The following is a 57,671-nucleotide window of genomic DNA, read 5'->3' as shown; positions in this document are numbered from 1 at the left end:
AGCTATCAATTTCCTTGAAAAGCCTGTTGCCTTTGAAGAAATGCCAGAGATCTTTAGAAGAATAGAAAAAATTATCAATAAGGAATCTAAGAAAGTTTTAATTATCGAAGACAACACCAAGCATGCAAAGGCATTGGCTTACTTTTTGGAATCAAATAATATCAATTCTGATATTAAAAGCGATATTGGAAAAAGTATTGATGCTCTGACGACTGATAGTTTAGACTGTGTGATTCTCGATATGGGAATTCCAGATAAAAATGCTTATGATATCCTTGACACTGTAAAAAAGAATGCAGGATTAGAAAACCTACCTGTTATTGTGTTTACTGGGAAAAGCTTATCGATTAATGAAGAGCTTAAGATTAAGAAATACGCCGATTCGATCGTGGTCAAAACAGCACATTCCTTTCAAAGAATGTTAGATGAAGTATCTCTTTTTCTTCATGTTGTAGAGGAAAACAAAAAAGCAGAAGGGAAAAATGAAGGCTATAGAAAATTGAATATGTTGAACAATGTTTTGTTTGAAAAAACAGTTTTGGTAGTCGATGATGATGTTCGAAATATTTTCTCATTAACAAAAGCTTTAGAGGTTTTTAAAATTAATGTCATTACAGCGATTGATGGTAAGGAAGCTCTAAAGGTTTTGGAAGAATATCCCAATACTGACTTAGTTTTATTAGATATGATGATGCCTAATATGGATGGATACGAAACAGCACAAAGGATACGAAGCAACGGTAAATTTAATAAGTTACCTGTGATTGCTGTAACGGCCAAAGCGATGACTGGTGATAGGGAGAAGTGTATAAAAGCGGGTGCGTCAGATTATATTACAAAGCCAATTGATATTGACCAACTATTATCTCTATTGAGAGTATGGTTGTATGATAAAAATTAAAACATTTATGACATGGATAAGAAGCGCGTTCTAATTATTGATGATGACAACAGAAATATTTTTGCATTATCAGCCACATTGCGACCTAGGGCTTTTGAGTGCTCCTCATGCTTGAGTGCAGAAGAAGCATTATCATTTCTTAAAAATAATGACCCTTTTGATGCGATATTAATTGATATGATGATGCCCGATATGGATGGTTACGAGGCAATCCCGTTAATTAAAGAAATTAAAGCACACCAAGAAACTCTTATTATAGCTGTCACGGCGCAAGCTATGGTAGGAGATAAAGAAAAATGTCTACAAGCAGGTGCTGATTATTATGTGTCAAAACCTATTGATGTAGATAAATTACTGGCTATTTTAAGTACTATATAATATGATTGAGGATATAGAATTAGAAATGCTTATAAACGTAGTTTATGAATACTACGGTTTTGATTTTGGAAGTTATTCAAAGGCTTCGCTAAAAAGACGTGTAGACCGTGTTTATCATTTGGATGGTTTTCGAAATTTTCATGATTTTCTAGCGAAAGTGCGCTCTGATGCTGAATATTATAAAAGAATGGTAGAGGAAATTACCGTGAATGTTACCGAAATGTTTCGCGATCCTCTATTCTACTCAGTACTCCGCAAAGAAATTCTTCCAATATTAGGTACAAAACCATTTATAAGAATATGGCACGCTGGTTGTGCCACGGGTGAGGAAGTATATTCTATAGCAATTTTATTGAAGGAAGCCAACTTACTGCACAAATCATTAATTTATGCTACAGATATAAATGAGCTTGTTTTGAACAGCGCAAAAAAAGGAGTATTTCCGCTGCGCATGATGAAACAGTATTCAGAAAATTATTTAGTATCTGAAGGTAAAGAAGATTTTTCTACTTATTATACAGCCAATTATGGTATAGCAAAGTTTAATGAAGAGCTTTCAGAGAAAATGGTGTTTTCACAACATAATTTAGTGTCAGATAGTTCCTTTAATGAGTTTGATTTAATACTTTGTCGAAATGTATTAATTTACTTTGATAAAGATTTACAAGAAAGAGCATTACAACTCTTTGATGACAGTCTTCCAAAACTTGGATTTTTGGTTTTGGGAGCGAAAGAAACAATAAAGTATTCTGAATTAAAGTCAAAATACGTACAATTCGAGAAAGAGAAAATATGGAGAAAGATGAAGTAATATCCAATTGCAAAGTAGTCGCAATTGGAGGGTCAGCAGGAAGTTTAAAGGTATTGATGCACATTCTTCCACTTTTTCAAACCATACCGACTTATGCAATTGTAATAATTCTTCATCGCAAAAATACTGAAGACAATACTTTGGAGGAATTGATTGCTTTAAAAACAATTATTCCCTTAAAAATTGTAGAGGACAAAACGCTACTTGAAGCTGGTCATATTTATATAGCTCCCTCTGATTATCATTTATTGTTCGAAAAAAATATGCTACTTTCTCTAGACGTTTCTAAGAAAGTAAATCACAGTCGACCTAGCATAGATGTCTCTTTTGAATCGGCAGCAGAAGTATTTAAATCCTCATTAGTTGGTGTCCTTCTATCAGGAAGCAATACAGATGGTACAGTAGGTTTACAGGCCATTCAAAAATTAGGCGGTAAAGTTATTATTCAGAATCCTTCAAATGCCGAAATGTCTTTTATGCCGGAGCATGCTATCAAAAATACAAATCCCGATCTTATTTTAGATACTGACGAGATGGTAGCATTACTAACTAGCATTAATAAATAACTATCACGAACTTTTAGATAGAAAGTGTCGAAAGGTTCATTTTCGAAAAAAAATGTAATAATCGAGTTTTACTATTTTGATGATGAATAATAAGTGGTGAAGACTCATATCTCAGTCATTAGTAATAAATCATCGCAACTATTTCCAACCACCACCCAGAGCACGATACAATTCTACTACAGCCTGTAACTTTTGTAAATTATCATTCACACCACTTAATTGTGCTGTTAATAAATTTTGCTGTGAAGTCAATACATCAGTATAATTGGTCTCAGAACTATACTGAAGAAGTTGTTGGGTGTAATCAACTGCTTTTTCCAATGCTTCTATTTGCTGTTTTCTAGCATCTTGTTTCTCTACTGCCATTTGATAAGAGTACAATGAGTTTGAAACTTCTTGCCCAGCTATTAATAATGTTTGTTGAAAATTATGATAGGCTTGTACTTGTTGTGATTGCGCCGTAGTTAATCGCGCTTTATTAAGTCCTTGATTAAATAATGGTTGTGTCAATCCGCCAATTAATGAATAAAAAACAGAATTAGTAAAAAAGTCCGATAGCGTAAGATTTGAAAAACCCGTACTAGCCGTAAGCGTTAAGCTAGGATAGAAATAGGTTTTGGCTTTGTTTGACATTTCAAAAGCAGTTCTAAAATTAAATTCGGCTTCACGCACATCGGGGCGGTTCTGCAATAGCTGTGAAGGCAAACCCACTGTAAGTTTTTCGGGCAGAATTTGTGCTTCCAGAATATTTCTGTCGATAGAACTAGAAGCTTGACCTAATAATAAGTTAAGCGTGTTTTCGGTCTCTCTAATACTCCTTTTTAAATCTGGAATCAAAACTTCGACTGCATATTGATTGGCTTGACTTTGTACGACTGCAGCACCATTAACAATTGCACCTTCTTTTAAATATTTAATAGTCTCTACATTTTCCAGACGACTTGTTAAGGTTGCTTGGGTAATTTCTAGTTGTTTGTCATAAGCGATTAATAAAAAATAATTATTAGCAATGTCAGCAATTAGTTGTGTTTGTATGGCTTGCTTTGCAGCATCTGTAGCGAGGTAGGTTGATAATGCCGCTCTCTTGGTGCTACTCAATTTCCCCCAAATGTCTGCTTCCCAAGAAGAACTTAAACCTAATTTGTAGGTAGTAGTTAAGGTATTAATATCAATCCCTGCAGGAAAATTAAGGCCGGCTTTTGATTGCTTAGTACGGGTAGCATTGGCATCAATATTCAAAGTAGGGAAATAAGCTAATTTACTTTGTTTAAGTGATGCTCGCGCTTGTACAATATTTTCAATGGCGTTCTTGAGATTCAGATTATTTTCAAGTCCTTTTTGAATCAGTGCATTTAATTTTTCGTCTTTAAAAACGTTTTTCCAAGGCAAACTGGCCATCGAGAGTGAATCGGTAGTTTGCTGATCGCGGTACAGTTTATTTGTAGCAATTGTGCTCGGACGCTCGTATTTTGTGGTAATCGAGCACGCACTGAAAAGTGCGGCCGTGATAACCAATAGTATGTATTTATTTGAATTGAAATTCATTGCTTTTCTTTTTTTAATTTTTAGCTTTTATTCTTCATCGTCCTCATCATCGTAACTTTCCTTAGCAGGACCACTAATTTTTTCCTGTAAGGTTTGGAACATTAGGAATAATATTGGAATAACAAATACTCCCAAGAGCGTACCTATAAGCATTCCTCCCACAGCACCCGTTCCAATTGATTTGTTTCCGACAGCTCCAGCACCAGTAGAGAACATCAGCGGTACGAGTCCTAATGTAAAAGCAAAAGAAGTCATCAATATAGGACGTAAACGGGCCACCGCTCCATCTACTGCCGACTGTAAAATTGGCATTCCTTTTCTTCTTCGATCTAAGGCAAATTCGACAATTAGAATTCCGTTTTTGGCCAATAAACCAATCAGCATGATTAGCGAGATTTGAAGGTAGATATTGCTGTTTAATCCAAACCCGATCATGAAAATGTATGCACCTGCCAGTCCAAACGGAATAGACAATAAAACTGCAAAGGGCAAAATATAACTTTCATACTGCGCACTTAATAAGAAGTAAACAAAGACAAGACAGAGAATGAAAATAAAAGAAGTTTCGGTTCCTGATGCGAGTTCCTCACGAGTCAATCCTGAAAACTCGTATCCGTAGCCAGCTGGCAAATGTTCTGCTGCTACTTCTTGAATTGCTTTGATGGCATCTCCAGAACTGTATCCTGATTTTGGTGCTCCAGAAATTGAAATTGAAGTAAATAAATTAAATCTCGAAATGGATTCGGGTCCATACACACGGTTCATTGTGATAAATTCGGTAATGGGAGCCATTGTCCCTTCGGTATTTCGAACAAAAATTTTATTCAAACTTTCCTTATTAGCACGGTCATCTGGAGCAGCCTGAATCATAACGCGGTATTGTTTCCCGAATTTATTGAAATTCGATGCATATAATCCTCCATAGTATCCCTGCATAGTTGTAAGAATCGTATTGATAGAAACATTGGCATCTTTTGCTTTTTCCAAATTTATTTCCATCATGTATTGTGGGAAACCGGGATTAAATGGCGTTGCCGCATACTGTATTTCTGGACGTTCGGATAGTTTTGCTAAAAAGTCAGTGTTCACCTTATAAAACTCATCGGTCGTGTGACCACCTTTGTCTTGCAACTGAAATTCAAATCCGCCACTTTGACCAAATCCCTGAATGGTAGGAGGAGAGATAAAGAAAATATTGGCTTCTCGAATACCAGCTGTTTTTTTAAATAATTCACCAATAACATCATCAACGCTCAATTCTCGATCTTCCCAAGTTTTAAGTCGCACAATTACCATACTGTAGGCACTACCCGCACCAGCAGTAAAGTTTTGCCCTACGATACGCAATGTTTTTTCGACTCCAGGAATTGTGTGGGCGATACTATCTACTTGTTTAGCGATAATGGTCGAACGCTCCAATGAAGAAGATGGCGGCAAACTAATGTTGGCAAATACAACTCCTTGATCTTCTGATGGCACAAATCCTGACGGCGTAGTTTGCATCATATAATACAACCCACCTGTAGCAATCAAAATAGAACCAATTACAATCCATTTTTTAATCGAAAGAAACTCAATTGACTTTTTGTATTTTCCTGTTATATTATCAAAGGCAACATTAAAGGCAGTATAAAAACGTTTAGTAAAAGTATTGTGTTTTTTATCTTCGGTATGCGGTTTTAAAAGTAAGGCGCACAATGCGGGACTAAGTGTCAAAGCATTAATTGCCGATAATATAATGGCAACCGCTAGTGTAACACCAAATTGTTTATAAAAAACTCCAGTAGAACCACTAATAAAAGTAACAGGAATAAATACAGCAGCCATCACGAGTGTTATAGAAATAATAGCTCCCGATATTTCGTTCATTGCATGAATTGTTGCTTTTCTAGGAGACTTGTAACCATTGTCTAATTTGGCATGTACGGCTTCGACGACTACAATAGCATCATCAACTACAATACCAATGGCAAGTACCAAGGCAAATAGAGTCAATAGGTTAATAGTGTAGCCAAATAAATTAAGAAAGAAAAATGTACCTACAATGGCTACAGGTACGGCTATGGCCGGAATTAAAGTTGATCTTAAATCTTGTAGAAATACAAATACAACTATAAAAACCAAGACAAAAGCTTCGATTAAGGTATGAATCACCTTTTCTATAGAGGCATCCAAATTGTCATTGGCGTCTACCATTATAGTGTAGTTAACTCCTTTTGGAAAACTTTTTACCGCTTCTGCAATTAATGCTTTGGAGTTGTTTATGACATCTCTAGCATTCGATCCCGGACTTTGTGTGATTGCAACTCCTACTGATGGATTGCCGTTTGTGTTACTAGAAGTCGCATAACTAAGGGAGCCTAGTTCGACTGTGGCTACATCTTTTAAGCGCAATATTTTTCCGTTTCCAATAGATTTGACCACGATATTCTCAAATTCTTTTACAGAGGTCAATCGTCCTTTGTATTTGATTACGTATTGGAAAGCTTGTTTTCCGTTTTCACCAAATTTACCAGGAGCGGCTTCAATATTCTGCTCGCCCAGAACAACTGAAATATCACTAGGAATAAGTTTGTATTGTTGCATCATTTCGGGTTTCAACCAGATACGCATCGAATAGTCTTTCGAACCAATAACGGTAACATCACCTACACCTACAACTCGTTGGATTTCTGGAACGAGATTGATTTTGGCATAATTCTGAAGAAAGGTCTCGTCAAAAGCTTTGTCTTCACTGTAAAGTGTAAAAATTAAAAGATTACTACTTTGACTTTTAGTCACAGATACCCCAGATTGTGTTACTTCAGCGGGCAGTAAACTACTCGCTTTTGAAACTCTATTTTGCACGTTTACCGCTGCGATATCAGCATTTGTACCAACTTTAAAATAAACTTTTATAGATGCTGTTCCTTCATTGGTAGCAGTCGAGGTCATGTAAGTCATATTTTCGACTCCATTGATTTGCTCCTCCAGCGGTACAATTACACTTTTTAAAACCACATCAGCATTTGCACCAGTGTAGCTTGCGGTTACATTTACAGTGGGAGGTGCAATATCTGGATACTGTGAAATTGCCAGTGATCTTAATCCTAGAATTCCTAAGATGACTATGATGACCGATATAACTGTAGAAAGTACTGGTCGTTGTATGAATTTTTTAAACATTTTATTTTATTTTAAGTCGGCATAAACCGTTTTTGCACTTTGAGCTTTAGATTTTATTTCTGAGCCATCTTTTAGAGTAGCGACACCTTCTAATACAATTTGGTCACCAATTTTTAATCCTTCTGTCACCACATAGTAATTTCCGGGATTGCTGTCTAGAACAGTAATGTTGGTATTTTTTGTTTTTCCATCTTTACCGACAGTGACTGCAAAAATTTTGTTTTGCAATTCGAATGTGGCACTTTGCGGAATCAAAATTTCATCTTCCACTTTGGTAGATATACGTACTGTTGTACTGCTTCCGCTTCGCAGAATGCTGTGAGCATTAGGAAAACGGGCTCTAAATGTCACCGAACCGGTTTCGGTATCGATAAGTCCGTTTACAGTTTCAATAGTTCCTTTTTCTGCATAAGTAGTACCATCAGAAAGGAGTAAAGAAACTGGAGGCATGTTCTTTATTTTTTGTGCTAAAGTGGTTCCTTCTCGACTGTCTTTTGATAAAGCAAGTAGTTTTTTTTCGTTAAGAGCAAAATAAGCATAGACATTCCCAATAGTCGAAACCGTTGTAAGCGCATCTGCATTGGAAGAGCTAACCAAACTCCCTAAGCGAAACGGAATCGATCCGACTACTCCATCAACAGGACTAGTTACTTTTGCATAACCCAAATTGGTTTTTGCATTTGCCAAACTTGCTTTTGCTTGCGACAGGGCAGCTAGGGCAGACTCGTATTTATATTGTGCTGCTTCTAGTTCGTATTTACTTATAATTTCACGTTCTACCAGCGGCTTTACCTTTGTCACTGCCAATTTTGCTGTACTCAAATCGGCTTGGGCACTCTTAATACTTGCAGAGGCCGTGCGAACTTCTTGTTCATATTCTGGAGCACTAATTTTGAATAACAACTGTCCTGCTTTTACAACTGTACCCTCGTCAACATATATCTTGTCAATGTAGCCTTCGACTCTGGGTCTAATTTCGACATTCTGCTGTCCTTGGATACTAGCAGGATAATCACTAAAAAGAGTAGCAGATTGTGCGTTAAGAACAACAGTTTTATATTCTTTAATTTGTACTACACCGCCATCCTGAGCTGGTTTTTCCGTTTTGTTACCGCAAGAGCTGATGATTATAGTTGCAGCGATGATACTTAAAAGGGATTGCTTGTTCATTGTAAAGTAGATATGATTGTCAATTTATAAGTAGCAAAAGAAGTGAAAATGTAAAAGCATAAAAGATACAATAGATGTTCCTATACTACCACTCGATAAATAGGGCGTGCCACTCGACAAAGTTTATCTGATAATCTGTAACTACATAATATATACTTGGTCGACTGTGAGCTGGTTTTTATAGGTTGGTACTGGATTTTAAGCGATTGTGGTATTCTAACAGGTAAATATTCTGTAATATTGCTTATAAAATAATACTTTATCATGGCAATGATTCTTATAAAAAAACACTTATTCAAAGGATTGCACGTCTTGGGCTGGCTTCTTTTGGGATTTGTTTTACTCTTTTATATCCCATTAACGTGGAATGTTTCAATCCCTTATTTCTTTAAAATTTGGCAGATCATCATCTTGGTTTGTATGATGGTATTGTTTTATAGCAATTCTATATTGATAGTACCAAATACTATTATAAAAAATAAAATTGGATTGTATTTAATATGGATAATTGGAGTAATAGTAGTTTTACAACTGGTTGCTTATATCTATACGTCACAAACAGATTTTCACAGTAGAATGGCTGTTTTGCTGAGTTCTAAGAGTTATCGAAATCCCTATTTCGATAATTTTATTTTTATGCTTACCTTATTGGTTTTAGGAATAAGTACAAGTCTAGCCATGTTAGAACACTGGCAGGAAGCCGCGCAAAACAAACAGAAACTAGAGCAGGATAAAACGATGGCAGAACTTGAAATGCTGAAATTGCAAATCAATCCACATTTCTTCTTCAATTCGCTTAACAGTATTTATTCGCTTACGTATTCAAATATTGAGGATTCTCGCGCTGCATTACATACATTGAGTCGCATGATGCGTTACTTGCTTTACAGCACCGAGGGTGAAAGAACTTCACTGTTGAAAGAAGTTGATTTTATGAAAGATTTTATAGCCTTGATGAAACTTCGAGCAAATAGTAAATTATCCATAACCACCGATTTTCCTGAAAAAATAAGCGACTTTGCGATTGTTCCTATGCTTTTATTACCTTTTGTAGAAAATGCGTTCAAACATGGAGTACATGCCACAGACAAAAGTAAAATTCATATAATGATGAAGCAAATTGGGGATAAGCTCGAATTTGAGGTCGAAAATACTTTTTTTGCAAAAATTAAAACTTCTGAGGAAGGCGGAATTGGTTTAACAAATACCATTCGCAGACTGGATTTAATTTATCCAGATAAGCATCTTATTGAATCTGGAATTGATGCTAATGGAAACTATAAAGTCAAACTACAAATAACATTAGAGCAATGAATATTTTAAAATGTATCGCTGTTGATGATGAACCACTTGCTTTAAAGTTGGTCGAAAATTTTATAGAACAGACCCCATTTTTACAATTGTTATGCAGTTGTGACAATGCAGTCGAAGCAATTACTTTGATTAGAGAACAACAACCCGACATAATTTTTCTTGATATCAATATGCCTAATTTATCGGGTATGGAGTTGGCTAAATTATTGTATGATCAAACAAGTTCTTTACCTCGAATTGTTTTTACAACCGCTTATAATCATTATGCAATTGAGGGTTACAAAGTTAGTGCGGTCGACTATCTTTTAAAACCATTTAATTATGAAGAGTTTTTGCGAGCGGCAAATAAAGTATTAAAATTAGTTGAAGAAAATATAAATAAGCCGCAACCAATGCCCGATGAAGATAATTTTATTTTTCTAAAAGTGGAATACCAATGGGTGAGGGTGGCATTAAAAGATATTCTGTACGTCGAGAGTTTGAAAGATTATGTCAAAGTACATCTTGAAAGTACCGATAAGTTTGTGATGTCTTTGATTTCATTAAAGGCCTTAGAAGAGAAATTGACTTCGCCGAAATTTATGCGTATGAATCGCTCCTTTATTGTTTCGTTAGATAAGATAAGTTCCATTAGTAAAAACTCCATCTATATCAACAATATAGAAATTACTGTTGGAGAGCAGTACAAAGAAACATTCAAAGTAATCGTAGACAAGTGGATTAAATGATGTTAAATATATGATAAGTATCAGTTTGTGTACAAAAAAACTTTCGTAGATTTATAGGTAACTAATTGTAATGTAGTTTGTTAAATTTAAAAATAAGAGAGTTATGAAGCAAAAAGTTCCTGTCTCGTCAATTATGACAGAAAATATAGTGAAGCTAAACCTTACAGATGATCTAACGAAAGCAGAAGTGTTATTTAAATCTAATGGGATTAAACATATTCCAGTGGTTAACAATCATAAAATTGTTGGTATACTGAGTCTAAATGATATGTTGCGCGTTTGTTGCACAGAATTGGATGAAGAGGCCGATGTTGACTTATCATCAGTGGTGTATAATATGTTTACAATTCAGCAAGTGATGACAAAGAATGTGGTAACTATTAAACCATACACAACAATAAAAGAAGCAGCAGAAATATTAGTTAAACACGATTTTCATGCCTTACCAATTTGTGAAGACGATAATTTGCTAGGCATCGTCACTAGTACCGACTTAATAAAATATTTATTGAGTCAGTATGATGCAGTTCAATTGTAATGTAAATCGAAGCAACTAATAAAGAGAAGTTTTTATAGTGCTAAACATAAAGGTAAAAACCCTCGTTTAGAATAGTCCAAACGAGGGTTTTTTGATTTGTGAAGCGCGTTTACTTATTGCTTGATCACTCTAATAATTTTAATACTATCATCTTGTGAAATTACTACATTGTAAATTCCAGAAGGATAATTATTTCCTATCTTTTGATTTTGCAAAGCAGCTATTTCTAATTGTTGGGTCTCAAGCAACCTTCCCGTCATATCATATACTTTAATTACAACTGGTGATGTATTTTGAGAAATAAAATCTAGTTGAAAATTTGAAGCAAAAGGAATAGGGTAGGCTATTACGTTGAAAATGTTGGATGTTTGTATTGGATTATATGTACCTAAGGAGGAATTTGCTTTAAATATACCTGGAGATCCAATTTCGCTCAGACTATTTGCTGCAACAAAAGCTCCATTTATTCCTACAGCACTCATCTGCGTAAGTGGAGTAGTGATGGTGTTGATCCCTGCAGAATTGTCGAAAGTAGTGTAGGTAGTAGTTGGTGATGCTCCAAATAAAACTGAAGCAACAGGTGTGCTACTTGTAGTATTGTATAAATTTACTTGATCACCACCGGTACTCAAGCCAATTCCGCTACCGGTATAGCTTCCTATTCTTAATCCTGCTGGAACATTTGTTCCAAACCAATTAGAAATAAATAAAGCAGATGTTACTGCGAGATCATCTGTTTGGATAAAAATTACCGACTCACCTGGATCGATGCTTGTAATGCCAGTTAGCGCTACTGCAGCAATAGGAGATTGAGAATCGTCGTCAACCTTCCAGCCTGTAATGTTAACTGCGACCGCTTTTGTATTGGTTACTTCAAACCAATCGGCTCCTACTGGACTATTTCCACTAGACCATGGCGCCACTTCTGAGATAAACAATTTACCAACAGTCCCTGGAGAACCAACTTGATTGGCATCGTTTTTTGCGAAGAAAGCTTCATTTACACCAACTTGACTTAATGTTGTTATTGTAGTTTCATTTAGCCCCGCCGCATTATTAAAGGTGACATTGGTTGTAGAAGCTCCAAAAGAAACATTTGCTTTTAATGTTCCCGTAGCATCGAATAGGTTGACAGCATCGGCTGTTCCACTTAAGCCTATACCACTACCAGAATAAGTTCCGATTTGTAAATTTGATGGGACAGTGCTTCCAAACCAAGCTGATTTAAATTTCGCAATAACTGTGGTAGCATCAGATGGATCAGCTTCAATAAAAATAACAGATTCTCCTGCAGCGATGGTTGAAACACCAACTAAGTCTACGGCAAGGGCAAAAGAATTGGAATTATCGTCCACTTTCCAACCTGAAATAGTAAGGGAAGAATTTCCATTGTTTGTTACCTCAAACCAATCTGCTCCTACTGCGGTAGTTCCGCTAGACCATGGTGCTACTTCTGTAATGCTAACCGCTGCCGCTACAGGTGTTTCGACAACTTCGTCAATAATAGTTAAAACAAAATTTACAGAAGCATCTGGTGTAGTACCTACAGATACATCATCTACATTTATAGTAATACTGTAGGAAGTCTTCGTTTCGTAATCTAAAACGGTTCCCGCCTTAATATATAAACTAGAACCAGTGATTTGAAAAAAGGCTGCGTCTGTGCCTGAAAGTGTTAAATTATTTGTGCCTAATCCATCATCAGTCACATTAATATCTGCAATTTTTATAGCAGCTGTTGTATTAGAATTTTCCAAAATTGAATTTGTAGTGTTGCTCAAACTTATAGCTGTTGGAGCTTGGTTTGGAATTGCTGAAGGCGCGTACACCCAAAGTTGTGGATGATCGATATCGCCACCGCCATTTTCATTTACAACATACAAGATACCCTCGCGATCCACAGTCAATCCTTCGTGTTGTTGGGATGGCGCGTCTAGAGGGTTTCCTAAATCAGAAACAATGGTCATCGTATTGGCAATAACACCATTTCTATCAATATTAACTATTTTGGCATCTTCTTGACTTAAGACTAACAGATTGCTGAATAGAGACTTACCCGAAAGCGCAGGAAGGTTGGATAAAGCAAAAACATCTGCAACATCACCAACTTGTAAGAGAGCAGGATCAAAAAGATTTAAAGAATTTTCTGTAGTTGCAGAACCATTGGTTGCAGTTCCAGCATTAAAGTCAATTTCGGTTTGAAAAATTCCTATCGGAGATATCTCTTTTAATACAATATAACCATTCGTTAACGGATCATAAGAAAGCCCTTCGGTTCCAGTGTTATTGACAAATGTTCCTAGTTGCACGGTTTTAGTAGCTGCTCTAGTTAAAGTGGTTCCAGCTGCATAGGTAAATAAAACAACTTGTCTGTCACGCTCTTCCGTCATTACAAATTGGCCGTTTCCTATATAAGTAATTCCTTCAGAATCATAGAATTCTGTTCCTTGTGGACTTCCTCCTTGTGCTAGAGTCATAGTGTCAATATACTCTCCCGATGTGGAAACTTGGGTAACAGATGTTGTTCCATCTCCAACAATAAATAGAGTATTCGTATCCCAATTATAGGTAACTCCAGAGGCTTCTTGACATAATAAGTTATTAGTAGGAGCTACAGTTCTTTTTGGTTCCGGCAAATCGTAGCGACCCACTCGCACGTAAGTAGAAAGGTCAATATTTAATGGCGTATCATCATCAATTATAGTGATTGCTTGGGTAATTTTACTTCCCAATACCATTCCAGATGATGGATTACCTAATGTCACCAATGCAGATTCTGTATTCTCAGGTAAAACATCATTGCTAACCGTAAGAGTAACTGATGCTGATGTTTGTCCGTTTAATATGGTGATTACAGAATTGTCTAAAGTATAATCTGCGGCTGTAATATCTGTTCCTGAAACAGCAACCGATACTGTTTGGTTGCCGTTCACAGCAAATGATGCACTAGCTGTCAATGTAATTTTAGTGGTTTCTGCTTCTTTACCAACATTAGTGCTGGCAAAAAGTGAAACAACTGGAATAGCTGTTGTGAAAATAGCAGATTGTAGAGTAGTAATGGCATTGTTGCTAAAATCCTCTATTTTATTAGGTAATAAGGCAATGTAATAAGTTTGATTAATTGCTAGTGCAGTGGTTGGAATAACAGTGATAGTATTTGCTGCAAATGTTGTTGTAAAAGATACTGCCGTTCCAGGAGCATCGTTTAAACGCAATTCAATTAATGAGGCAGCGTTTGTACTGTTGATTGCATCATTATTGACTAAACGGACATTCTCATTAAATGCAATTGTAGGCTGTACATTTGTTGCACTGTTTGTGGCGTTATTGGCTGGAGAAAAAGTAGCCAGTGGAGCAGTGAGATCTGTGCCATTAAACAACGAACCCTCAACAGTGAAATTATCAAATCTATTATTACCAACGTCGCCACCTAGACTTAGTAAAAATTCTACTTTTAATTTAAAGTTAGCATTATTATCTGCTGCAGCTATAGTAGAAAAGTCTAAAGTTGCTAAGGCAGGATCACCATTGTTTGGACTAACATTTTGAAAAAAGGTGTAATTAATGCCGTCTGTAGAATAGGACCAAACTTGTGTACCTGCTCCTGAACCCGAACGACGCGTAGCAAATTTGACAATTACATCTTCATATCCCACTGTAGGAAGGCTAAAGATTAAAGCGTTTCCGATGGGATTGTTAAAGCGCAAATGTGTTCCAGAAACATCAGCATTCCGGCTGTTTAAATTTAGTACATTAAAATTTTGATTGGTTCCGCCAGCATAGTCAATTTCACTACTTCCTGAAATCTGCGCGGTTAAAGAAGCTATACCAGACAGATTAGTAATAGTAGGCTTGGTAATTGCAGATGCGGAACTGTTATCATTGAAATTCCAGTAATGAAGTAATGTTTGCGCATCTGAAAAAGAGTAAAAAAACAATAGCGTTGTTACTATTGCGTGTTTTGAGTACAGTTTTATCATTTGTTATTTGTTTATAGTAATTAACAAATGTAATGTCCTGAACTTGACTGTTTTTTAGCTTTATGCTATCAATTTATTATCATTTTATAGGTCTAATAGCTATTTACATAACATTCTTAACATTAGAAAAACTTTAATTTTATTCTAAAGAAATAATTTGGTAACGTGAGATAGTTTTTGAATCAATTAAATTTGATTATTTTTATAGAGACTTTTTCATAATCGGAAAAATGGTTACATATACTTTTTGTGCAGTTGATATTTAATAACTATTTTCATTCTGAAGGCGAAGAGGAAAAAATTAAACTTATATTTGTGTACATTCTACTAAAAAAAAATATTTATATTTTAAATATTTTACATTATTATAAATTTCTTTTAAAGCTTTTATTCTCGCATTAACCACTCTTTTTTTATCTAACCAATTAAATATATGACAGGAAAATTATGTTTTATATTACTCTTTTTTACGGGTGTACTCTTATATTCATGTAAATCTGGCGAGGAAGATAAAATTGCTATTGGGTTTTCTCAAAGTGTAGGAAACGACTTATGGCGCATGTCGATGAATCATTCTATGGAAGTTGAAGCTGCATTACATTCTGATGTTGATCTAACTATTTATAATGCCCATCAACATGCGAAACAACAGATTCTAGACATCCAAAAATTTATAGATAATAAAGTGGACGTAATAATAGTTTCACCATTTGAAGGAGACTCTATTGTTCCAGTTATAGAAAAAGCAACTAATCTAGGAATCCCCGTTATTTTAATAGATAGAAAAGCAAATACCTCTAATTATACGACCTATTTAGGTGCTGATAATAAGGAGGTAGGACAATTGGCTGGAAAACAAATTGTGTCCTTATCCAAAGGTGTTGCAACTGTTGTAGAGATAAACGGCGATTACACCACCTCTCCAGGTATAGAAAGAAGTGAAGGTTTTAATGATTTTGTTCGGGCTTACCCTGGAATCAAGGTGCATACTATAAGTTCAGATAATTATGGTTATCCAAAGCCTGATTTTAAAAGGTTATTAGATACTTTAAAAAATATTGATTATGTGTATAGCTTTAATGATGTCATTGCTTACAACGCTTGGAAAATAGTAAATAAAAGAAAAGAACATAAAAATAAAATAAAATTTATTGGTGTTGATGGTTTAAATGGACCATATGGCGGAATTCAATTAGTCAAGGACGGAATTTTAAATTCAACTATTTTATACCCAACAGGAGGGAGTGAAGCTATTAGACTAGCTCTGAGAATCGTTAATAAGGAAATGGTTCCTAAGAATAATAAATTAAATACTGTTTTGATTGACACACTGAATGCTGATATCATGAGTAATCAGTTAGATAAAATAACAATACAGCAGTCCAGTATTGAACAACAGCAAAATATCATTGAAAAACGTGAGCAAGAATATGCAACACAAAGTAATTTGGTGAAGATTTTAGTTTGTTTATTTATTCTTGCGATCATTCTAGCTATTTACAGTATTTACTCTAAAATCGCTATAAGTCGTAAGAAAAGAGAATTAGAGATTACCAACAGAAAAATTAAATACCAACGAAATGAAATCAAGAAATATTCTCAAGAGTTAAGGGAAAGTAATGAAGCGCGATTAGGCTTTTTTATGGGCCTGTCTCATGAATTCAAAACGCCACTGACTTTGATTTTAAGTTCTGTTGAGTCTTTGGCAAATGAATACAAGGATAAGGGAATAGCAGTCAACAAGGAAATCAGTTTGATGTATAATAATTCTAGGAGGTTATTGCGACTCATTAATCAGTTGTTGGACTATAGAAAAGCAGAAGAGAAGAAATTTGAATTGAAAGCATCCAAAACCAATATTTTAATTTTTTCAAATGCTATAGTTAAAAACTTCGATAAGGAGGTAATGAAGAAGAAGATTGATTTTTCATTAGAAACAAACAATCCAGAACTTGAGGTGCATATTGATCGTAATTTAATGGATAAGGTGTATTTTAATTTGCTTTCTAATGCTTTTAAATTTACTCCAGAGAATGGTAAGATTTCGATAACTATTAAAGAGGATATAGCAAAGAATGAGGTTAAACTGGTTTTTAGTGATTCTGGAATAGGGATTCCCGAGACTGAATTGCAAGAAGTTTTTAGGCCTTTTTTCCAAGGCTCTAATAATTATAGAAATAGTTCTGGAATTGGACTTCATTTGTCTAAAAACTTCATTGATTTACATAAGGGGAGTATTGAAGTGCATTCTAAGCATGGAACAGAATTTGTAATTTCGTTACAGTTAGGGAAAGAACATCTAGAAGCTAGAAATGTAATTGATGTACCTGCATTTGAACATGTCAATGAAATGGATTATTTAGATGCTGAAGTTTTTCAGTTGAGTGAGCCAAGTAATGCTGAAGATAAATATTCAATTTTATATATCGAAGATAATCCAGAATTGCTGGACCTTATGAATCAAAAACTATCTGTTGAATACACTGTTTACACTTCTGACGGTAATAACGCGATTGAAAAAGTGATTGAAATAATCCCAGATATTGTAATATGTGATTTGAATTTACCAGGAAAGAATGGATTTGAAATTTGTCAAATAATAAAGAAAGATTTGAGGAGTTCTCATATTCCTGTAATTATTTTAACTGCAACGGATAATCAAGAAGCTTATTTAAGGGCATTAGAAAGTGGAGCGGATATATTTTTGACTAAACCTTTTAGTTTGAAAGTACTGGGTCAGTCTATCAAAGGGTTGTTGTTTAATCGGGAGAAATTACGATTTTACTATTCCAATAATATTGCTAACATTGTAAGTAATGAAGAAAAGAACTTTGGATCGCCCGAGCAAGATTTTCTCAGAAAACTAAACGGATTAATAGAATCTAATATTGATAACTCTGTTTACACAGTTGAAGAATTAGCAAGTGATTTAAGTATTTCGAGAGTGCAACTGTATCGCAAAGTAAAAGCTATTTTGGGTATTAGCGTAAGTGACCATATTAATAATATTCGATTAGATAAAGCAAAAGACTTGATAGTAAATTCGAATAAGAACATTTCGGAAATTGCTTATGCTGTGGGTTATTCGTCTCCAAATTATTTCTCAACAATTTTTAAAAACAAATTTGGAGTCTCTCCCAAAGAATTTAAAAGTTAGCCGTCATATTATGGAAAAAATTGGCGCCAAATATTCTGAAGTGAAAAATGCCATTCTGGAAGTGAAAATACTAACAGCAAATTGTTGCGGAATAAAATATTCAAAAATAAATCTTAACAAGTCATTTTATCAAGATTTTAAGGTTTACGAATTGGATTGGGATTCTTTCTTGGAAGAATATGAAAAAAAATTTAATTCTAATCTTTACGGTCTAAAGTACGGAAGATTTTTTCCAGAAGTTGAAGATCAGATAATAAATTTAAAAGCAACTCCCAGAATTATTTTTTATAAATTATTATCACTTTTCGATAAAAAATACAAACTTGAATTACAAAAGCTTAATTCAAGATTTAAGAAAGACTTGGGGAAATTGACTGTTGGTGATATCGTTTTATCAGTTTTGGCTAAAAAATTTGTCGAAAGGAAAAATGTCAAATTAGTACTAACGAAATAAATACGGCGACTATAAGCCATTTTGAGCTAGCAGTGTTTTAGTGGAATTACCATTACGTATCAAGTTTTCGTTAAGCCAAAATTGAGCGGTTGCGAACTTCCAGTCATCTCAAAGTGGCGAAATTAAATAGAAGCTTAACGTTATTCGTAAAACGAATTTTTAATTTTAATTATAAGCTAACATATAACTACTCGATTACTTTATGCAATAATTCCATAAACCACCTTTCAATACAAATCAAGCCATCTTTATAGATGGTTTTTTTGTTTTCAGCCCTTCATAGCAGCCTTAAAAACTGTTGATTTTTTAATTCCATTTTTAATTTTTCTCCAAATGGCTTTAAGAAGTCTTAGAAATGTTCTGTTATTTTTTTATTTCCAAAAAAAGGGAGTTATCCGTGTAACATGATTGTAACTCATGTAACATAAGTGTATCTACAACGAAATAGTATATGCTGTTAAATTTATAAAATCTATTGATTTTAAGGCAGTTGTGTGTTGTTTTATGATTTATTTAACGTTGCTGTAGTGAATTGTAACATCTGTAAAATATGTAGCTATTTTTTACACATACCTTAGCAATTCAATATAAAAAATACATATAATGAAAAAAATATTCGTTTGGGCTTTGATAGCTTCATTAGCAGGGTTCCTTTTTGGTTTTGATACAGTAGTGATTTCTGGTGCTGATAAAAAGTTGCAAGCGATATGGAATTCATCAGATGCATTTCATGGAACCATTGTTATGGGAATGGCATTGTGGGGTACTGTAATAGGAGCCATATTTGGTGGAATTCCTACTAATGTATTAGGTAGAAAGAAAACACTAATATGGATTGGTATATTGTTTATGGTTTCTGCAATTGGTTCTGCTTTAGCTAATGATCCTTATGTTTTTGCTGTATTTAGATTCATTGGTGGTCTTGGAGTAGGAGCTTCTACAATTACAGCTCCAACTTATATTTCAGAAATAGCACCAGCAAAAGACAGAGGGAAGTTAGTAGCTTTTTATCAATTCAATATTGTATTAGGAATTTTAGTTGCTTTTCTATCCAACTTTTTATTAAAAGATATTGGTGAAAATGCATGGAGATGGATGATGGGAGTTGAAGCTTTTCCTTCTATACTATATGTTTTGCTTGTTTTGTTTATTCCAAAAAGTCCAAGATGGTTACTGTCCAAATTTAAAAATGAGGAAGCCAGAAAAGTATTGGAAATGATGGGGCAAGAAGCCGATTATGAAAAAATGAAAAAAGAAATTGAGGAAGATAATGAGAATGCTGCGTTGGCAAACGATACTATCTTTTTAAAGAAGTACAGAACTCCTTTAATACTGGCGTTTTTAATGGCATTTTTCAATCAACTATCGGGGATTAATGCTTTTTTATATTATTCAAGTAGAATTTTTCAAGAAGCTGGTTTAGGAGAAAGTACTGCTTTGTTAAGCAGTATCGGAATCGGTATCGTGAATTTGATTTTTACACTATTGGGGGTTTTCTTAATTGATAAATTGGGACGTAAAGTTTTAATGTACATCGGTTCGATTGGGTATATAATTTCACTTTCACTAGTTGCTATGGCCTTCTTCTTTCATTGGGGAGGAATGGCGGTTCCAGTATTTTTATTCCTATTTATCGCCGCACATGCTATTGGTCAAGGGGCTGTCATCTGGGTATTTATTTCTGAAATTTTCCCCAATCATCTTAGAGCTTCAGGACAATCTTTTGGGAGTACCACACATTGGGTCTTGGCAGCTATAATACCATCATTAATTCCATTTTTATTTTCAACCGTTGGAGCAGGAGTCGTGTTTTTGTTCTTTGCTGTGATGATGGTTTTTCAATTGCTGTTTGTTGCATTTATGATGCCAGAAACAAAAGGGATTTCACTAGAAGAATTAAGTAAAAAATTAACTAAAGAGTAAGCATATGAAAAATGTATTAAAAAAAGAGACTCTCAGAGTACTGTTTTGCCTGTTAATAATGACTATTTTATTTGGTTGTAAACAAGCTAGAACGACCATAAAAGGAGATTATACAGAAGCGGAATTGTATCGACCTAATTTTCATTTCACTCCTGAAAAAGGGTGGATGAATGATCCGAATGGAATGTTTTATTACAATGGCTATTACCATTTGTTTTTTCAATATTATCCTGATGGAAATGTTTGGGGACCTATGCATTGGGGACACGCCATTAGTACGGATATGATTTCTTGGACAGAAAAACCTATTGCGATTTATCCAGATGAAAAAGGCTATATCTTTTCAGGAAGTGCGGTTGTAGATATTAACAATACCTCAGGTTTTGGAACTTTAAAAAATCCACCAATTATTGCGATGTTCACGTATCACAATATGGAAAAAGAAAAAGCTGGTGATATTAAAACGCAATCACAAGCGATTGCTTATTCATTAGATGAAGGGATGACTTGGACGAAATATGAGGCCAATCCAGTTATTGAAAATCCAAACATTAAGGATTTTAGAGATCCAAAAATGACTTGGGATGCTATTCATAAACAGTGGTTGATGGTATTGGCAGCAGGAGATAAAACAATGTTTTATACTTCACAAAATTTGAAAGAATGGACGCTTCAGTCTGATTTTGGTTCTGATGTTGGTGCTCATGGTGGTGTTTGGGAATGTCCAGATTTTTTTCCACTAGCAATTGAAGGTAGCGATGAGTACAAGTGGGTACTTCTATTAAGTATCAATCCAGGTGGGCCAAATGGAGGTTCAGCTACGCAATATTTCGTCGGAGATTTTGACGGAAAGAAATTTAAACTAGATCCATCTTTTACGGAAGATATTAAAGGAGATAAAGGAGTTTGGATTGACTACGGAAGAGATAATTATGCAGGTGTAACCTTTTCAAATGTTTCTGAGGTTGATGGAAGGAAATTATTTTTAGGATGGATGTCAAACTGGAATTATGCTCAAAAAGTTCCAACAGAAACTTGGAGAAGCAGTATGACTGTAGCAAGAGAATTAGTACTTATAAAAGATAAGGAACATTACAGTGTGAGTTCAAGACCTGTAAAAGAATTACAAAATTATGTTGGCAAGACAATTAAAAAAGAAGCATTAAAAATTGACAAAGAGACGATAATCATCGATAAATCATTATTGAATTTAGCAAGTATGGATGTTCGATTTACATTGAAAAATTTAAAAGATGACACCTATACTTTCTCTCTATCAAATGATGCGAATAATACAATACAGTTTGGGATTAATAAAAAGGATAAATACTTTTTTGTTGATAGAACTAAGTCTGGAAATCTTGCTTTCTCGGATTTGTTTGCCAATGCTATTTCAAAAGCCCCTATTACTGAAGATTTTAATGCGATAGATGTGCGAGTTATCGTAGATAAAACTTCAATCGAAATATTTTATAACAATGGGAAAACAGTAATGACTGAAACATTTTTCCCTGAAAAACAAATGGAAACTTTTTCGGTTTCAAAAGCCAAAACTGAATTTATTATTGAGCAATTAATTATAAACCAATTAAATTTTAACTAAACTATCTAAATTATGAAAAACAAAATTATTCTTTATTTAATCTTAATGGGATCTTTTTTCTCATTAACAGCGCAAAATATAACTGTGAAGGGAGTTGTAAAATCTTCTGGCGACGGAATGAGTTTACCTAGTGCCTCTGTCATCATCACAGGTACAAGTATTGGGACCACTACGGATATGGACGGACAATATGTAATTGGGAAAGTAGATAAAAATGCTAGTTTACAGTTCAGTTATACAGGGTATGAAACCCAAACTGTCAAAGTAAATGGACAAACGACAATTAATATCGTTTTAAGAGAGACGGCGATGACCTTAGATGATGTTGTAGTAACAGGCTATTCTAGAGAGAAAAAAGCTGATCTAACAGGTGCTATTACTGTCGTAGAAATGAAGCCAATAGAAGGTCAAAGTATGAGTTCTGGGAATGCTATGCAAGCTTTACAAGGAAGGGTGGCAGGTTTGGCAGTTGAAAAATCTGGAGATCCAAGTGGCGGAAGTAGTAAAATATTGATTAGAGGAGTAAGCACCTTAGGTAATACAGATCCTTTATATGTAATAGATGGTGTTCCTACAGTTCGTCCAGAAGTTTTTGCAAGCATAAATCCTAGTGTTATTGAATCTGTTCAGGTTTTAAAAGATGCATCAGCTTCTTCTATTTATGGTTCTAGAGCAGCAAATGGAGTTATCATTGTAACCACAAAAAACAAAGGAAAAGGAGACAAAACATCGGTTTCATTTAGTACTAACGTTTCAGTTCTTTCTGAGAAAAAACAACGCTACAAAATGCTAAATGCTCTTGACAGAGGTAAAGTTTTATGGCAAGCGTCTGTAAATGACGGGGCAGATCCAGCAGGAGGATATGGCGAAATCTATAATTTTGATTGGAATAACGATTTCAGTAATCCAGTTTTAAATAGTGTGTCGGTTAAACCTTTTGTGGGAGGGGATGCAACGGTTCCTGTAGGTGATACAGATTGGCAAGATACCGTATATCAAACAGGATTATTAGTAAATAATGATTTGTCAATTTCAGGAGGTTCTGATAAAGCAAATGCGGTTTTAAACCTTGGTTATTTGGATAACAGTGGTATGTTAAAATTTACTAATTACGAAAGATATACTGCTAGATTGAATGCTAATTTTAAATTATTTAATGACAAAGTTAAATTCGGAATCAATTCTCAATTTACGCAGTCAGACGAACGAAGTGCTGCTACTGATGTTGGTAGCGCGCCAACTCCTGGCTTAGCGATATCCTTGGCACCAACTATTCCTGTTTATACTTCTACAGGAGAATATGCAGGTCCGATTGGCTCTGGATACTCAGATAGAAATAACCCCCTGTTAATGCAGGATATAAATAAGTGGGACAATACACGAAAAATGTCTTTGTATGGAAATATTTTTACTGAATTTGATATTGTTAAAGGTTTAACTTTTAGAAATAGTATAGGTATTGATTATAATGATTACAACCGTAAAAATATTGAGCCAACAGTGAATAATGGTTTTATTACTAGAAATATAAATAGTTTAGCATTAGATACTAATAAATATTCAAGTTTGACGATTTCAAATACATTAAACTATGATTTGAAACTTTCTGATCATAAGTTTGGACTAATGGTAGGAACGGAATCAGTTAAAATAGATTTTCACTCATTATTTGCACGTGCTGAAGGTTTTGCTATAGAAACTGAATCTTATTTTACACTTGCGGCAGCCACTGGAGCTAGAACTAACAACGGAGTAACGACAGGAAGTAGATTAGTATCTCAATTTGGTAAATTCAATTATGCTTTTTCAGACCGTTATTTGCTGTCAGCTACAATTCGTAGAGATGGTTCTTCAAGATTCGGTAGTGATAACAGATATGGTATCTTTCCATCGGTTTCAGGCGGATGGAGAATTAATAATGAAGAATTCTTCAAAGATGTTACAGTGGTAACTAATCTTAAATTACGTGCTGGTTATGGTGAAGTAGGAAATCAAAACATTGGAGACAATGCTCGCTTTGGTTTGTATGAAACGAGATATGGTCCGAATCAAAATGTTTATGCTCCAGATTTTTTTAATATTTATTATAATGTGGGTACAGCTTATGATTTAAATGGAGTTAATACAGGTAATTTACCTTCTGGTTTTGTATCTACTCAAGGTGTGAATCCAGGTCTTAAATGGGAAACTACTAAGGAGTACAATGTAGGTTTAGATTTTGGTTTCTTTGGTAATAAAGTATCTGGATCCTTTGATTACTTTTCTAGAAAAACTGAGGGTATCTTAATAGTACCACCAGTAGCATCTGCTGTAGGTGAAGGTCAACAACGTTCTGTTAACGGTGCTTCAACTGCAAATAGAGGATGGGAACTTACAGTAGGCTATGTTGAAACTTTGGATAACGGCTTGACATTTAATGTAACGACTAACTTTGGAGCAACAAAAAATAAAATTACTGAATTACCAGAAGAAGTAAGAGCTGCTTACCCAGGAACTGCTGCTAACTCGATCGTAGGACATTCACAATTTGAAGTTTTTGGATATAAAACAGCTGGTTTGTTTCAAAATCAAAGGGAAATTGATGATCATGCAATGCAAGTAGCTGCTAGACTAGGAGGGATTAAATATATTGATCTTGATAGGAATGGTGTCATCAATTCTGATGATAGAACTTTTATCGGAAGCACATTACCAAAACTAGAATATGGTATTAATATTAGTTTGGCCTATAAAGATTTTGACTTTTCAATATTTGGTTCAGGAGTAACAGGTCGTATCGGACAAGATCCTTATATCTATTGGAATAATTTTGTTCAAGGTAGAGAGAATGCAGGTCCTGGAACATTAAATGCATGGACACCAACAAATACAAATACAGATGTACCTGCACTTTCATTGGCAAACAATGACAATCAAACGTCTGATTATTTTTTTAGAAATAACTCTTATTTCAAAGTTAGAAACATGCAATTGGGATATACCCTTTCTGAAAAATTAGTTGGAAAATCAGGATTTATCTCGAGTTGTAGAATCTATGCACAAGGAGAAAATTTATTTTGGTTTACTCCAAAAGGATACATTGGGCAAGATCCAGAACGTACAGATGTGAACAGAATACCAGTTCCAACTACATTCTCATTAGGTCTAAACATTAATTTTTAAGCAATTATCATGAAGAAATATAATAAAATAGTTATTAGCTGCCTGTCAATCTTGTTTTTGGCATCATGTAGCTCCGATTTTTTAGATTATGAACCAACAGGAGTTTTAACTTCTGAAAGCGTTGCAACAGCCGAAAATGCTGATGCACTTGTAACTGCTGCTTATGCTGCCATTGGAAATGACGAAATGGTGGGGCCAATAACCAACCAATGGGTTTATGGAAGCGTACGTTCTGATGACGCTTACAAAGGTGGTGGAGGACGTGGCGATGTAGATGTAATTGATCGTTACGAACAATACAATACCACAATTGCTGATTATGGTGATTTTATGTTGCCTAGAACTTGGACTAATCATTATAAAGCAATTTCAAGAGCTAACTTTGCTTTGAATGTTATAAATGGATTGACAGAAGCTGAATTTCCAAAAAAGAAAGTTAGACAAGCAGAATTACGTTTTTTAAGAGCACATTCTCATTTTATGTTGAAATTGTTATTTAATAAAGTTCCTTTCATTACTGAGGATTTAACTAAAGAGCAAATTTTAAAAACCTCTAATGATTTGACAAGTGATCAATTATGGGATAAAATTGCGGAGGATTTACTATTTGCTTTTAATAATCTAGAACAAGCACAAGAGCAAGTAGGTAGAGCGGATAAGAATGCCGCCGCAGCTTATTTAGCAAAACTAAGATTGTACCAAGCGTATCAGCAAGATGCTAATCATCAAGTAACAAGTATTAATCAAGCTAGATTACTCGAGGTAATTACTTATGCTGATGCAGTGATTGGTGATTTAGAGTCCGATTATGGGAAAAACTTTTTAGACGGCAATGATAATGGACAAGAGTCAATTTGGGCAGTTCAATTTTCTATCAATGATGGAACAAATGTAGGGAGAGTAAGTTATGTAACAGGGCTAAATTCTCCGCATGGAACATCTCTTTATGGATGTTGTGGTTTTCACTTAGCGAGTCAAAATATGGTGAATGCCTTTAAAACTGATGCTGCTGGATTACCATTGTTTGATACTTTTAATGATTCTGATATCTTTAAAACTATTGATGGAAATGGTAATGCTCCGCTTACTACGGGTGTAACTCTGGATCCAAGAATTGACCATACGGTAGGAATTCCAGGAAGACCATTCAAATACAAAAACACCTTGAAGGATGCAGGCGACATGATTTACAAATTCAGTTGGGCGAGAGATCCAGGAGTTTATGGGTATTTTGGTAATATGAAAGAGCAACAATCACCAGATTGCGCTTGTTATGTAAAAAATGGACCGTTTATTGGAACGTCTAAAAATGTTGATTTTATTAGATATGCTGACGTATTGTTATTCAAAGCTGAGGCCTTAATCCAATTGAATCGTAAAGATGAAGCTTTGCCGTTAATCAATCGAGTAAGAAATAGAGCAGCCGCTAGTAAATCCATGCCATTGGCAGCAGGTGCTTCTGATGTTTATAAAATTTCACCATATGTGACTTTTCCAACAAAAGACTACGCAATGAAAGCGTTGATGTTTGAAAGAAGGTTAGAGTTTGGAATGGAAGGACCTCGATTTTTTGACCTTGTAAGGTGGGGTATCGCAGAGCCTATTTTGAATGCTTATCTGACTAAGGAGAAAACAAAAAGAGATTTTCTTTCTAATGCAAAGTTTACGGCAGGTAGAGATGAATACTATCCAATACCTCAGAGAGAAATTAATTTTACAGGCGGATTATACAAGCAAAATCCTAAATATTAAAAAATCAATTTTGGTTATTGATGTTTGATTGAAGCGAAGGGCAAGTTTAGACTTGCCTTTTACTTTTTTCAAAACAAATTTACTAATTAGTTATAAGTGCCTTTAAATATAAAATATAATTAGTAGATCAAACCAGCTATTTTGTAAATTATTATAAATATGAAAAACAAAAAAGAATTCAAAGCGGTTTGCTTTGGAGAAGTTTTATGGGATGTTTTTCCCACCCATAAAAAGATAGGCGGAGCGCCTTTGAATGTTGCTTTGCGCATGAACTCATTAGGAATTACAACCACAATGATAAGTTGTGTTGGCAGGGATAGTAATGGAGATGATATTGTCAGATTTTTGAAAACAAATGAAATTAATATTGAACAAGTTCAAACTGCTAATGAGTATAAAACGGGCGTTGTTAATGTTATGATTAATGAAAAAGGAAATGCTTCTTATGATATAGCATATCCTTCTGCTTGGGATAAAATTGAGTTGAATAAAGCGATTAAAGAAAAGGTTTCAAAATCAGATATTTTTGTTTTTGGAAGTTTGGCTTGTAGAGATGAGGTTTCAAGAGCTACGCTATATTCGCTATTAGAGACTGCGAAATTCAAAGTGTTGGATGCTAATTTAAGAGCACCTTATTACACAATAGAAGTGCTTGTTGAACTCATGCAAAAAGCTGATTTTATTAAATTGAATGATGAAGAATTACGAGAAATCAGTAAAAAATTAGGTTCACCCTATAATTCTTTTGAGCAGAATATTAAGTTTGTAGCTGAAAAAACCAACACTAAACAAGTATGTGTTACTAAAGGAGAATTTGGAGCGGTATTGTATTGTAATGAAAAATTCTATTACAATAGTGGTTACTTTATCAAAGTAGTAGATACAGTAGGTGCAGGAGATTCATTTTTGGCTACTTTGATTTTACGGCTTCTTAAAGGGAAATCACCTCAAAAAGCATTGAATTATGCTTGTGCTATTGGCGCATTAGTTGCTGGTCAGGAAGGTGCTAATCCTAAAATTAGTGATGCTGAAATTAAAAAATTCATGATGACTAAATAATAGTATACATCAATTAAATAAGAAGAGGCTGTTCGTAATGAACAGCCTCTTCTTTCTAATTTATTTCTCGTCCTGAAAATAACGACACAAAAAAAATATAATATAAGCGATTAATGGCTTACTTCTAGCTCATAAAATTTAACTCTAGCAAAGGCACCTTCATCCCTTGATTGAAAATAATTTCCAGCTTTAAAGTAGTTTTCAAAAATTCCCCACTTTCGCATGTGAATACTGTCGTATACTTTATATTCTGTGTTGTTTAAGATGATCACCATTTCGCCATCAGATATTTGTACTTCGAGAGTAAATCGACCAAATCCAACCTCTTCTTCAAAATTAAAACCATCGTCATCATCCCATGCATCTTCATGTAAAAGATCGGTTCCTGTAGCGTTTAGGTTTTTTAGAACTTTTGTCTTGACTCTAATTTTACCATTTTGCCAGTAAATCTTTAAAATTGGTGGTGCATTGTTGTCCTTTTGACCAATTAAATCGCGTTGTTCGTCTGTTAACACCCCATGAATTTGCATAATTATTACTCTGTGGTATTTTCCGTCAGCATCTTTTGAAACTTCACCCATAGCAAGTTTACCCTTCATTTTAGCCCCTTGTGCAAAAGTCCAATTGGTCTTATTGTCACCCGGTACCATCTGTTCTCTTAATTCAGATCGGGTATATTTTGTATTTGCTGTGGTAGCAGCACTAGGGAAGGAGTAAAATACGAGTGCACCACTAGTAGAATCATTGTACATATAAGGCAGAAGTCTTTTATCTTTTGCGTAATTCAAGATTTCTGGAGGCTGTACACTTAGAGCACTTCCCTTATGATTTAATTCTGGGGTAGTAACACTCCAATGACTTAGATCAATATTGGGTAATTTGACTCTTTTTCTTCTCTTCTTTTTTTCTACTTTCTTTTCTGTTTCGAAAGTGATAGCTGTTGTGCTACCTGCCTTTTCTTGGCAAGTAGCATTAACAGATATAAGTGTAATAAATAAAAAGAAAAGCAACCCTTTTACTAAGTATTTTATCATATTAATTAATTTGCTGGATAAACCTTAACGTTATCAACGTATGCATCAACATCAGTTACGCCATAGATTAATATCGAAACTGCTCCTGTGGCATTCGATGTAAATAGTTTAGTGACTTTTGTAAAAGTTGTCTTTCCTAAAGTTTTAAGACCAACATCTTGTGCTAATGGTCCTGCAGTAGAACTTGCTATGGCATCAGCACCGTCAGAAAACTGACCATTTAAAATTTCTCCAATGATTCTATTACCACCTGCAGCAACACCATCTTGTTCCGCTTCTGTTTTAATGGCATATTCATACTCTAATATATAGGGAGTATTAGGAGTAATTAATATGGCTTGGTATGCATATCTAGTTTTACTGCTTGTATATACTCCAGCCGATGTGGATTGTGTCCATTTGGCACCAGCAGTTTTAGAGCCATTGTCAGATCCATCATAGTTCAGCCATGATCCATCACCACTTGTGTTATAAGGACTTGTGGTTCCTCCAGAGAAGCTGCTAAATTTCCAATTATCTTGGCCATCGCTAAAGTCACCATTTAAAATGTCTGGAATTATTGACGGCGGGATGATTGGTTTTACAACCACAATATCAGATGTAAATGTGCTCGTTTTTCCTAATTTGTCTATCGCTGTCAAACTAACTGTATACGTTCCTTCAGCAGGAAATGTATTTGATCCATCTTTACCTACACTAGAGGATCCATCTCCGTAATTCCAAGTGTAATCTGTTGCACTTGAAGAGGTATTAGAAAAAGTGTAAGTTAAATAATCGGCTGTTTCTGTTGCAGCAAAATTAGCTATCGGAGGATTTAAATCCTCTTTTGAATTCGCCTCTGGTAAATCAAACTTTAGTGAATCAATAGTGGGGTCGCAAGATGCTAGTAAAAAACAAGCCATAAGCGCAACAGCACTACTGCTGAATTTTGCGATTCGTTTTATTATATTATTGTTTTTCATAATTATATGTTTTTTTTATCTTAATTATAACCTGGGTTTTGGTTCATAGCACCTTTACTTAAATTGATTTCGTTTTGCGGAATAGGCAATAATAAATCAGTTGAATCAAATGTGAAATCATTAGCCAATGAAAAAGCTCTAAGTACAGATTCAGCTTCACCAAAACGAACTAAATCAAAGAATCTTTGATTCTCAAAAGCAAATTCGACACGTCTTTCTAAAAGTAAATCAGTTTTTTTAATCGAATTAGGCGTATTTAATCCAGCTCTGTCTCTTACCAACTTAAACGATGCAACTGCAGTTGAAGCAGACGTCTCGCTAGCTCCTGCCATAATAGCTTCTGTATGCATTAACAATACATCTGCATATCTCAAAATAATCCAGTCATTACCCGCTAATCTAGGTAAACCAGTAAATGTTTTTCCGTCAATTCCTCCATTTTCACCATTTGGAAAATATTTAGCTACTTGGTATCTAATAGTTCCAGTCGAAATCGGATCTTCTCTATAAGAATCTGCAACTCTTTGTCCTCCATTAGCGTCTATTGCAGCGATAACATCAGAGGTTGCATAATTAACACCACTAGTTCTACCCACTGCATTCATCCATTCTGATGAAAATAATTGGCTGTTGTTTTGAATACCATTTTCGTAACCGATCGCAAATATAATTTCAGAGTTTAGCTCAGTGTAAAACACATCATGAAAATCATCTTTAAGAGAAAATTTTTGACTATTGATTATGCTTTCGCATAATAGCTGCGCTTTAGTGTACGAATCAGGAGTTCCTATTGTTAAGTGCACTTTTGCCAACAAGGCTTGAGCAGCTGCTTTTGATGCTCTAGTTTTATAAGTTGCAAATCCAGTAATGTCAGGATCTAGACCCGAAACAGCATTATCTAAATCGGCTACAATAAGATCATAAATGACACTTGAGCTAACTCTTGTGTATTGAATATCAGTTTCAGCAGGAGATATTACTCGATTGATTAATGGTAAATCTCCAAATAGTCGAACAAGGTTAAAATAAGCATATGCTCTTAGAAACTTCGCTTCACCTTCAAGTGCTGCAGCTTTATTAGTATCAGTAACTACACCTAGATTTTCTAATATTACATTTGCTCTGTAGATTATTTGAAAATAGCTAGAATAGTAATTCAGTACAAAACTATTTGTTGGTAATACACTAAAACTTTCTAGTTGACCCGCATCTGAGGCATCCTCAGAATCAGGACTTTTTGTACTTGTATTATCACTACGCATTTCGGTTACATAGAACTCATATTGTACACCGTGATTATTATCCTTGTCATAATCATTGATCCCCTTGACAGCAGCATAAGCACCTATCAAACCTGTTTCTAATTCTTCTGCCGTGGTGTAGTAATTACCAGAAGTAATACTGGAACTAGGAGCGGGAGATAAGAAATCGCTGCAAGATGCGAATACACCTACTGTTAGTATGACAGTTATATATTTTATATATTTCATAATATTATTTATTTTATCGATTAAAGGAATTATTAAAAGTCTAAATTCAAACCTAAGGATATCGTACTGTAGATAGGAGACCCACCTCTTTGGTAACCATATTGAGTAGGACTCGTTTTGTCTACTGCTTCTGGGTTCCATCCGGTGTAATTTGCTGCTGTTTTATACATTAAATTTTGTCCTGTTGCATAGATTTTTAATCCAGACACTCCAATTTTATCCAATAGGTCTTTTGAGAAATTGTATCCAATACTTACATTTCTTAAAGCAATATAAGATGCGTCTTGAACAATACTACTAGTAAAAAATTTATCTACTAAAAATTCTGTATTTTCAGCCGTATCCAAGTAAGTTCTATTGTTATTATTACTAAATAAATAGTGATCTGCTATGTTTCTCACTTCGGCACCGTGTGAACCTTGGAACATAAATGAAACATCAACATTACCAATACTAAATTCATTTGTCATACTCCAAATAAGCTCTGGGTAGGGATTACCCAAAACTGTTTTATCTTCGCTATCCAAAACACCATCACCATTTAAATCTTTTACATAAACCAAACCTGCTTGTGCACCAACGTGTCTGTAGGGTCTGTCTCTATCTTCAAAAGCTAATTCTTTATCTACAACATATCCGTAAAACAAAGAGATAGGTTGTCCTTCAAGATTGATCCATTCAGCAGGACGGCTAGGATCTAGACTCGTAATTTGTCCATTTGAATCAGCAAAGTCAATCAAAGTATTGTTGTTTGTTGTCCCAATAAATGTAGTGCTCCATTTGAAATCACGTGTACTGATGTTTTTGGTTCTCAACTCAAATTCCCAACCTGTATTTTTAACTTTTCCTAAGTTTACCAAGGCATTAGAAAATCCTGTCGTAGCAGATATCGGATTGGGTAATAATAATTGATCACTAGTTCTTTGGTACCAGTCAACAGAGCCTGTAATTCTATTATTTAAAATTCCAAAATCCAAACCTGGGTTAAATTCAATTAAACGTTCCCATTTTAATTCAGGATTAGCGATATTGGCTGGAGACAAACCTGCCTGCACTCCACCATCAACACTATAACTAGAACCATCTGCAGTAAGTAAAGCTAAATGTGGATAGTAATCAACAAGTATGTTACCTGTGCTTAATGTAGAAGTACTTCCTTGTGCATCTGGATCAACTGCTCCAGTGTTCAAACGGTCGTTACCAGTAACACCATAACTAGCTCTAAATTTTAAATTCTTAATAAAATTATTGTCTATTAAAAAAGCTTCTTTACCAATATTCCAACCTATAGACGCCGCTGGAAAATTACCATATTGATATTTAGAACCAAAAATTGAACTTCCGTCACGTCTCATACTTATAGACGCTAAGTATTTATCGTTGTAAGCGTAGTTAACTCTAGATACGTACGAAATCCCTCTTTTTTGCCATTCAAATGCATCTGCATCAGAAATTGTTGTTGCATTTGTAATTTGTTGTACAACATCATTAGTGTATCCTGTTCCTGTAACAGTTGAAAAGAAATAATTTCTACTTTCTACAGACATACCTGCAGTAACACCAATATCATGTTTTCCAACTGATTTATTGTAGTTAAAAAAGTTGTCAAAAATAATATAGTTCTCTTTTTGAGCAATCTCAGTCATATAAGCATCAGTAGGGCTTTCTTTACCTAAAACACCTAGGTAGTCAGTTCTTTTTGTATCATCATAAGAACCTGCCAATGTAGATTTGAAAGTTAAATCTTTTGTAATATGGTATTGTCCGTAAAAACTACCATACAACTGGAATTTTTGATCTGTTCTGTTACGTTCCGATACTCTGGCATAAGGATTCTGATTATTACTATTACCAATATTTTGAAGAATATCATTAATTTGACCATCTCCATCTAAATCGAACATTTCAAAATGTACCATTCGAGCATAATCTCCAGGAACTAGACCAGCGTACACACCATTTGGATCAATAAAACGAAGTGTTTCTTCTGTATGATATATTGGTAACCAAGGTTGGTGACGAGCAACATTATGTATGTTTTCAGAAAATCTTCTTCTATTAGTAAACGAAGGGCTCAAGTTGGCACCAACAGTAATTTTATCACTTACCTTACTATCCACTTTTAATCGTGCACCGTATTTTTTGTAATTGTCTAATAATAAGACACCTTCGTCATTTGTGTAATTTAAACTAGTCGCAAACTTAGTTTTCTCATTACCTCCTCTAAGAGAGATAGAGTGATTTGTAATCACACCCGTTTCAAAGAAAACATCTTGCCAAGAGCGATCTGTTCCAATCTGCAATTGAGCAACTGTGTAAGGTGATAGCTCTAAACCAGCATCTGTTTGTTGTTTTGCCCAATCGGCAGTGGTATAGCCATAAGCTTCACTTTTTCTTGGCGTTTTAATTCCAGTATATGTGCTGTAATTAAATTTTGTTTTTCCAGCGACACCAGACTTCATGGTAATCATAATAATACCGTTTGATCCTTTAGATCCATAGATAGAAGAGGATGCAGCATCTTTTAAAATCTCAAATGATTCTACATTATTCATGTTTAAAGAACCTAGAAAACTAGAATCTACTATAATACCATCTACAACAATCAATGGCGTAGAATCACCAGCCATAGAACCAACTCCTCTAATCGTAATTGTTGGAGCAGCACCTGCTTCACCATCTGTGGCCTGTATGTTTACACCAGATACTTGTCCTACCAAGGCATCATCAACTCTGGCAACTGCGATTTGGTCAAGGTCATCATTTGTAACCTTGGATATAGCTCCCGTTAAGTGCGATTTTTTTTGTGTCCCATAACCAATGACAACAACATCGTCGAGCATTGATGCATTCTCTTTTAATAATATGTTTATCTTTTTCTGATTTTCTATAATCTGTACTTGAGTAGTAAAACCTAGATATGAAAATTGAAGAACGTCACCGCTTTTTACATCAATGGCATAATTTCCATCAAAATCTGTAGAGACTCCTTTTGTTGATTTTGCAATATTGACATTAACACCTGGGATTGGAAGATTGTCCGAGGCTGATAATACTGTTCCTGTCAATTTATAACTATTTTGGGCAAACGCCACTAAATTAAATAGCAAAATGACCAGTAACGATAACTTAATTTTTAAATTCATAATGGATTTTTTTTAGTTAATATATTCGTAAACCAAGTTGGATTACCAATTTGGTTTACCAGTGCGGGTTTGCAATATACGGACATTTTTAAGTAATTCAAAATTAAAAGTTAAAATTCGAATTGTTTTTAGTTAATTTATGGTAAATTTTTGATAAAAATATATTTTTGTGTTTTTTGCTTAGCTCCTATATACAGTAGGATAAGAAGGTGTATAATATCCCTGAATTGGATAAATGTAATTAGAAGAAAAAAAAATACTTTTTTATATTCTAAATGAAGAAAATCTGTAATAAGACTCTTAGCATGGAGAAATTGAGTAAACAAAAATTACAGTAGATTTCGATGGTATTTAATGATATTTCACAGCTTGTAAAGTTGTACAGTGGCTAATTAAGAATTGGAAATATATTTATTGCGAAATTGATTCTCTGATCGAACCTGTATGAAACAGAACAACTTCTTGAGTATAATAATTACTGATTACTGAAAATTTTCCAACAAAACCTTTGTATAAAAAGAAGTGGAAAACCTCTTGTATTCACTGTAAAAGTATCTTTATGTAAAGTTATAAAACTTAGTTATAAGTAATTTTTCAAAAAAAAAGCTGTCAAGATAAATTTCTAGACAGCTTTTGTAAAATGGTTATTGTTGTTTTCTTAGAAAGAAGTCAACTTTTTTAAGTCTGCAACAGTTGCAGTTGGGTTTTCTGCTCCAAAAACGTAGCTTCCAGCGACAAGTACATCTGCACCGGATTCAACTAGCTGTTTTGCATTTTTATTGGTTACACCACCGTCTATTTCAATAATAGTCGATGCTCCTTTTCGATCAATCAAAGCTTTCAATTTACTTACCTTAGCATAAGTGTTTTCTATAAAAGACTGTCCTCCAAAACCTGGATTTACACTCATAATACAAACTAGGTCAATATCATTGATAACATCTTCTAGTAGATCGATACTTGTATGTGGGTTTAAAGCAACACCAGCTTTCATGCCTTCTGCTTTAATAGCTTGCAGCGTTCTGTGCAAATGAGTACAAGCTTCAAAATGTACCGTCAAAATATCTGCTCCAAGTTTTTTAAAAGCCGAAATGTAACGATCTGGATCAACAATCATTAAGTGTACGTCGATGGTCTTAGTAGCATGTCTTTTTATGGCTTCTAAAACGGGCATTCCAAAAGAAATATTTGGAACAAATACACCGTCCATGATGTCAATATGAAACCAATCGGCTTCACTTGCATTAATCATTTTGATATCACGTTCTAGATTGGCAAAGTCAGCTGCTAATACTGATGGTGCAATTAATGTATTTTTCATAATAGTATAAACTAAGTGTTTTTACTGCAAAGATAGTTTTTATAAATAAAATGAATATCAGATTTTGTTAAAACACATTTTAAAGTGAAATCATAAATGTAAATAACAGGCAGGGGAATTGGTAACAATTGCGCATTGATCAAATATACAATCTAAATATACTCATAAAGCTTATTGATCGAGTTGAGATAAATCTAGTCTTTTGGCATATGATTTTAATTCATCCAACTGCATTTTGAATCCTTCAAAAGTAATTTGAAACCTTTCTTTGTAAATAAAAGTGATTTTAGAATTAGTGTAGCTATTAGGGTCTGTATTATTTTGAGTCAAAGATCGATATTCATTAAATTCCTCTGTCTGTTCTGTTTTGGTACCTTCTATAGATTCCATATCCATTGCAAGTGTCATATGTATAATGGCCAACATCGCGCTTCCTGTTTCTCCTGCTCCGTCAAGCAAAGTAACTTTTACAGCTTTAGTATTCACTTCTCCATAATTAGCTTCGGCTGTGCTCATTCCCATTGAAGAGGCAGCTCCGGCGTTATAACTAGTCCTTGGTAAATCATCTAAGCGATCGGTTAATACTTGTTTAAAAACAGCATTAGAAACCGGACTTAACTTTTTCAGTTCTTCCGTTTTTTTCTCATAATCTTTAAGTGCATCTGCAGCTTTGTTGAGGTTTTTTACTCCATCTGCAGCCTCCATTATGCTAGGTTCACTATTGTTTTCTTCCTTGTTTTTGCAAGCGATTACGGCTAGCAATGATAATGCGACAATAATTTTTCTCATGACTTTGATTTTTTCGAAAATAAAGATATGGATTAATAGTTTGTTTGTTAGAGGTTTATGTTAAATTAATGCTAGCTCGTGATTTTATTAGCTTTAATAATAATAAAAAAAAACTCCAGTGATTAGCTGGAGTTCAAAGTAGGTTAACATGTAGATTATCCTAAATATGTTTTCAAGATTTTACTTCTTGAAGTATGTTTTAATCTGCGAATCGCTTTTTCCTTAATCTGACGTACACGCTCACGAGTTAGGTCAAAAGTTTCACCAATTTCTTCTAGTGTCATTGGGTGTTGATCTCCAAGGCCAAAATACAAACGAACTACATCTGCCTCACGAGGAGTCAATGTTTCAAGCGAACGCTCAATTTCAGTACGCAATGATTCGTGGATCAACTCTCTATCAGGATTTGGAGATTCACCAGAACGTAATACGTCATATAGGTTAGAATCTTCTCCTTCAACTAGAGGTGCATCCATTGATAAGTGACGACCAGAGTTTTTCATAGACTCCTTTACATCATTAACTGTCATGTCTAACTCTTTTGCAATTTCCTCAGCAGATGGTGGACGTTCATTAGACTGCTCTAACAAAGCGTACATCTTGTTGATTTTATTGATAGAACCAATTTTGTTCAATGGCAAACGAACAATACGAGATTGCTCAGCCAAAGCTTGCAAGATAGATTGACGAATCCACCATACAGCATATGATATAAATTTAAAACCACGCGTCTCATCAAAACGTTGTGCAGCTTTAATCAAACCTAAATTTCCTTCATTAATCAAATCGGGAAGTGTCAAACCTTGATTTTGATATTGTTTCGCTACCGAAACCACAAAACGTAAGTTAGCTTTAGTTAATTTTTCAAGAGCTTGTTGGTCTCCTGCTTTAATCTTTTGTGCCAATTCTACTTCTTCGTCAGCAGTAATAAGATCAACTTTACCTATTTCTTGTAAATATTTATCTAATGATGCGGTTTCACGATTGGTAACCTGTTTGGTAATTTTTAGTTGTCTCATGGTGTTTTCTCCTCAAATTTTATTGGGTACAGTAGTTATACGTACGAACTACATTAAAAGTTACAAAAAATCAGAAATTATTTTTTTATTTTAATTTGTAGCTAAATTTAAGCAGGGCATTCCCTTCGGTCGGGCTATCCGCTATATCTTTGTTTCCATTTCATTACAACAAAGGATGCCGCTCCCATCCCTAATGCAAAGTGCGTGCAACCTAAATATTATTTTGTAATAAATAGTAAAATAAATCAGCCACAATTTACAGTTTTGCACCTGAGTGAAAAATTGTAAATTGTGGCTGATATATAAAGTTCAAAAATAACTGTATAGAGTAGCTTATGCTTCTTCAAATACTTCGCCTTCAAATTCTCCGGCGATGATGTCATTGCGCTCCATCCAGTATTCAGAGGTCAACATTTCGTACTTTTCATTATCTACCGTTTTCAATTCCCATACAATTCCGTCAGCATCAGGAAACGGAGCTTCAGTTGTCATTGGTTCGTCAAACAAACGTTTGATCAAAGTACTTTCGGCCAAACCATTGTTCATTATTTTTAAGAATTGCTCTTTGGTTAATACTTCTTTTTCGTGCCCTTTTATGGTACATTTTACAACGAGCGCTTTGGCGTTAGGGAATTTTCCATTGTAAGCATGATGCAACAATTGGTTACAGTGAAACAGTCGTGCATGAAGTTTAATTACTGGATATTCTTCGCAAACCTTGTCCAATAACATGTCATTCGAAATTTGATCTATTTGCCCTTCTGATAATTCATCAGACAATTTGTAAGTAAGGACGATAACTGCAGCTTCATTAGGCTCAAAATCACTTATAGCCATAAATAACATTTCACGCAACTCTGCAATATCAGTACTTTTTTCATCAGCAAAACCATAAAGCCCAAGAAGGTTTACGTAGTCTTCTACAGTCCAATAGTTGTTTAATTCGTCAATCGTTTGGATGTTGTCTATTGTAACTTGGTATTTCATATCGTTCGTTTTATTTTGATTAATAAAAATGGAATCAAAATTTTAATAAATTCAAATGCCACTTTACGTATTGCCTATCCTGTTATACAATTAAATCGTTTTTACCTACTTGAGGTATTTTAAAATTGATACATATATAATACTTTTGCAAAACGCTAAATGTAAATGTACTAACTTAAGTAGTGCGGTGGTGGTAATTAACTCTTAAATTGTTGCTTTTAGTATATTTAAACAAAAAGCATACAATAATATATAATAATTCTACGGCAATCAATTAAAGGTCTTTAAATCAGGTAATCGCATTGTTCATTTCCAGTTTTTTAATTTAATATTCCATCATTCTATTCTATTTAATAATAATTCAACCCTTTCATGTTAATATAGATGCAAAAATCCCGTTTCAAATAAATGAAACGGGATTTTATATAATTAAACCTTTAGTAAACTAAGATATGATTACTCTTTTCTTTCCTCACGTGGAGGTCTTGGTAAAAGTGCTTTTCTTGACACTTTTTCTTTTCTAGTTTTTGGATCCATACCTAAATACTTCACTTCAAAAACGTCACCCATGTTAACTACGTCAGAAACGTTCTCTGTACGTTCCCAAGCTAGCTCAGATACGTGCAATAAAACTTCATTTCCTGGAGCTGATGTATATTCTACAACCGCACCAAAATCCAACATTTTGATAACTTTTACTTCATAAGACTCATTCATTTGAGGCTTGAAAGTAATTGATTTAATTTTAGCTAATACTGCTTCAATTCCAGCAGGATCAGTTCCCAAAATTTCAATAACTCCTTCTTCAGTAATAGGATCTTCATTGATCACGATTGTTGTTCCAGTAGCTTTTTGTAATTCTTGAATCACTTTTCCACCAGGTCCGATCAATGCTCCAATGAAAGCATTAGGAATTCTTCTTGTAATAATTTTTGGAGCGTAAGCTTTAACGTCATCTTTTGGAGTAGCTAAAGTTTCGATTAATTTTCCAAGTATATGCAAACGACCATCACGTGCTTGAGCAAGTGCAGCTTCCATAATTTCGTATTTCAATCCATCAATTTTGATGTCCATTTGACAAGCTGTGATACCAACAGATGTTCCAGTTACTTTAAAGTCCATATCTCCTAAGTGATCTTCATCACCAAGAATATCAGACAATACAGCAAAACGCTCTCCGTCAGTAATCAATCCCATTGCAATTCCAGAAACGGGACGAATCATTTGGATACCAGCATCCATTAATGATAATGTACCAGCACAAACTGTTGCCATAGAAGACGAACCATTAGATTCTAATACTTCAGATACGACACGAATTGTGTAAGGACAATCTGCAGGAATCATATTTTTTAAAGCTCTTTGAGCTAAGTTTCCGTGACCAACTTCTCTTCTTGAAGTTCCTCTCAACGGACGAGCTTCACCTGTAGAGAAAGGAGGGAAGTTGTAGTGTAAGTAGAATTTCTCTTCTCCTTGTTGTGATGGTGAATCAATTTGGTTTGCTTCTCTAGAGGTACCTAAAGTTGCTGTAGCCAATGCTTGAGTTTCTCCACGTGTAAACAATGCAGATCCGTGTACAGATGGTAAATAATCTACTTCACACCAGATAGGTCTGATTTCTGTAGTTTTTCTTCCGTCCAAACGTGTTCCTAAGTCTAGGGTTACGTTACGAACTGCTTCTTTGTTTACTTTCTTGAAGTATTTTGAAACTAAATCTCCATCTACAGCCAATTCTTCTTCTGTAAACAAAGCTTTCACTTCTTCTTTTACATCGTCAAATGAAGCTGTACGTTCTTGTTTAGAAGAACCTTTGCTTGCAATAGCATAGATTTTATCATAAGATGCTGCCTTTACTTTAGCGTAAATAGCTTCATCTTCTCTTTCTCCTTCATATGTACGAACTTCTTTTTTACCAAAAGCAGCTTGTAAACGTAGTTGAGCAGAAATTTGGTTTTTAATATGTCCGTGAGCAAATTTAATTGCTTCAACCATTTCAGCTTCTGAGATTTCTTTCATTTCACCTTCTACCATTGCGATAGAATCCATAGAAGCACCAATCATCATATCAATATCAGATAATTCTAATTGTGCACGGCTTGGGTTGATGATAAATTGTCCGTCGATACGACCAACTCTAGCTTCAGAAATTAATGTTTCAAAAGGAATATCAGATAACGCTAATGCTGCTGATGCTGCAAGACCTGCAAGTGCATCTGGCATAACATCTTCGTCATAAGACATTAATTGAATCATAACTTGTACTTCTGCATGGTAGTCACTAGGGAAAAGTGGACGTAAAACACGGTCAACAAGACGCATTGTTAAAACTTCACTATCGCTAGGTCTAGCTTCTCTTTTGAAGAAACCTCCAGGGAAACGTCCTGCAGCAGCAAATTTTTCTCGGTAATCTACCGTAAGTGGTAAAAAGTCAATACCAGGACTTGCTTTTCTTGAAGATACAACTGTTCCTAAAATCACAGTTTTTCCTATTCTAATTACTACAGATCCGTCTGCTTGCTTAGCCAAACGACCTGTCTCGATTGTGATGTTTCTTCCATCACCTAAATCGATGTTTTCTACAAATAATTGTGGAATCATAAATTTTTCTTTTTTTTGGTTATTAAAAAAATGGATAACTAGTTGTGTTGTAGTTGCTGCGCGTAGTTAATGCGTATAATCCAATGAAAAACCAAAACTTTTTTTATTCTATATATTTTGCCACACGAATTGTAAGTGGCCTAAAAAACAAAAAGAGGTACTTGCGCACCTCTTTTTTATATTGATTATTTTCTGATACCCAATACTTTGATAATCTCACGATATCTGTTGATTTCTTTCTTTTTCAAGTAATCAAGTAAAGATCTTCTTTTACCTACTAGTAATACCAATGAACGCTCTGTGTTATAATCATGACGATTTTTTTTCAAGTGCTCAGTTAAATGTGCAATTCTGAAAGTGAATAAAGCGATTTGCGCTTCAGCTTTTCCAGTGTTTGTTTTTTCTCCGTGTTGTGCGAAGATTTCTTCTTTAATCTCTTTAGTTAAATACATTCCAATATTTGTTTAATGATTTTTATGTATGTCTAGCATCTATTGTTAGACGGGTGCAAAGATAGTATTTATTTTTTTATGCACAAGTATATATTCTGGACGTATTCATATAAATATGCAGCAATCGTTTTTATTCTTAATTTTCAAAAGATGGCCTATCTTGATGTAGGCAAATTAATCGTGATGGGTAAATAAAATAAGGTGTCAATTAATTGACCTCTGTTTTTACCAGGAACCCAGTCGGGACTATTCTCTATTACTTTAATAGCTTCATAATTAAGTTCGGACGTTAAGCCTTTTAAAATTTTGATATTGTCGACGCTACCATTTTTCTTAATGATAAAGCTTACGTTGATTTTATTTTCAGTTAATGCAATATTCTTTAAGCCAAACGGAATATTGAAATTTTTAGCTACATAAATATAAAAATCTTTTATACCATTTCTAAATACAGGTTTTTGTTCGACTACATTGTATTTTTTTTGAATACCCAAGGAATCTGTTGATTTCCCTTCGATCAATTCTCCGTTTTTGTAATTTTCGACAAAGGTTATTTTAAGCTTTGGGAAAGATCCCGTCCATTGTCCCTCTTTTTTGTAATTTTGAGAGGGACCATAAGCTGTGCCTCTTACTTTTTTGAAACTATTTTCCTCATTTAAAGAATCTACATCTGGAAACTGGATAGTTTCCTCATATTCTCCAGTTCCATTAATTAAAATTTGCTTGTTTTCTTTGTTCCAATAGTTATGCAAGATTAAATCGCTCTTACTGTTATTCTTTTGTGCAATATAAATACCGTCAAGATGTTTGTTACCGTCTTCATACCATTGTTCAAATTCCCCATTTAAAGACGATGATGTATAATGAACTACTTTCTCTTTGTTTCCGCTCTTATAGTAAGTGGTAAATTTGCCTTCCTTAGTAAGTTTCTCCTTGTCTGTTATTGTCCCCTCTTGAAGTAATATTCCATTTTTGTTATACTCAGCAACTTGATACAACTTTTTATCAGATTTGTAATCAAGGATGATAAGATAGAAAGAATGCTTTTTTTCAGTCGTTTTCTTTCCATGCGAATCCAGGAAAATTTTCTTATCATTTTTATCTTGAGCATTATTAATTGTTGAAACGAACAATAATAACAATAGCAATAATTTGGCCTTCATCTTTGGGTTCTTTAGTTGTAGCTAAAGTAGTCGATTTTAATACAACTTAGCTACCTCTGAATTTACAAATTCTAAAAATCGCTCATCTTCTTCTGTAAATGCATCAATTACATGACTGTCAATATCAATTTGGCCTATGTTCTTTCCGTTTGCAAATAAAGGAACCACGATCTCTGACTTCACGGTTATGCTACATGCAATATAATTATCTTGAGCAGCAACATCTGGTACTACAAAATTGGCATTAGAAACAGCGACTTGACCACAAATTCCTTTTCCAAAAGGAATAACAGTATGGTCTGTTTCTGCTCCTACATAGGGACCTAGGTGTAAGGTTTGTGTATCGTGATTGGCAAAGTAAAACCCAACCCAATTATAATGTGCAATGTTTCTATTGAGTAGTTGACAAATAGCTAACAGTGTTTCGTCTCTACTAGCAGTTTTATTTTCGACTAGTTTTTGTGTTTCTATTTTTAAATCTTGAAAATTCATCTTTTTTAATTTAGTTTTACACAAAAGTAGTTACACTTTTTTTCATATTAAATCATTTAGGCTCTAAAATTTTATTTTGAAAAAATATTTTATTCAGTACAAACCATTTTTGCTTTTTTTGTCAAAGTTCTTTTTGACCTATGCCGTGCTGGCTTTTTTGTATCAATTGTACTTGAACAGTTTTGGGTTTAATAAGATTGATTCTATTACTGAAATGGTAGGTAAGAATACCAACCAACTTATGAATCTTTTTAATGCTGATTTTTATTTCGAAAAGGATAATACAGAATCTTATTTGAAGTTATTTTACAATCAAAAATATGTCGCTCGGATAATAGAAGGTTGCAATGCGATGAGCATTATTATTTTGTTTATCTCATTTGTGGTTGCTTTCTCTGGTAAATTACAGACTACAATTGGTTTTGTTTTTGGTGGTGCTTTTGCAATTTATATTTTAAACATCAGTAGAATAGCTATCTTGTCACTATTGCTGTATTTTTATCCTGAACATGAGGCTATTTTGCATCGCGTGTTTTTTCCATTGTTTATATATGGATTTGTATTTTTATTATGGATATTATGGGTGAATAAATTTTCTTTTTATGCTAAAAAAAATACTGCGACATAAATATCAATTACTTTCTGGTGGACTAGTATTGCTACTGCTAGTTTTGGTTCGTGTTTTTGAAAAGGTAATTTTTTACGATCCTTTCCTGCATTACTTTGAATTGGATTTTAATATGCTGTCTTTGCCGGTCTACGACGCTTACCACTTGTTTTGGGGATTGTTATTTCGCTACGGATTAAATGCAGTGCTTTCGATCTTGTTGATCTATATCATTTTTAAAGATAGCGACATGGTCAAGTTTGCATCGGTGCTTTATGGATTATTCTTTGTCTTTTTGATCGTTCCTTTTTTTATAATTTTAAACTTCTACGCAGATCAAAATAATTTTATTCTTTTTTATATTCGTCGATTTTTGATACAACCACTGTTCCTACTATTATTTGTTCCTGCTTTCTATTACCAACGGCTTTCTGCAAACTAAAAAGCCTGCTGTCATTTGCATGATAGCAGGCTTAAGAGATTTATGTTAGATTTTTAATCTGCTAAATGGAGATATGTTTTAAACTATTAGTAATAACTCCTTTTACAGCATCATTAGAAAACAATTGTAGTGTCTATCCATTGCATTATATTACTTTTTTGCAGTCCAAAAATGTCTTAAATCCAATGTGTAAGGATACTCTTGGTTGATTAATTCAATTGGAGTATCATGTTTTAAGTCTGATTTTGATTCGACCAAAAAGCGAGAAGTAGCTGTGCTGTTAGCAGGCGTTTCAAACTCTTTGTTTTCCATTGCGGATGCAGGTGTATGTCCGAAATCCCAAAAACGACTCATTTTTCTTGACTCAGCTTCAAAACTGTTAATCGGCAACGTTTCAAAACTACGTCCTCCTGGATGTGTTACAAAATAGGTACAACCACCAATGACTTTATTGTTCCAAGTATCTACAAGGTCAAAAACTAAGGGTACATCAATTCCGATATTGGGATGCAGTGCGGATGGTGGATTCCAAGATTTATAACGTATTCCGGCAACATATTCTCCTTTTGTACCAGTGCTTCTCAACGGTATTCTGCACCCTTTGCATAATAAAATATGTCTTTCGGGTACGATTCCAGAAACTTTAACTTGCAATCGCTCAAGTGATGAATCTACAAAACGAGAAGTTCCCGAACTAGATAACTCTTCTCCCAAGACATGCCATGGTTCTATACCTAATCTAATTTCGAGTTGAACATTGTCTATAGTTACTGTTCCGTGGTGCGGGTATCTGAATTCAAAAAATGGATCAAACCAAGAAATATCAAAATTATATCCAGAATCTTTTAAATCATTCACGACATCGATCATGTCCAAATAAGCAAAATGAGGTAATAGAAACTTATCATGTAATTCTGTTCCCCATCGAATTAATTTCTTCTCGTAAGGTTGTTTCCAAAATTTAGCAACCAAAGCACGAACCAATAAATTTTGAACCAAATTCATGTGTTTGTGTGGTGGCATATCAAAAGCACGAAGCTCTAATATTCCCAATCGTCCAGTTGAAGAATCGGGAGAATATAATTTGTCAATACAAAACTCTGTTCTATGTGTGTTTCCTGTAATATCTGTTAGAAGATTTCTAAAAATTCTATCGACCATCCAAAAAGGAACTTCTTTGTCCTTTGGTATTTGGTCAAAGGCTATTTCCATTTCGTATAATTTCTCATCTCTTCCTTCGTCAATACGTGGTGCTTGACTTGTAGGACCTATAAATGGTCCTGCAAATAAATAACTTAATACAGGATGATGTTGCCAGTACGTAATCAAACTTCGTAACAAATCGGGTCTTCTTAATAATGGACTATCTTCTGGTTTTTCGGCTCCCAAAGTTACGTGGTTTCCTCCACCTGTTCCTGTGTGGCGACCATCAACCATAAATTTGTCTGTTCCCAAACGCGATAAGAATGCTTCTTCATACAAAGCTGTAGTATTGTCTACAATTTCTTCCCATGTTTTGGCAGGATGAACGTTAACCTCAATAACACCTGGATCTGGAGTTACCATCATTTTTTCAACGCGGTAATCAGATTTTGGCTGGTATCCCTCAATACGTACAGGCATTTGTAATTTTTCTGCCGTGTTTTCGATAGAGGTGATTAAGTCAATATAGTCTTCTAAATAATCAGTAGGAGGTAAGAAGATATAAATTATACCCTCACGTTCCTCAATACACATTGCTGTAATAAATGTATCTACTTCATATAACAACGGATTTTTCTCTTTCTCTACGGGCTCTTTTTCAGTAGGCTCTTTTTTGGTTAAAATCAGTTTGGCAGCTTGAAATATTTTGGTAATAGTGCCATAACGTTTTTTTACTTTTTCGTTATAATCACCCAAAGCAGGTAAGTCTTCAAATTGACTTCTATCTACGACAGTCTCCCTTTTGTTTTTTGAAGTTTGTGGCAGTGAGTCTAATGGTAGACGTAAACCAATAGGAGAATTTCCTGGTATCAAAAAGCAATTTCCTCTTCTAAATTCCCATGCACAACTTTCCCAATGGTCTGCAACATGTTCTTTGCGAAGTGGTAAAACAAATCCAGACGGATTATTAAGTCCTTTTTCTAGGGTTTTTGCCAAATTGTGTCGTTGTATAGAATCTTTTAAATCTACAGCGAGTGGGTCTAAATTAATCGGTAATTTTCCCTCTTCAAGAGCCCAATAAATCGGATCTTCATAAGTTGGAGTTATATTGCGCGTGTCAATTCCGAGGTATTTTGTTAATTCATTTGCGAATTTTTCTGCATCATGAAAAGTAAATTTACTTTCGCCTTCTTTAGCAACAAGAGCATCATTTTTCCACAAAGGCAAACCATCTTTTCTCCAGTATAAACCATATTGCCAACGTGGGAATAATTCGCCAGGATACCATTTTCCTTGACCAAAATGTAACAGTCCTCCATGAGCAAAACGTTTTTTTAATCGCAAGGCCAAATCATAAGCAAGCCTACGTTTCATCGGGCCATCAGCAGTGGTATTCCATTCGTCTGCTTCATAGTCATCAATAGATACAAAAGTGGGTTCTCCTCCCATTGTCAAACGTACGTCTCCTTCGATCAAATCTTTTTCGACCACATTTCCAACTTCCATAATGTCTTTCCATTGGTTGTCAGAGTATGGTTTTGTTACTCTTGGGTCCTCATGAATACGAGTTACTTTATTTTCGAAATCAAAAGTTACTTCGCATTTTCCAGTCGCACCAGTTACAGGAGCAGCACTTTCATAATGAGGTGTGCAACATAACGGGATATGTCCCTCACTAGCAAAAAGACCAGAGGTTGGGTCAAGACCAATCCATCCCGCACCAGGAAGATATACCTCTACCCAAGCATGTAAATCGGTAAAGTCAGCCTCAGGACCAGATGGGCCATCTAGCGATTTTTGATCTGGTGCCAATTGTACAATATATCCAGATACAAAGCGTGCTGCAAGCCCATAATAACGTAAAACATGTATAAGTAGCCAAGCAAAGTCTCTACATGATCCACTTTTAATACGTAAAGTTTCTTCTGGAGTTTGTACTCCAACTTCCATCCTTAAATTATAAGCCAATTCTTTGTAGACTGCTTGGTTAATATAAACCAGAAAATCATTGGTTGGTAAAGGTTTTGTCAATTTTAGACCTTCCATAAACTTTAAAAAAGTCGGACTTTCTTCTGTAAGTGGGAGGTAAGCTGTTAACTCTTGCTGTAAAGTTTTATCATAAGTAAAAGGAAAGTTTTCTGCGTATTCTTCAACAAAGAAATCAAAGGGATTGATTACTTGTAATTTTGCAATAACTTCTACTTCTACTTTTAATTCTTGTACAGGATCTGGGAAAACAACTCTAGCTTGGTAATTTCCAAAAGGATCTTGCTGCCAATTTATAAAATGGTTTTCTGGACTTATTTTAAAAGTATATCCTTCTATTTGAGTTCTAGAGTGTGCCGCTGGACGAAGCCGAAAAACATGAGGGAATAATTTAACGCTACGGTCAAAAGTATAGGTTGTTTTGTGTGAAATAGCAATTTTAACAGCCATATATGTCGAGTTTTTGGTTTCTAAATTTTAATAAAAATACGTTTTTTTATATTGGTAACTACTAAAAAAAGATTGCTAAAATAATAAATATCAGAATGATAATTTTAGGAGTCGAAAGATATTGATAATGCAATTATATTTATTTATTAGTAAGATATGAAAAAATCTTCTGTAAGATCTACCGTTTCAATATCATTATTTACTTGAGAACATTCAATATTCATGTAGGTACAGCAAGCGTTCCCGAAGATAGTTGCCACCGCAATTTCAGATCCATCCTTGCCATCAGCTATTTTTACCAACTGGTTTAAATTGGCCAATCGAGTAGCGTCAAATAAAATCCATTTATTGCCGAGATAGACTTCAAAACAAGCATGAATATCTGGAGGGTAAATGTTGCTGGCGTAGCAAGTAAAATAACGCGCAGGAATATTTAAAGCCCTGCAAAGGGCGATACCCAAATGTGCAAAATCTTTGCAAACACCTTCCTTTATCACTAGAGTGTCGTAAGCAGTTGTGTTTGCATCAGATGAACCACTCACATATTTAATGTTGTTAAAAATCCATTCCTCTATTGCTATCACTTTCTCTATGTCACTAGGTATGGTGCCAAAGAGGTTGTAAGCAAATTCCATTAATTTGTCTGATGGGCAGTTTCTTGTAGGGGTAAGAAAAGGGATTATTTCATCCTTCAAATCAAAAACAGGAATGTTTTTTAAGAGTTTCTTTTTTGATATTCTTTTGTAACTTACATCGACAGTTGCTTGGTATTGTATGGTAAATGGAACGAATTCTATTGCTTGTACTTTTGTGAAACGAGTTTTGGAGCCTTTTAAATTGTATTCTTTGTAAAGTAAGTTTGGTGTTATATTTAGGGATTCAGTAATGAATGTTTGGTTAGCAGCCCGATTTAGGGCTTGAATGTTAAATACGAAAGTTGTAGTGGCATATACATCGTACTGTATTGTAGTTTTAAGATTGAATTCCATGGCGTAAAAGTACTAATATTGAGGGTAATCGAGCCAGTTTTCCTAAAAATTAATGTAGCTTTGCCGCATATTTAAAAACCATAAATGAGCACTCCATTATCTTTTATAGATTCATATAAAAAAACGATCAAATCATACGATGAGGTTATCGATAAAAATGGACAAGTAAAGCCCCATTGGGCAACCCTTTTTCAAACCTTAGAAGCAGTAGGGATGGAGGAGTTGTCTATTCGAAACAAAGAAATTGTAAATAAGCTGAAAGAAAACGGTGTTACTTACAACGTTTATGATTCAGAGACAGGTTTGGTCCGACCTTGGAAACTAGACCCAATTCCTTTTGTAATACACCAAACGGAATGGGAAACTGTCGAAAAAGGTTTGATTCAGCGCGCAAAGCTATTAGATTTAATCTATAAAGACATTTATGGTGAACAGCTACTTATAAAAAACAATATTATTCCTGCCGAATTGGTTTTTGATAATACTGGTTTTTTGAGACCGTGCTTCGATATTAATCAAAAGGATTTTCATCAACTAACTATTTTGGCATGTGATATTGCTAGAGGGCCAGACGGAAAAATGTGGTTGCTAGATAACAGAGTTCAGTCACCATCGGGTACGGGATATGCGCTCGAGAACCGAATTGTAATGGCCAATATTTTTCCTAAGTTAAATAAAAATATTCACCGTAGTAAATTAGGTCCATACTTCAACGAGCTACAGAAAACAGTTGGGAAATTCGGCTCCAATTCCGACAACCCAAATGTAGTGTTTTTGTCTCCTGGAGAAGGAAATGAAACCTATTTTGAACATGTTTATTTATCGTCTTACCTAGGATATAATCTAGTTGAAGGAAGCGATTTACTAGTGCGCGAAGGGTATGTTTGGTTGAAAACAATTGACCAACTAGAACGCGTTGATGTGATTATTAAACGTGTCGATGATTTATGGTGTGATCCTTTAGAATTGAATAGTAATTCGTTATTAGGAATTCCAGGTTTGCTTCAAGTCATGCGTCTTGGTAATGTTACAGTGATAAACCCTCCCGGAATTGCTGTTTTAGAGAATCATGGTTTGATGGCATTTATTCAAAACGCATGTAAATTTTTATTAAAGGAGCCTTTGATAATGAATTCTACCGCTACGTGGTGGTGCGGACAAACCAAAGAATTGAATTTTGTGCTGAATAATTTACCAAAATTAATTATCAAAAAGACAAATAGAAATTTGGGTGTAAAATCTATTTACGGGCGCAAATTAAATGAAAGTGAATTAGTTGAATTAAAAGCAAAAATATTAAAAAGTCCAAAAGATTTTGTAGCCCAAGAAGAAGTTAGCCTTTCTACAACGCCATCTTTAATAGACGGAGAAATTGTTCCTAGATTAGCGGTTATTCGAGCCTTCTTAGTTTCTGATGGAAAAGATTATAAAGTTATGCAAGGCGGATTGACCCGTAGTTCTGTTATTGAAGATAAATTTCAAATTTCAAATCAATTTGGGGGCATATCCAAAGATACTTGGATTATTACAGATGGTCTTAAAGAACAACTTGACCAACAAGAACAGCAAGATCAAATTATAGAAGTTAAGAAAAACAATCATGTTTCGCACAATGCCGTACTTACTAGTAGAAATGCAGAAAACCTATTTTGGGTAGGACGATTGTCTGAAAGAACTATGGTCTTGACTGGCTTCCTTAAAATAATTTTCAGTAGACTAAATGAAAACGTTAGCACTCATGGTAAAAAACAACCCGAGTTTTTAATTGTACTTCTAAAAGCCTTAACACATCTCACTCAATCTTATCCAGGTTTTGTAGGTAAGGAGGGAGTCGAAGATGAAACAGTATTCGATAAACCTTTAGCAGAATTAATTTCGTTAATAAAAGACCCGAAAAAAGAGGGTTCTGTTTCCTATAATGTACAATCGCTTTTGTACTCGATCAATCATATTAGTGAAAAATGGAATCAAGACACCAAACGAATTATTAGCCTTATTGAAGATAGTCTGACTGGATTGAAAGAAGCAAATGCTAGTAGTATCAGTCGTACCACGCATAGTTTGGATAAATTGTATATTAGAATGATGGCGTTTTATGGTAATACTTATGAAACACTGCCCAGAGAAAACGGATTCTTTCTATTTGAAGCGGGTAAAAATATCGAGAGATTTTTATCGCTTACCTCTGTTATTCAGTCTTTGTTTTGTTTTAAAAGGAGTGAGGATGTCGAGCAGCTTTTATTAGAATCTGTTCTAGAAAATCATAATTTATTGGCGCAGTACAGAAGTATTTATAAATCACAAATTAGTCTGATTACCGTGATCAATATGTTATTCCTAGAGAAGAACTCTCCATATACATTGGCCTACATTCTCGATACTTTGTCGTACAATATCGCACAGTTACCCAAAAAATCAGAATTGAATCAATTGAGTATTGCAGAAAAGAAAGTATTAGAAGCCAATACTATTATCAAATTAATTGACCCAGAGGAGCTAGTAACAGCAGACGAAGCTAATTATAGAAAAGCTTTGGATGAAACTATAAATTCTGTGTCTAATCTTCTTTCGACTGTGACCAATAGTTTGTCTAGTTTGTATTTTAATCACTCGGTGATGCAACTTTCCTTTTTAGAAACTGAAAAAATTGATTCTGATGAAGTATAAATTAGTACATAAAACTACCTATACCTACGTTAATGCTGTGCACAATTACCAATGCATTATCTGTTTGCATCCGGTAAATTCTGCTTCACAAATTTGTGAAGATTATAAGTTAACAATTGAGCCAAAGCCTCAAAACCTATATCCAAGAAAAGACTATTTTAATAATACAAAATATTATTTTTCGATTCTAAAACCTCACAAAGTTCTGGAGGTGGTTGCAACGAGTATCGTTGAGGTATTCCCTGCGAAATTATTATTCATGAATGCAATTACTTGCGAAGAAACATTGCTTTTGTTTAAGACTAAATTGGCTCTTAAAAATGAACTTTTGCAATACCAGCTTCCGAGTCCTTTTATTTTTTGGGATGATGAAGTTAAAGCTTTTGCTCAAGACTGCTTTATTGCAGATACTTCATTTTATGAAGCTGTTAAAAAATTGTCGTCAAAAATATTTACCGATTTTGAATTTAAATCGGGTGCCACAAATTTAAACACACCATTAAAAACTGTTTTAAAAGAACGAAAAGGTGTTTGTCAAGATTTTACACACTTAATGATTGCTTGTTTGCGTAGTATGGGTTTTGCTGCGCGTTATGTGAGCGGATACCTAGAAACGTTGCCACCAAAAGGTAAAGTTAAACTACAAGGTTCTGATGCATCACACGCTTGGGTTTCTGTTTATGTTCCAGAAATGGGTTGGTGTGAATTTGATCCTACTAATAATATTGTTCCTGGGGAGCGCCATTTAGTTACTGCATACGGGCGTGATTATTCAGACATTTCACCCCTTAAAGGAATTATCTTTAGCTCTGGTGAACACAAGGTAAAAGTAGAGGTTGATGTAATACCTTTGGCATAAAAAATTACTGGTAATTATCAATTTAGGATGCATAAGTTAATAATGATTTAAAAAATCAGAATAAATTGTTGATAAACTAAATTATAACTACTTTCACGGCAAATTATATGCGTAAAAATATTAAACTATGAGTAGCTTTGATTGGAAGAATTTAATAGATCCACTTTTTTATATTCATTTTGATATAAATGGAATTAGAGTAGGTTTATTTATCGTTTTGTTTATCGTATTTGCAGAGACAGGTTTGTTTGCAGGTTTCTTTTTACCTGGTGATAGTTTATTGTTTTTGGCAGGTATCTACAATAGAGAATTGATAGAGAATATCTTAATTATAGAAAGTCCTTTTCTTAACGTTTTTATATTATCAACCTTTGTCGCTATAGCTGGTATATTAGGTAACATTGTTGGATACTGGTTTGGTTCTAAAAGTGGTTACTATTTGTATAACAAAGAGGATAGTTTTTGGTTTAAAAAGAAGTACTTAATTCAATCAAAAGACTTTTTTGAAAAGCATGGTGGTAGAGCAATTATATTTGCTAGATTTTTACCAATCTTTAGGACTTTTGCTCCAATAGTTGCAGGGATTGTTTCGATGGAAAAGAAAAAATTTATGTTTTATAATGTTGTTAGTTCTTTTCTTTGGTCTTTTATCTTAATTTTTGCTGGACATTATTTGTATTGGTTTCTTCTAGAAGAATTTGAAATCGATTTGAAAAATCATATTGAATTAATTATTATAGGATTAGTGGCTATAACGCTTTTACCAGTAATTCTAAAGTTTTCGAAAAAATCTCCAACTATAAAAGATTTATAAAACTTTTATTTTGAGTTTAAATAAATAAGAAATCCGTCTCATTTTTATTGTGACGGATTTTTTTTGTCTTATATAAACTTATTCTTAGAACTCGTATGTACTAATGGGAACGATTAAGCTTTTTTAGTAATATTATATTTAAATAGAAGCTGCATAATTTTCTTATATGAGTTTCCATTTTAAATTAAACAATTTTTTTAGGAATCGTTCTCCTTAATACTTTCTTCGAAATCAATAGCATGAATAGCAGTCATATTTAAAAAGGATTTATTTATATAATAATAAAACAGGAAAACGATATGTCTTCCTGTCTTATTTGATTACTATGAGTAAGTTACTGTATGTCCAACAGAGGTAGTATAGGAGGTAGATAATATGGTATCTACAAATATCCAATCTGCTTTTACATTTGCATTTGTAAATGTAGTAAGGATATAACCTCTGCGTGAAGCATCAAAATAATTCAGATCATCAATAAGTGTGGTTAAGGCACCTTCAAAAGCCGTTAATGTCTCTTTGCTAGGACTGCCTAAATAAACTTCAAAGCCTGGAGAGGTAATTCCAGAAGTGGCCAATTCGATTCCAACTTCAGTTTTGTCTTGTTTGGTAAGTTTACTGCTCCAAGCATTATGCGTATCTCCCGCAAGGGTTACTATTTTTTTATTTCCCAATGCAGTATACATGGCTTCTCTATCTACTGGATAGCCGTCCCAAGCATCAAGATTATAAGGTAAAACGGTGGTTATTCTAGCAATTTCCTGTGGAGTTAGTGTTGGATCCTTTTGTGCGTAACGCAATTTTATTTTGACCAATTCTGCTAAGACAGAATTTAGATTTGATGAGCCAAATGAGGTGAGCATTTCAAATGGAACATGCATTCGAGCCATAAGAACCTGTTGTCCCAATACTTGCCATTTTGCAGTGCTTGAATTTACAATAGTATTCAACCAATTACGTTGGGTAGTTCCTAATAAAGCTCTAGAAGGATTTGTAATGTCAGCTTGATATTTGGTGTTGTTAAAGCCTGTTGCAGTTAGGTAATCACCTAGTTCTAATTGTTTGTCTCGACCAATAATTCGAGTATCCAGCATGGTTAAATTAACAAGATTTCCTAAATTGAAATTTCTGTAGATTAAAGTTTGGTTGTTGGCTTCTAATCTAGAAAACGGTAAGAATTCACTATATGCTTTTAAGGCATTTTGTTTTCTAGTTTCATAATCACCCTCATCTGCTGAGTGGTTTTGAGCACCTTCTTTATATGCATCATTTGCAATCTCATGGTCATCCCAAACGCAAATAAACGGCTTTTTTTGATGTGCTAATTGCAAGTCAGGATCAGATCGATATTGTTTGTAGCGAGTACGGTAATCTTCCAAACTTAGGATTTCAGTTGCAGGTTGGTGCATACGATTAAGGAAAGCATTGGCAGCATTAGAGCCATAACCGCCTGCTTGGTATTCGTAAAAATAATCTCCTAAGTGCACAATAACATCTGCCTCTGATTTTGCCATGGCATTGTAAACATTAAACAATCCAGCTTGGTAGTTGGAGCAAGAACAAACTGCAAGTTTAACGACATCTGAGTTCTCTGGAAAAGTAATTGTTTCTCCAGTTACAGAAAGTGCTTTGTCTTCTTTATTGCTAAAACGATAATATAGTTTTTGATTTTCTTTTAATTCGGTCAACTCAATTGCAATAGTATTGTCCCTACTTGCATCTGTAACTATAGATCCACTTCTTAAAATGGTATCAAAAGTACTTTTTGTTGATACTTCCCATAATATAGTTTTTCCAGGAGTATTGTAACGCGTCCATATAATTACTTTTGACTTTGTGGGATCAAAGCTAGCAACTCCTTGATCAAAATTTTTATTGGTGTAGTCCAGCGGATTTATAGTCGTCTCATTAAGATTGTCCTTACTACAACTAATGAAATTTGGAGCGATAAGCAGTGCTCCCGCTGCCCAAAATGTATTTTGAAGAAATTGTCTTCTACCGTTTTTTAATGTTTCCATGACTTGTTTTGATTTTTGTCAAATTTGCGCATTTCATGAAAGGTGAAAGTTATTATAGCTTTATTTTAATGTCAATGTAGCGTAATTTTTATGTTACTAAGATTAAGAATCGTGAGAAATATTTACCAATATTTTGAAAAAGCCCCAAATAAGCTAATGTTATTTGGGGCGATTTAATATGTTCCTATTTTTACTGAACAGGTATTTTTTGAAATTCAGAAATTAAAGCGCCTTCTGGAGTAAAACCTTCTATCAGCACATTAATTTTTGATTGACTCGTTTTTGGAAATTTAATTTTAAAATTAGAATTGTCATTAATGATTATTGTTGGAGTCCAGTTTAGAGTTCCAAAGTAAAAATATTCCTTTTGTGTTTCGAATGTCGTACTTACAAAGTCGATTGATTTTGTAAAACCATTGGTAACAATCATAGTGTTGTGTTTGGTTTTGAAAAAATTATTTCCAGCACCACCAGCTTTTAAAAATATTTTGATAGTACCTGATCCCGATGCCAATCCGGTATCAGACATACTAGTTTTGTCTATGTAAATTTCATCGATTTGACTTAGCGTCATACCAAATAAGATATTCAAGTCATATTGGAAAATGTTGTCAATAAAAATTGAAGGAGTAGAGTTATTAATTGTTCCTCGATTACTTGTTATGTAAACAGTATTGTCTTCGGGATTAAGTCCTGATCTATAGCCATGCATAGTAAGAAAGTCCAATAAACTACCGAAGTCGCTTTCTCCCATTTTATAACCATCTGCCATTGCGCTCATATCACCCAAATGGGTTAATTGTTCTTTTTTAAAGTTGTTGTTTATCGCAACACTTTCAAGGTTTATCGTTGTATCGTCAAACATTGGGGCTGTAAAGGTAAAAAGATTCTCAGGTTTCTTCTCTACAGGACAAAGATCTAAGTTAAGATGTAGGGGTAGAGCGAATTTTTTTTCGAAATTTAAAACACTCGTATCCATATTGGTAAACTTAGTTATGTTTTTAGCATTATTCATTTGAACAATATAAGTAGTAGAATCTTGCGCATAAAAATTTTCGAACTTAAAATTATTATTCGCATCAACATTTGTTACCTCATAAAGATTATCTTTTAGTGAGATTAACGTAATTTTATTTTCAGAATTATTACTTTGTTTGTCTATTTTACCTCTAATGGTAACTCCTGTATTAAATGTATAATTATTTTTAGTAAGTGGTGCTACAATATTTTTCCATCTAAATTTGCTGTGATTTTGATTAAACATCAAGGCTTCCATCTCTTGTTTTTTTGACTTGTTTTGGATATCAAAATATGAATAATTATTTTTTACTGGATTTTCTAAATAGGAGTTGAGGTAGAAACTACCAAAAATAGAATTTTTTACTGTTGCGCTCACCGTTTCATCAGGCAATACACTTATGCTTATATTTCCTTGTTTGTAGCTGCTAGTACCAGTTAGCTGAATACTATCATTAGCAATCGACTTAGCTTCAAGTGCGCTCTTTTGCTCATCACTTCCATAATGATAGACTAGCCTTTCGCATATTTCATTTAGGTTTTCATCTATCAAGCGAATACTATTTACTCCGTTAGATAAATATTGTTTATCAAAGTAGAGTACCACTTCATTTTCTCCATCTTTAAAACTAAATTCTTTTTGTACGGATTTAACATCTTGTTGCAGCACGATAATAAATTTCTTTCCTTTATTTATTTCCATTCCTGCTTCATTTGTTTTGATAGCAACGGCTAGAATGTTCTTTGGAAGATTATTGTTGTAGCTTATAATAATTCCTGACTCAACCGCCTTAGGTAGCGATTCAGAGAGAGTAATTTTTTCAGATTTAATTTTTAATGTATAGCTTTCATTTCGATCTGGTACAAAGAAAAAACGGCCATTACCATTTTTGTCTGTATTGAATTTTGTTATTTCATTTGATTTAGAATCAAAAACAGTAATTTCTTGATTTTCCATTCCTTTTTGGTTGCAGTCGGTCAAAGATATTCCGACACCATTTACCAGGCCATCAATTATTTTTT

At 34.3% G+C, this 57,671-nt stretch carries 39 protein-coding genes (2 of these 39 running past the window's edge); 19 read left to right on the top strand and 20 right to left on the bottom strand.

Annotation, left to right across the window (positions count from 1 at the left end; all coding sequences use genetic code 11):
• The 4 genes in view from LXH21_RS02720 to LXH21_RS02705 are tightly spaced (at most 12 nt apart) and all read left to right on the top strand, a layout consistent with a single transcriptional unit that may run on beyond the window.
• On the top strand, positions 1 to 901 hold the end of the coding sequence (locus LXH21_RS02720) for a response regulator (protein ID WP_239862553.1). Its footprint begins 2,675 nt before the window's first position; only the last 901 of its 3,576 coding nucleotides appear in the window; its start codon lies off the left edge, out of view; the stop codon is at positions 899 to 901.
• Between the two features lie 12 nt (positions 902 to 913).
• Positions 914 to 1,279 (top strand): response regulator, encoded by a 366-nt coding sequence (locus LXH21_RS02715; RefSeq protein ID WP_239862551.1) that lies wholly within the window; start codon positions 914 to 916, stop codon positions 1,277 to 1,279.
• A 1-nt stretch (position 1,280) separates the two neighbouring features.
• Positions 1,281 to 2,090: a CheR family methyltransferase gene (locus tag LXH21_RS02710; RefSeq protein WP_239862550.1), complete on the top strand. Its 810-nt coding sequence runs from the start codon at positions 1,281 to 1,283 to the stop codon at positions 2,088 to 2,090.
• Positions 2,072 to 2,656 (top strand): chemotaxis protein CheB, encoded by a 585-nt coding sequence (locus LXH21_RS02705; RefSeq protein WP_239862548.1) that lies wholly within the window; start codon positions 2,072 to 2,074, stop codon positions 2,654 to 2,656. Before LXH21_RS02710 ends, LXH21_RS02705 begins: the two co-directional genes overlap by 19 nt.
• A gap of 138 nt (positions 2,657 to 2,794) precedes the next feature.
• On the opposite strand, the gene LXH21_RS02700 is transcribed toward LXH21_RS02705, so the two are convergent.
• From LXH21_RS02700 to LXH21_RS02690, 3 genes are read right to left on the bottom strand one after another with little or no spacing between them, the layout of a single operon-like run.
• Positions 2,795 to 4,201, bottom strand: coding sequence for an efflux transporter outer membrane subunit (locus tag LXH21_RS02700; protein ID WP_239862546.1), 1,407 nt, complete (start codon positions 4,199 to 4,201; stop codon positions 2,795 to 2,797).
• 27 nt (positions 4,202 to 4,228) lie between these two features.
• Positions 4,229 to 7,366 (bottom strand): efflux RND transporter permease subunit, encoded by a 3,138-nt coding sequence (locus LXH21_RS02695; RefSeq protein ID WP_239862544.1) that lies wholly within the window; start codon positions 7,364 to 7,366, stop codon positions 4,229 to 4,231.
• Between the two features lie 6 nt (positions 7,367 to 7,372).
• Positions 7,373 to 8,536, bottom strand: a complete 1,164-nt coding sequence (locus LXH21_RS02690; protein WP_239862542.1) for an efflux RND transporter periplasmic adaptor subunit — start codon at positions 8,534 to 8,536, stop codon at positions 7,373 to 7,375.
• 264 nt (positions 8,537 to 8,800) lie between these two features.
• Between LXH21_RS02690 and LXH21_RS02685 the strand changes: the two genes are divergently transcribed.
• The 3 genes from LXH21_RS02685 (at position 8,801) to LXH21_RS02675 (ending at position 11,116) form a co-directional block, all read left to right on the top strand.
• Positions 8,801 to 9,850: a sensor histidine kinase gene (locus LXH21_RS02685; protein ID WP_239862540.1), complete on the top strand. Its 1,050-nt coding sequence runs from the start codon at positions 8,801 to 8,803 to the stop codon at positions 9,848 to 9,850.
• Positions 9,847 to 10,578, top strand: coding sequence for a LytR/AlgR family response regulator transcription factor (locus LXH21_RS02680; protein WP_239862538.1), 732 nt, complete (start codon positions 9,847 to 9,849; stop codon positions 10,576 to 10,578). The genes LXH21_RS02685 and LXH21_RS02680 overlap by 4 nt, the downstream gene beginning before the upstream one ends.
• A gap of 103 nt (positions 10,579 to 10,681) precedes the next feature.
• Positions 10,682 to 11,116: a CBS domain-containing protein gene (locus tag LXH21_RS02675; RefSeq protein WP_239862536.1), complete on the top strand. Its 435-nt coding sequence runs from the start codon at positions 10,682 to 10,684 to the stop codon at positions 11,114 to 11,116.
• Positions 11,117 to 11,229: 113 nt separating this feature from the next.
• Here the strand turns inward: LXH21_RS02675 and LXH21_RS02670 are convergent, their stop codons facing one another.
• Positions 11,230 to 15,096, bottom strand: coding sequence for an SdiA-regulated domain-containing protein (locus LXH21_RS02670; protein ID WP_239862534.1), 3,867 nt, complete (start codon positions 15,094 to 15,096; stop codon positions 11,230 to 11,232).
• A gap of 433 nt (positions 15,097 to 15,529) precedes the next feature.
• Here LXH21_RS02670 and LXH21_RS02665 point away from each other — a divergent pair, with 433 nt between their 5' ends.
• The 7 genes from LXH21_RS02665 (at position 15,530) to LXH21_RS02635 (ending at position 28,206) form a co-directional block, all read left to right on the top strand.
• The gene (locus LXH21_RS02665; protein WP_239862532.1) at positions 15,530 to 18,253 is read left to right on the top strand and encodes a hybrid sensor histidine kinase/response regulator transcription factor; all 2,724 of its coding nucleotides are present in this window, start codon (positions 15,530 to 15,532) and stop codon (positions 18,251 to 18,253) included.
• 10 nt (positions 18,254 to 18,263) lie between these two features.
• Positions 18,264 to 18,707 carry a DUF1493 family protein gene (locus LXH21_RS02660; protein ID WP_239862530.1) on the top strand — a complete coding sequence of 148 codons (444 nt, stop codon included), beginning with the start codon at positions 18,264 to 18,266 and terminating at the stop codon, positions 18,705 to 18,707.
• A gap of 603 nt (positions 18,708 to 19,310) precedes the next feature.
• On the top strand, positions 19,311 to 20,630 hold the full coding sequence (locus LXH21_RS02655) for a sugar porter family MFS transporter (protein WP_239862528.1): 1,320 nt from the start codon (positions 19,311 to 19,313) through the stop codon (positions 20,628 to 20,630).
• Positions 20,631 to 20,688: 58 nt separating this feature from the next.
• Entirely contained in the window at positions 20,689 to 22,233 is a 1,545-nt protein-coding gene (locus LXH21_RS02650) for a glycoside hydrolase family 32 protein (protein ID WP_239862526.1), read from the top strand.
• Between the two features lie 12 nt (positions 22,234 to 22,245).
• Positions 22,246 to 25,395, top strand: a complete 3,150-nt coding sequence (locus LXH21_RS02645) for a SusC/RagA family TonB-linked outer membrane protein (protein ID WP_239862524.1) — start codon at positions 22,246 to 22,248, stop codon at positions 25,393 to 25,395.
• A 9-nt stretch (positions 25,396 to 25,404) separates the two neighbouring features.
• Positions 25,405 to 27,147 (top strand): RagB/SusD family nutrient uptake outer membrane protein, encoded by a 1,743-nt coding sequence (locus LXH21_RS02640; RefSeq protein ID WP_239862523.1) that lies wholly within the window; start codon positions 25,405 to 25,407, stop codon positions 27,145 to 27,147.
• Between the two features lie 159 nt (positions 27,148 to 27,306).
• Positions 27,307 to 28,206 (top strand): carbohydrate kinase family protein, encoded by a 900-nt coding sequence (locus tag LXH21_RS02635; protein WP_239862521.1) that lies wholly within the window; start codon positions 27,307 to 27,309, stop codon positions 28,204 to 28,206.
• A 110-nt stretch (positions 28,207 to 28,316) separates the two neighbouring features.
• Here the strand turns inward: LXH21_RS02635 and LXH21_RS02630 are convergent, their stop codons facing one another.
• The 12 genes from LXH21_RS02630 to LXH21_RS02575 form a co-directional block, all read right to left on the bottom strand.
• Entirely contained in the window at positions 28,317 to 29,240 is a 924-nt protein-coding gene (locus LXH21_RS02630; protein WP_239862520.1) for a polysaccharide lyase family 7 protein, read from the bottom strand.
• A gap of 5 nt (positions 29,241 to 29,245) precedes the next feature.
• Positions 29,246 to 30,202: a PKD domain-containing protein gene (locus LXH21_RS02625; protein WP_239862518.1), complete on the bottom strand. Its 957-nt coding sequence runs from the start codon at positions 30,200 to 30,202 to the stop codon at positions 29,246 to 29,248.
• 20 nt (positions 30,203 to 30,222) lie between these two features.
• Positions 30,223 to 31,692 carry a RagB/SusD family nutrient uptake outer membrane protein gene (locus tag LXH21_RS02620; RefSeq protein WP_239862516.1) on the bottom strand — a complete coding sequence of 490 codons (1,470 nt, stop codon included), beginning with the start codon at positions 31,690 to 31,692 and terminating at the stop codon, positions 30,223 to 30,225.
• Between the two features lie 32 nt (positions 31,693 to 31,724).
• The gene (locus LXH21_RS02615) at positions 31,725 to 34,838 is read right to left on the bottom strand and encodes a SusC/RagA family TonB-linked outer membrane protein (RefSeq protein WP_239862514.1); all 3,114 of its coding nucleotides are present in this window, start codon (positions 34,836 to 34,838) and stop codon (positions 31,725 to 31,727) included.
• Positions 34,839 to 35,496: 658 nt separating this feature from the next.
• Positions 35,497 to 36,159, bottom strand: a complete 663-nt coding sequence (rpe, locus tag LXH21_RS02610; RefSeq protein ID WP_239862512.1) for a ribulose-phosphate 3-epimerase — start codon at positions 36,157 to 36,159, stop codon at positions 35,497 to 35,499.
• 171 nt (positions 36,160 to 36,330) lie between these two features.
• Positions 36,331 to 36,948, bottom strand: coding sequence for a hypothetical protein (locus tag LXH21_RS02605; protein ID WP_239862509.1), 618 nt, complete (start codon positions 36,946 to 36,948; stop codon positions 36,331 to 36,333).
• A gap of 155 nt (positions 36,949 to 37,103) precedes the next feature.
• The gene (locus LXH21_RS02600; RefSeq protein WP_101137626.1) at positions 37,104 to 37,967 is read right to left on the bottom strand and encodes a sigma-70 family RNA polymerase sigma factor; all 864 of its coding nucleotides are present in this window, start codon (positions 37,965 to 37,967) and stop codon (positions 37,104 to 37,106) included.
• Positions 37,968 to 38,300: 333 nt separating this feature from the next.
• The gene (locus tag LXH21_RS02595; RefSeq protein WP_239862507.1) at positions 38,301 to 38,954 is read right to left on the bottom strand and encodes a hypothetical protein; all 654 of its coding nucleotides are present in this window, start codon (positions 38,952 to 38,954) and stop codon (positions 38,301 to 38,303) included.
• Between the two features lie 456 nt (positions 38,955 to 39,410).
• Complete coding sequence (locus tag LXH21_RS02590; RefSeq protein WP_239862505.1) at positions 39,411 to 41,552, bottom strand: polyribonucleotide nucleotidyltransferase; 2,142 nt, start codon at positions 41,550 to 41,552, stop codon at positions 39,411 to 39,413.
• 185 nt (positions 41,553 to 41,737) lie between these two features.
• Positions 41,738 to 42,004, bottom strand: coding sequence for a 30S ribosomal protein S15 (rpsO, locus tag LXH21_RS02585; protein ID WP_239862503.1), 267 nt, complete (start codon positions 42,002 to 42,004; stop codon positions 41,738 to 41,740).
• Positions 42,005 to 42,159: 155 nt separating this feature from the next.
• On the bottom strand, positions 42,160 to 43,167 hold the full coding sequence (locus LXH21_RS02580) for an energy transducer TonB (RefSeq protein WP_239862501.1): 1,008 nt from the start codon (positions 43,165 to 43,167) through the stop codon (positions 42,160 to 42,162).
• A 36-nt stretch (positions 43,168 to 43,203) separates the two neighbouring features.
• Positions 43,204 to 43,659 (bottom strand): GAF domain-containing protein, encoded by a 456-nt coding sequence (locus tag LXH21_RS02575; RefSeq protein ID WP_239862499.1) that lies wholly within the window; start codon positions 43,657 to 43,659, stop codon positions 43,204 to 43,206.
• Between the two features lie 76 nt (positions 43,660 to 43,735).
• Here LXH21_RS02575 and xrtF point away from each other — a divergent pair, with 76 nt between their 5' ends.
• Complete coding sequence (gene xrtF, locus LXH21_RS02570; protein ID WP_239862497.1) at positions 43,736 to 44,287, top strand: exosortase family protein XrtF; 552 nt, start codon at positions 43,736 to 43,738, stop codon at positions 44,285 to 44,287.
• Positions 44,262 to 44,708 (top strand): exosortase F system-associated membrane protein, encoded by a 447-nt coding sequence (locus LXH21_RS02565; protein WP_239862495.1) that lies wholly within the window; start codon positions 44,262 to 44,264, stop codon positions 44,706 to 44,708. The genes xrtF and LXH21_RS02565 overlap by 26 nt, the downstream gene beginning before the upstream one ends.
• Before the next feature lie 150 nt (positions 44,709 to 44,858).
• Here LXH21_RS02565 and LXH21_RS02560 read toward each other — a convergent pair whose 3' ends face one another.
• Together LXH21_RS02560 and LXH21_RS02555 are read right to left on the bottom strand one after the other, a co-directional pair.
• Positions 44,859 to 48,287, bottom strand: coding sequence for a transglutaminase family protein (locus tag LXH21_RS02560; protein ID WP_239862492.1), 3,429 nt, complete (start codon positions 48,285 to 48,287; stop codon positions 44,859 to 44,861).
• Between the two features lie 146 nt (positions 48,288 to 48,433).
• A complete protein-coding gene (locus LXH21_RS02555) occupies positions 48,434 to 49,276 on the bottom strand; it encodes a transglutaminase-like domain-containing protein (protein WP_239862490.1) in 843 nt (280 codons plus the stop codon).
• An 84-nt stretch (positions 49,277 to 49,360) separates the two neighbouring features.
• On the opposite strand from LXH21_RS02555, the gene LXH21_RS02550 reads away from it, so the two are divergent.
• From LXH21_RS02550 to LXH21_RS02540, 3 genes are all read left to right on the top strand, one after another.
• Positions 49,361 to 51,943 carry a circularly permuted type 2 ATP-grasp protein gene (locus LXH21_RS02550; protein ID WP_239862488.1) on the top strand — a complete coding sequence of 861 codons (2,583 nt, stop codon included), beginning with the start codon at positions 49,361 to 49,363 and terminating at the stop codon, positions 51,941 to 51,943.
• The gene (locus LXH21_RS02545; RefSeq protein WP_239862486.1) at positions 51,933 to 52,802 is read left to right on the top strand and encodes a transglutaminase family protein; all 870 of its coding nucleotides are present in this window, start codon (positions 51,933 to 51,935) and stop codon (positions 52,800 to 52,802) included. Before LXH21_RS02550 ends, LXH21_RS02545 begins: the two co-directional genes overlap by 11 nt.
• Positions 52,803 to 52,929: 127 nt before the next feature.
• Complete coding sequence (locus LXH21_RS02540) at positions 52,930 to 53,616, top strand: DedA family protein (RefSeq protein WP_239862484.1); 687 nt, start codon at positions 52,930 to 52,932, stop codon at positions 53,614 to 53,616.
• Between the two features lie 323 nt (positions 53,617 to 53,939).
• On the opposite strand, the gene LXH21_RS02535 is transcribed toward LXH21_RS02540, so the two are convergent.
• The gene (locus LXH21_RS02535) at positions 53,940 to 55,631 is read right to left on the bottom strand and encodes an alkaline phosphatase D family protein (RefSeq protein ID WP_239862482.1); all 1,692 of its coding nucleotides are present in this window, start codon (positions 55,629 to 55,631) and stop codon (positions 53,940 to 53,942) included.
• A 190-nt stretch (positions 55,632 to 55,821) separates the two neighbouring features.
• Positions 55,822 to 57,671: the 3' portion of a hypothetical protein gene (locus LXH21_RS02530; protein WP_239862480.1), read on the bottom strand. Its footprint extends 505 nt past the window's final position; the window shows 1,850 of its 2,355 coding nt (coding positions 506-2,355); the start codon falls outside the window, past its right edge — the gene reads right to left on this strand; its stop codon occupies positions 55,822 to 55,824.

The sequence above is a fragment of the Flavobacterium algicola genome (genome assembly GCF_022399565.1).
In the GTDB taxonomy this organism is placed as follows: domain Bacteria; phylum Bacteroidota; class Bacteroidia; order Flavobacteriales; family Flavobacteriaceae; genus Flavobacterium; species Flavobacterium algicola.
The sequence above is the reverse complement of the archived record's forward strand: the minus strand, read 5'-3'. Positions and strand labels throughout refer to the sequence as shown.

What these genes read in the sequence shown, in the direction of transcription:
- LXH21_RS02635 (WP_239862521.1), top strand. Translation starts at nt 27,307, where the DNA reads ATGAAAAACAAAAAAGAATTCAAAGCGGTTTGCTTTGGAGAAGTTTTA.
- LXH21_RS02690 (WP_239862542.1), bottom strand. Translation starts at nt 8,536, where the DNA reads ATGAACAAGCAATCCCTTTTAAGTATCATCGCTGCAACTATAATCATC.
- LXH21_RS02710 (WP_239862550.1), top strand. Translation starts at nt 1,281, where the DNA reads ATGATTGAGGATATAGAATTAGAAATGCTTATAAACGTAGTTTATGAA.
- LXH21_RS02680 (WP_239862538.1), top strand. Translation starts at nt 9,847, where the DNA reads ATGAATATTTTAAAATGTATCGCTGTTGATGATGAACCACTTGCTTTA.
- LXH21_RS02685 (WP_239862540.1), top strand. Translation starts at nt 8,801, where the DNA reads ATGGCAATGATTCTTATAAAAAAACACTTATTCAAAGGATTGCACGTC.
- LXH21_RS02670 (WP_239862534.1), bottom strand. Translation starts at nt 15,096, where the DNA reads ATGATAAAACTGTACTCAAAACACGCAATAGTAACAACGCTATTGTTT.
- LXH21_RS02580 (WP_239862501.1), bottom strand. Translation starts at nt 43,167, where the DNA reads ATGAAGGCCAAATTATTGCTATTGTTATTATTGTTCGTTTCAACAATT.
- LXH21_RS02545 (WP_239862486.1), top strand. Translation starts at nt 51,933, where the DNA reads ATGAAGTATAAATTAGTACATAAAACTACCTATACCTACGTTAATGCT.
- LXH21_RS02590 (WP_239862505.1), bottom strand. Translation starts at nt 41,552, where the DNA reads ATGATTCCACAATTATTTGTAGAAAACATCGATTTAGGTGATGGAAGA.
- LXH21_RS02630 (WP_239862520.1), bottom strand. Translation starts at nt 29,240, where the DNA reads ATGATAAAATACTTAGTAAAAGGGTTGCTTTTCTTTTTATTTATTACA.
- LXH21_RS02595 (WP_239862507.1), bottom strand. Translation starts at nt 38,954, where the DNA reads ATGAAATACCAAGTTACAATAGACAACATCCAAACGATTGACGAATTA.
- LXH21_RS02655 (WP_239862528.1), top strand. Translation starts at nt 19,311, where the DNA reads ATGAAAAAAATATTCGTTTGGGCTTTGATAGCTTCATTAGCAGGGTTC.
- rpe (WP_239862512.1), bottom strand. Translation starts at nt 36,159, where the DNA reads ATGAAAAATACATTAATTGCACCATCAGTATTAGCAGCTGACTTTGCC.
- LXH21_RS02705 (WP_239862548.1), top strand. Translation starts at nt 2,072, where the DNA reads ATGGAGAAAGATGAAGTAATATCCAATTGCAAAGTAGTCGCAATTGGA.
- LXH21_RS02695 (WP_239862544.1), bottom strand. Translation starts at nt 7,366, where the DNA reads ATGTTTAAAAAATTCATACAACGACCAGTACTTTCTACAGTTATATCG.
- LXH21_RS02645 (WP_239862524.1), top strand. Translation starts at nt 22,246, where the DNA reads ATGAAAAACAAAATTATTCTTTATTTAATCTTAATGGGATCTTTTTTC.
- LXH21_RS02555 (WP_239862490.1), bottom strand. Translation starts at nt 49,276, where the DNA reads ATGGAATTCAATCTTAAAACTACAATACAGTACGATGTATATGCCACT.
- LXH21_RS02675 (WP_239862536.1), top strand. Translation starts at nt 10,682, where the DNA reads ATGAAGCAAAAAGTTCCTGTCTCGTCAATTATGACAGAAAATATAGTG.
- LXH21_RS02620 (WP_239862516.1), bottom strand. Translation starts at nt 31,692, where the DNA reads ATGAAATATATAAAATATATAACTGTCATACTAACAGTAGGTGTATTC.
- LXH21_RS02640 (WP_239862523.1), top strand. Translation starts at nt 25,405, where the DNA reads ATGAAGAAATATAATAAAATAGTTATTAGCTGCCTGTCAATCTTGTTT.
- LXH21_RS02575 (WP_239862499.1), bottom strand. Translation starts at nt 43,659, where the DNA reads ATGAATTTTCAAGATTTAAAAATAGAAACACAAAAACTAGTCGAAAAT.
- LXH21_RS02560 (WP_239862492.1), bottom strand. Translation starts at nt 48,287, where the DNA reads ATGGCTGTTAAAATTGCTATTTCACACAAAACAACCTATACTTTTGAC.
- LXH21_RS02615 (WP_239862514.1), bottom strand. Translation starts at nt 34,838, where the DNA reads ATGAATTTAAAAATTAAGTTATCGTTACTGGTCATTTTGCTATTTAAT.
- LXH21_RS02605 (WP_239862509.1), bottom strand. Translation starts at nt 36,948, where the DNA reads ATGAGAAAAATTATTGTCGCATTATCATTGCTAGCCGTAATCGCTTGC.
- LXH21_RS02535 (WP_239862482.1), bottom strand. Translation starts at nt 55,631, where the DNA reads ATGGAAACATTAAAAAACGGTAGAAGACAATTTCTTCAAAATACATTT.
- LXH21_RS02600 (WP_101137626.1), bottom strand. Translation starts at nt 37,967, where the DNA reads ATGAGACAACTAAAAATTACCAAACAGGTTACCAATCGTGAAACCGCA.
- LXH21_RS02565 (WP_239862495.1), top strand. Translation starts at nt 44,262, where the DNA reads ATGCTAAAAAAAATACTGCGACATAAATATCAATTACTTTCTGGTGGA.
- LXH21_RS02550 (WP_239862488.1), top strand. Translation starts at nt 49,361, where the DNA reads ATGAGCACTCCATTATCTTTTATAGATTCATATAAAAAAACGATCAAA.
- LXH21_RS02715 (WP_239862551.1), top strand. Translation starts at nt 914, where the DNA reads ATGGATAAGAAGCGCGTTCTAATTATTGATGATGACAACAGAAATATT.
- LXH21_RS02660 (WP_239862530.1), top strand. Translation starts at nt 18,264, where the DNA reads ATGGAAAAAATTGGCGCCAAATATTCTGAAGTGAAAAATGCCATTCTG.
- LXH21_RS02700 (WP_239862546.1), bottom strand. Translation starts at nt 4,201, where the DNA reads ATGAATTTCAATTCAAATAAATACATACTATTGGTTATCACGGCCGCA.
- LXH21_RS02540 (WP_239862484.1), top strand. Translation starts at nt 52,930, where the DNA reads ATGAGTAGCTTTGATTGGAAGAATTTAATAGATCCACTTTTTTATATT.
- rpsO (WP_239862503.1), bottom strand. Translation starts at nt 42,004, where the DNA reads ATGTATTTAACTAAAGAGATTAAAGAAGAAATCTTCGCACAACACGGA.
- LXH21_RS02650 (WP_239862526.1), top strand. Translation starts at nt 20,689, where the DNA reads ATGACTATTTTATTTGGTTGTAAACAAGCTAGAACGACCATAAAAGGA.
- LXH21_RS02665 (WP_239862532.1), top strand. Translation starts at nt 15,530, where the DNA reads ATGACAGGAAAATTATGTTTTATATTACTCTTTTTTACGGGTGTACTC.
- LXH21_RS02625 (WP_239862518.1), bottom strand. Translation starts at nt 30,202, where the DNA reads ATGAAAAACAATAATATAATAAAACGAATCGCAAAATTCAGCAGTAGT.